The organism is Streptomyces sp. SID12501 (assembly GCF_010550245.1).
Taxonomy (GTDB): Bacteria; Actinomycetota; Actinomycetes; order Streptomycetales; family Streptomycetaceae; genus Streptomyces.
This window is the reverse complement of record NZ_JAAGLU010000001.1, coordinates 228,584-284,964: the sequence shown is the minus strand read 5'-3', so window position 1 is coordinate 284,964 and position 56,381 is coordinate 228,584. Positions and strand designations below refer to the sequence as shown.

Genomic DNA, 56,381 nt, shown 5'->3' with positions numbered 1-56,381 from the left:
GGGCACGGCGACGGCGGTGAGCTGGCTGCCGACGGCGGTGACGGCGGTCGAGGACCACAGGCGGCGGTAGGCGGGGCGGCGCAGGGGCCGGGTGTCCATGGCCCAGCGGCGCCCGTCCGGGCGGGGCTCGTCGGCGGGCGCGGTCGGCTGAGGGTCCGAGTCGTTGCCGGTACTGCTGTTGCTGGGGTCCACGGGTGTCCTGGTTGCTCGCTACATCCAATCGGCTCAGCTTTCAATATCACAGGAGCCGTAGGCGCTGCCGGGGCCTTCTCCGGCGAGCGTCCGTGCGGCGCTGTCCAGCAGCATGTCGAGGGCCGTCGGATAGGCGCTGGCGACCATGCGGGCGGCGAGCAGCGGGGCCGCTTCGGCGATCCTGGGGTGGGTGCTGCGGGGCAGGCGGGCGTAGGTCGAGCGCCACATGTCCTCGTCGGCGGTGAGGCTGGCGCGGGGCAGGGCCAGGGAGGCGGCGTCGAGGGCGGCGAAGGCCAGCGTCTGGTCGATGAAGGCGTGGTAGATCCGTACCGTCTCCGGCAGCGGGAAACCGGCCGTGCGCAGGACGTCGAGGATGGCCTCGTCGGCGGCCAGTTCGTTGGCGCGGCCCGTGACACGGCTGGCGGTCAGTACGGCGGCCTGCGGATGGGCGACGTACACGGCATGGATGCGCAGCCCGACGACGCGCAGGTCCCCCTGCCACTCCCCGGTGGGCCTCCAGCCGTGCAGCGCCTGGCCGATGAGCGCGTCGCCGATGGCCAGGGTCAGGTCGTCCATGCCACGGAAGTAGCGGTAGAGGGTGCTGGGGTCGGCGTCCAGGGCCAGGCCCAGGCGGCGGGCGGTGAGGCCGGCGCTGCCGTGTTCGCGGAGCATGCGCAGGGCGGTGTCGACGATCAGCCGTTCGGACAGCACGGTGCCGCTCCTGGTGGGACGGCGGCGCCGCCGTTTCTCCTCCGGCACGACCTTCTTCGGCACGGCCACTCCCGTCTGGTGTCTTATGCCAACGCCATTGACCTTAGACGACGGTGAGGAGTTGGATCGGCGGACAACGGCATCGGAACCTTCACAAAAGGGAGTTTTGCCATGCGCGTGCTGCTCGTGGGAGCCGGCGGTGTGGGGACCGCGATCACCCGGATCGCCGCTCGGCGTTCCTTCTTCGACCTGATGGTCGTGGCCGACTACGACCCGGCGCGAGCCGAGGCCGCGGTCGCGGCGCTCGATGCCGGGGAGCGCTTCGTGGCGGAGCGGGTCGACGCGTCCGACGAGGCGGCGGTGGCGGAACTGCTGGCCCGGCACGGGTGCGACGTACTGCTCAACGCGACCGACCCCCGCTTCGTGATGCCGTTGTTCCGCGCGGCCGGCGCCGCCGGGGTCACCTACCTCGACATGGCGATGTCCCTGTCGCGCCCGCATGCCGAGCGGCCTTACGCGGAGTGCGGGGTCAAGCTCGGCGACGAACAGTTCGCGGCGGCGGACGAGTGGGCGAAGGCTGGTGCGCTGGCCCTGGTCGGCATGGGTGTCGAGCCGGGCATGTCCGATGTGTTCGCCCGTTACGCCGCCGACGAACTCTTCGACGAGATCGAGGAGATCGGTATCCGCGACGGAGCGAACCTCACCGTCGACGGCTACGACTTCGCACCGTCCTTCAGCATCTGGACGACGATCGAGGAGTGCCTCAACCCGCCGGTCGTCTACGAGTCCGGCCGGGGCTGGTTCACCACGGAACCCTTCAGCGAGCCGGAGGTGTTCGACTTCCCCGAGGGCATCGGCCCGGTGGAGTGCGTGAACGTCGAGCACGAGGAGGTGCTGCTCGTGCCGCGCTGGATCGACGCGCGCCGTGTCACCTTCAAGTACGGCCTGGGCGAGGAGTTCATCCAGACTCTCAGGACACTGCACCTGCTCGGCCTGGACCGCACCGGCCCCGTGACCGTCCCGGGCGCGGCTGGGCCGGTCGCCGTGTCGCCCCGGGACGTCGTCGCCGCATGTCTGCCCGACCCGGCCACGCTGGGCGAGCGCATGCACGGCAAGACGTGCGCGGGTACGTGGGTCAAGGGCACGAAGGACGGGGCGCCGCGCGAGGTGTACCTCTACCACGTGGTCGACAACCAGTGGTCCATGGCGGAGTACGGCTCCCAGGCGGTGGTGTGGCAGACGGCCGTCAACCCGGTCGTCGCCCTGGAACTCGTCGCTACCGGCACCTGGTCCGGCTCGGGTGTCCTCGGCCCGGAGGCCTTCCCGGCCCGCCCCTTCCTCGACCTGCTGACGGCGTACGGCTCGCCGTGGGGCATGCGCGAGCAGTGAGGTGCCCTCCCCGAGCCGAAGCCCGGGGAGTCGGGCGGTTCAGCGGCTCTACGGAGCGGAGGGCTTGCCCTTGGTGCCGATCCAGGTCAGGAACAGCTGGTCCAGATCCTTGCCGGAGACGCGCTCGGCGAGGGCGGTGAACTGTGCGGTCGTACCGTGCCCGCCCCGGTGGTCGGTGGCCCAGGTGCGCAGGATCTTGAAGAAGGCGGGGTCACCGACCGCCTTGCGGAGCTTGTGCAGGGCCATGGCGCCACGGTCGTAGACGGGCCTGCCGAAGATGTTCGCGCCGCTGCCCGGGTCTGCGGGCGGGAACGACCACAGCTCGTCGTTCGCGGCCGTGGCGTACAGGTCGTCGAAGGTCTTCTGGGCGCTCGGGCCGCCGTGCTGTTCCGCGTACAGCCACTCCGTGTAGGTCGCGAAGCCCTCGTTGAGCCAGATGTCCTTCCAGGTGGTCAGGGCGACGGAGTCGCCGAACCACTGGTGGGCGCTCTCGTGGACCAGGGTGCTCAGGTCGGGTGCCTGGTCGTACACGGGACGGGTCTGCGTCTCCAGCGCGAAGCCGACCTGCGGGGCGCGGTCGACGATGGCTCCGGCGGCCTTGTACGGGTAGGGGCCGAAGAGCTTGGCCTCCCAGTCCAGGACGGACGGCAGCTTCTTCAGCACGGGCGCCGCGGCGGAGGCCTCGCGCGGATCGACGGCGTTGTAGACCTTGATGCCGCCGCGGGTGGTGTACTGCTCGACCTTGAACCTCCCGACCGTGGCCGTGGCCAGGTAGGCGGCCATCGGCTCGGACTGGCGCCAGCGGAAGGTGGACCTGCCGCCCGCGGTCCTCTGGCTCAGGAGGACGCCGTTGGCGACCGCGGTGCGCCCCTGGGGGACGGTGATCGTGAAGTCGTACGAGGCCTTGTCCTTGGGGTGGTTGTTGCCGGGGAACCAGCTCATGGAGCCCTGCGGCTCACCGGCGACGAACACGCCGTCGTCGGTGGCGATCCAGCCGTCCTTCGAGCCGTCCGGGTCCGTGACCGCCTTGGGGACACCGCTGTAGGTGACGGCGACCTGGAACGTCCGGTCCTTGTTCAGGGCGTGGCGCGGGCTGACGATCAGTTCCTGCCCGGAGCGCCGGAAACCCGCCTTCACGCGGTCGACGGTGAGGGCGGTGACCTTCAGGCCGCTGAGGTCGAGGTTGAAGCGGGTCAGCTTCTGGGTGGCGCGGACGGTGAGTACGGCCTTGCCGTCGAGGCGGCGGCTCACGGGGTCGTAGCGGAGGTTCAGGTCGTAGTGGGCGACGTGGTAGCCACCGTTTCCGGACAGCGGGAAGTACGGGTCTCCGACACCGGAGGTGCCTGTCGTCGCGGCGCTCGCGGGTGCGGCGGCGGCCAGCAGGGCCGCGAGGGCGACGGGTACGGTCGCGACGACGGCGTCACGACGGAGGACCGCGGTGCGTGTGCCTGCGTACTTCCTGGGGGGTCTCACGCGAACTCCTACGACATTGGGTGTGATCATCTTCAGGGTTTTCACCCTAAAGGCGCCACCGCACGAATTCTTCCTCCTTCCGGTCAAGTTGCGAGCCCCGGCGGGCGAACACATCATTCTTTCGGTCACCGCACCCGCACCCGCACCCCACCTCGCCGGAGGCCCCCGTGACCGTCCGCGTCCGTCGTGTCCACGAACCTCCCGAGCCGGACGACGGTGTACGTGTCCTGGTCGACCGGCTCTGGCCGCGCGGCCTGTCCAAGGACGTGGCGCAGGTCCACGAGTGGCCGAAGGCACTGACCCCGTCGACCGAGCTGCGACGCTGGTACCACTCCCAGGAGGACGCGGCCGACGCCTACGAGGAGTTCCGGCGCCGGTACGAGGCGGAGCTGGCCGCGCCCGAGGCGGCCGAAGCCCTGCACGCGCTGCGTGAGCTGGTCTCCAAGGGCCCGGCGACGCTTGTCACCGCCGCCAGGACCCCTGCACTGAGCCATGCCTCAGTGCTGGCCGAACTGCTGGTGTCCGGCGGACAACCCTAGGCGGTCGCCCGCGCCGCCGCCCGTCCTGCCGCGCGGCCCGAGAAGAGGCAGCCGCCGAGGAAGGTGCCTTCCAGGGCGTTGTAGCCGTGTACGCCGCCGCCGCCGAAGCCGGCGACCTCACCGGCCGCGTACAGCCCCTCGACGGGCTCGCCCGTCGCGCCCAGCGCGCGCGAGTCGAGGTCCGTCTGGATGCCGCCGAGGGTCTTGCGGGTGAGGGTGTGGAGCTTGACGCCGATGAGCGGGCCGGCCTCGGGGTCGAGGATGCGGTGCGGGGAGGCGGTGCGGCCGAGCCGGTCACCGATGTAGCGGCGGGAGTTGCGGATGCCCTGGATCTGCGCGTCCTTGCTGTACGGGTTGGCGATCTGGAGGTCGCGGGCCTCGATCTGGCGGCGCACCTGGTCCACGTCGAGGAGCGGCTTGTCGGTCAACTCGTTCATCTTCCCGATGAGTTGACCGAGGTTGTCGGCGACCACGAAGTCCGCGCCGTGCTTCACGAAGTCGGCCACCGGGCCGGGGGCGCCCTTGCCGAGGATGCGCTCCTTGAGGAACGCCTTGCGGTTCTTGGCGGTGATGTCGGGGTTCTGCTCGGAGCCCGACAGCGCGAACTCCTTCTCGATGATCCGCTGGGTGAGGATGAACCAGGAGTGGTCGTGCTCGGCGATGTCCTCGGTGGTGCGCAGGTACTTGAGGGTGCCGAGGGTGTCGTACCCGGGCAGGCAGGGCTCGGGGAGGCGGCGGCCGAGCGCGTCGAACCACATGGAGGACGGGCCGGGCAGGATACGGATGCCGTGGCCGGGCCAGATCGGGTTCCAGTTCTGGATGCCCTCGGTGTAGTGCCACATACGGTCCCGGTTGACCAGCCGGACACCGGCCCGGGCGCTGATGTCGAGCATCCGCCCGTCGACGTAGGCGGGAACACCGGTGACCATGTCGGCCGGCGCCGTGCCGAGCCGCTCGGGCCAGTACTGGCGCACGATGTCGTGGTTGGCGCCGATACCGCCGGTGGTGACGATCACGGCCTGGGCGGTGAGTTCGAAGTCGCCGATCCGGTCCCGGTTGGACGCCACCCCGCGCGGCGAGGTGTCCTCGGCGAGGACCGTGCCGCGTACACCGCGCACGGCGCCCTCCGTGACGACGAGTTCGTCGACCTGGTGCCGGTGGTAGAAGGTCAGCAGTCCGGCGCGGGACGCCTCCTTGGCGCTGAGCACGAAGGGCTCGACGACTCCGGTGCCGGTGCCCCAGGAGACGTGGAATCGGGGTACGGAGTTGCCGTGCCCGTGGGCGCGCAGGTCGCCGCGTTCCGCCCAGCCGACCGTCGGCAGGAAGGAGATGCCGTGACCGGCCAGCCACGACCGCTTCTCCCCCGCGGCGAACTCGACGTAGGCGCGCGCCCATTTCACCGCCCAGGAGTCCTCGTCGTCGACGCGGTCGAACCCGGCGCTGCCCTGCCAGTCGCTCCAGGCGAGGTCGAAGGAGTCCTTGATGCCGACGCGCCGCTGCTCCGGGGAGTCGACGAGGAACAGCCCGCCGAACGACCAGAAGGCCTGCCCGCCGAGGTTGGCGGCGTTCTCCTGGTCGACGAGCGCGACCCGCCGGCCCTTGCTGGTCAGCTCGTGTGCCGCGACCAGTCCGGCGAGGCCGGCTCCGACGACGATGACGTCCGCATCCATGGCGACCGTTCCCTTTCTCATCCGCCGCTGCGCGCGGCCGGGTTGTCGCTGCCGTGGGTGAGCAGTGCGGTGAGCAGCTGCTTGAGCCACGCGCGCGCGTGCTCGACGTCCTTGTCGAGCAGCAGTTGGGTCGTGACCCCGTCGTACGCGGCGATCACCGCGTGGGCTGCGCCCTCGGCGTCGCCCAGTACGGCGGGCAGTTCGGTGTGTCCGGTGGCCCGGGCGAGCCGGTCCGCGACGGCCCGCCGCAGCCGCTCACGGTGTTCCAGGAGGGTCTGGGCGACTGCGGGGTCCCGGGCCGCGTGGACCAGGAAGTCCGTCTTGACCAGCAGCCAGTCCAGGTCGAGCAGCAGGACCTCGGTGACCCGGTCGACAGCCGCGGGTACGTCGAGATCCGGGCCGTCCAGGGCGAGCGCGCCCGCGACCTGGTCGGCGATCAGACCCGCACGCTCTCCGTAGAGGGCGAAGAACAGCTCGTCCAGGCTGTCGAAGTTCGAGTAGAAGGCGCCTCTGCTGTAGCCGGCGGCCTCGCAGACCTCCTCGATCGAGACCCGCCCGAACCCTTTCGCGGCGAACACCGAGAACGCGGCCTCCAGCAGATTGGCCCGCGTCCGCACCCGCCGCTTGGTCACCCGCCCCGTCGTTCCTTCGACCGCCATGTCCGGCCCTCCGTTCGATACAGGAATGTATCCGATACATCGATGTATCCAAAGGATTCGAGGAGGCAAGATTGCACCACTCCACAAATAGGAACATGCATTCGAATAACGGAGTACGCTGATGCCATGGCCGTGCATCTACAAGGCTCTCTCTTCGACCAGACCGACGAAGTCCGGCTCGGCGCACTGGCCGGAACCCGCCGCACGCCGCTGGGTCACGGCGCCTGGATCGACGAACTCCCCGGCTGGCTCCACGGAGCGGACGCCCTGTTCGAACACCTGGCGGCCGAGGTCCCGTGGCGGGCCGAGCGCCGGAAGATGTACGACCAGGTCGTGGACGTACCCCGGCTGCTGGCCTTCTACGGCGCGGCGGACACACTTCCGCACCCGGTCCTGGACCGCGCGCGGGACGCGCTCGGCGCCCACTACGCCGCCGAGCTCGGCGAGCCGTTCACCACGGCCGGGCTCTGCCACTACCGCGACGGGCGGGACAGCGTCGCCTGGCACGGGGACCGGATCGGGCGTGGTGCGCGCGAGGACACCATGGTCGCGATTCTCTCCGTGGGCGCACCGCGCGACCTGCTGCTGCGACCGGTGCGTGGCGGCCAGACCGTGCGGCGTCAACTGGGCCACGGGGACCTGATCGTGATGGGCGGCTCCTGCCAGCGCACCTGGGAGCACGCCGTACCCAAGAGCGCGCGGGCCGCCGGTCCGCGGATCAGCGTCCAGTTCCGGCCGCGCGGGGTGCAGTGAGACACCGGGTGCGCGCCCCGTCGTGATCCACTGAGGCGCCGTCTGATTTGCTGTGCGTCATCCGGCAGCGAACTGCAGAACGGGAAGATCATGCGGGCAGACGTCCAGCGAGTCGCCGATGGCATTTACCTCGTACACGGAAGCAACACCAACTGGGTGATCCTCACCGAGGGGGACGCAGCCACCCTGATCGACACCGGATACCCCGGCGACCGGCAACTGGTCCTCGACTCGCTCGCGCAGGTGGGCAGTTCGCCGGAAGCGGTCGCGGCCATACTCGTCACGCATGCCCACAACGACCACATCGGCTCGGCCGAGTACCTGCGCTCCACGTACGGCACGCCGGTGCTGACGCACGAGGCCGAAGTGCCGCACGCACGCCGGGACTTCCTGCACCAGATCAGCGTCGGGGAGGTACTCAGGAACGGCTGGCGGCCCGGCGTGCTCCCCTGGGCCGTGCACGCGATCCGCTCCGGCGGCACCGCGCAGGTGCCGGTCGCCGAGCCGCAGCCGTTCCCCGAGGTGCTCGATCTGCCGGGCGGGCCCGTGCCCGTGCACACCCCCGGGCACACGGACGGGCACTGCGCCTTCCACCTCCCGGACGCCGGGGTCGTCATCTCCGGCGACGCCCTGGTCAGCGGGCATCCGACCGCCCGACTCAAGGGCCCGCAGCTGCTGCCCGACATGTTCCACCGCGAGCGTGATCGTGCGGTGGCCTCGCTGGACCTGCTGGAGAAGCTCGCGGCCGATGTCCTGCTGCCCGGCCACGGGCCCGTGCATCACGGCAGCGTGCGGGAGGCGGCCCAGCAGGCGCGGGAGCGGGCCCTGTGAGGCGGCGCTCTACAGTGAGGTGACGATCACCAGCAAAACGAGAACGGTCGAGCCATGGCATTGCAGATCAGCGCCACCAATCCCGAGCACCCCGCACTCCTGCTCGAACTGCCGTGGCACCTCCCCCTGGAGGAGTGGCCCGACCGCTACCTCGTTCCGCTGCCGCGCGGCATCTCCCGGCACGTCGTGCGCTACGCACGCGCCGGCGACGAGGTGATCGCCGTGAAGGAGCTGGCGGAACGCCCCGCCCTGCGCGAGTACGAGCTGCTGCGGGACCTGGACCGGCTCGGCATCCCGGCCGTCGACCCCCTGGCCGTGGTCACCGGGCGAGCCACCGACGGGGGCGGCGCCCTGGAGCCGGTACTGATCACCCGGCACCTCGGCGGCTCCATGCCGTACCGGTCGATGTTCGAGACGACGATGCGCCCGGCCACCATGCACCGTCTGATGGACGCGCTGGCCGTCCTGCTGGTCCGCCTCCACCTCGCCGGGTTCGCCTGGGGCGACTGCTCCCTGTCCAACACCCTCTTCCGACGGGACGCGGGCGCGTACGCCGCGTACCTGGTCGACGCCGAGACGGGCGATCTGCACCCGCAGCTCAGCAACGGACAGCGCGAGTACGACCTCGACCTCGCCCGCGTGAACATCAGCGGTGAGCTGCTGGACCTGGAGGCGTCCGGGGCGCTGCACCCCTCCGTGGACCCGATCGAGTTCGGCATGGAGATCTGCGCCCGCTACCAGCGGCTGTGGCAGGAGCTGACCCGCACCTCCGTCTACCCGGCGGGCAAGTACCACTTCATCGAGCGCCGCATCCGGCGCCTCAACGAGCTCGGTTTCGACGTGGCCGAGATGCAGATCGAGCACTCCTCGAACGGCGACACGGTGACCTTCGTACCGAAGGTCGTCGACGCCGGCCACCACCAGCGGCAGCTGCTGCGGCTGACCGGGCTCGACACCGAGGAGAACCAGGCTCGGCGGCTCCTGGGCGACCTGGAGAGCTGGATGGCCACCCAGGACGACTACGAGCCGGGCGACCCCCTCGGCGCCAGCCCGGAGGTGCTCGCCCACCGCTGGGTGCGCGAGGTGTTCCGGCCGACCGTGCGGGAGGTGCCGCGCGAGCTGCGCGGGAACGTGGACCCCGCCGAGATCTATCACCAGCTCCTGGAACACCGCTGGTTCCTCTCCGAGCGGGCTCAGCACGACATCGGCCTGGACACGGCGGTCAAGGACTACATCGTCAACATCCTGCCCAAGGCCCGCCAGGCGCTGCCCCTGCCGACGGACGAGGAGACACCGGCGCCGCCGCCCGTCTGAGTCACTCGTGCGGGACGACGGCCACCGGGCAGTGCGCGTGGTGCAGTACGCCGTGGGCGACCGAGCCGATCCGCGCGCCCACGGCCGAGCGGCGGGCGCGCCGCCCGACGACCAGGAGCTGCGCCCGCGAGGCCACCGACAGCAGCACCTCCCCCGCGCTGCCCATCTCCACGTGCTGGGTGACCGGCACCTCGGGGAAGCGCTCTCGCCACGGTTCCAGCGCGGCGGCGAGCGCGTTCTTCTCGTACGGCTCCATGCCCCCGGCCTCGTCGAGGAGCTTCAGCGAGCCCGGGCTGTACGCGAACACCGGCGGCAGGCTCCACGCACGCACGGCGCGTACGGCCGCGCCACGAGCCGCCGCGGCCTCGAACGCGAACCGCAGGGCAGGCGCGCTCTCCTCCGGGTCCCCCTGCTGCCCCACGACGACCTCACGCCCGGCGGCCTCGTCGGCGGGGCGGTCCTCCGCGCGGACGAGGACGACAGGCCGCGTGGACTCGGCGATCACGTGCTGCCCGACCGAGCCGAGCAGGAACCCGACGACGGCCCCGTGCCCGCGGGAGCCGAGCACCAGCATCTCGGCCTGCGCCGCGGCCTCGGCCAGCGAGTCCGCCGCGCTGCCCTCGACCACGTCGACGGTCAGGTCCAGCTCCGGATGGCGTTCGGCGACGCTCCGCGCGGCCTCGTCCGCGCCCTCCCGCACCCACTGGTCGTGGGTCTCCCGGGTCCCGGCCCCGAACGCCTGGTCCGGCACCATCTCCCAGGCGTGCACCACCCGCAGCGCGAGGTCGCGTCGTACGGCCTCCCGGGCCGCCCAGGCGAGTGCGGCATGACTTTCTGGCGTTCCGTCGACCCCTGCTGTGATCGGGCGTGTCATACGGTTCCCTCCGTGTCGTGATCATGCTTACCGGGCCCAGTCTTCACTAACCTGTGCCCATGACCTTGCAGTGGGAACAGGTGATCGTGGACGCGGCGGACCCGGCCGCGCTGGGGAGCTGGTGGGCCGAGGCGCTCGGCTGGGCGGTCGTCGACGACTCCTCCGAGGAGTACGAGATCCGGCCGACGCCGGACCAGCTGCCCGGGCTGCTCTTCGTACGGGTCCCGGAGGCGAAGTCCGTCAAGAACCGGCTGCACCTCGACTTCCGGCCCGACGACCAGCAGGCCGAGGTCGGCCGTCTGCTGGCCCTCGGCGCGCGCCACGCGGACATCGGCCAGGGCGAACAGCCCTGGACCACGCTTCTGGACCCTGAGGGCAACGAGTTCTGCGTGCTCGGCGCACGGCAGGGCTGAGCGGCAGAGCAGACCGGAGCGAAGCACGGCGATCGAACATACGATGGGGCGAAGGCGGCGCGGCACCGGGCTGACGCCGCCCGGTGATTCCGACCGCTCGGGGTGGGAGACGCATGGCACAGGCCGCGGACGCAGCGCGGACCGTCATCATGACCGTGGACGACGACCCAGGGGTGTCCCGGGCCGTCGCCCGTGACCTGCGGCGGCGGTACGGCGAGTCGTACCGCATCGTGCGTGCGGAGTCCGGCGAGTCCGCGCTGGACGCGCTGCGGGAGCTGAAGCTGCGCGGTGATCTGGTGGCGGTGATCCTGGCCGACTACCGGATGCCGCAGATGAACGGCATCGAGTTCCTCGAACAGGCCCTGGACGTCTATCCGGGCGCGCGGCGCGTACTGCTGACCGCGTACGCGGACACCAACGCGGCGATCGACGCGATCAACGTCGTCGACCTCGACCACTATCTCCTCAAGCCCTGGGATCCGCCGGAGGAGAAGCTCTACCCGGTGCTCGACGATCTCCTGGAGGCGTGGCGGTGCAGTGACTTCCGGCCGGTGCCGAGCACCAAGGTGGTCGGTCACCGGTGGTCGGCCCGCTCGTCGGACGTACGGGAGTTCCTGGCCCGCAACCAGGTGCCGTACCGCTGGTACTCCACCGAGGAACCCGAGGGGCAGCGGCTGCTCGCGGCCTGCGGGCAGGACGGGCAGCGGCTGCCGGTCGTGATCACAGCGGACGGTACGGCGCTCGTCGAGCCGGAAGTGCCGGAGCTGGCCGCACGGGTGGGGCTGGCGACGACGCCCACGGCCGACTTCTACGACCTCGTCGTCATCGGCGGCGGGCCGGCCGGGCTGGGCGCCGCCGTGTACGGGGCCTCGGAGGGGTTGCGGACCGTGCTGGTGGAGCGGTCTGCGACCGGCGGGCAGGCCGGGCAGAGTTCGCGGATCGAGAACTACCTGGGCTTCCCGGACGGGGTGTCCGGCGCCCAGCTCACCGAGCGGGCACGGCGCCAGGCCACGAAGTTCGGCGCAGAGATCCTCTCCGCGCGCGAGGTCACCGGTCTGGAGGTGAGCGGCTCGGCTCGGCTCGTGCGGTTCTCGGACGGGTCGGCGATCGCCGCGCACAGTGTGATCCTGGCGACCGGGGTGTCGTACCGGCAGCTGGAGGCGCCGGGGGCCGTCGATCTGTCGGGGTGCGGGGTGTTCTACGGGTCGGCGCTGACCGAGGCCGCCGCCTGCCAGGGCCACGACGTGTACATCGTCGGCGGGGCCAACTCGGCCGGGCAGGCGGCGATGTACCTGTCCAGGGGCGCCAAGTCGGTCACGCTGCTGGTGCGCGGGGCGGACCTCACCGCGTCGATGTCGCACTACCTGATCCAGCAGATCGCCGAGTCGCCGAACATCTCGGTGCGGGCCGGCACGGTCGTCGAGTCCGCGCACGGCCAAGACCACCTGGAACAGCTGACACTGCGCGACACGGCGAGCGGGCAGACCGAACTGGTCGACGCGCAGTGGCTGTTCGTGTTCATCGGCGCGGCCCCGCTGACCGACTGGCTGGACGGAACGGTGCTGCGGGACGAGCGCGGGTTCATTCTCGCCGGGCCCGATCTGACCGCCGACGGGCGGCCACCGGCGGACTGGGAGCTGGACCGGCCGCCGTACCACCTGGAGACCAACATCCCCGGCGTGTTCGTCGCCGGGGACGCGCGCGCGGAGTCCGCCAAGCGGGTCGCGTCCGCCGTCGGAGAGGGAGCCATGGCCGTGATGCTCGTACACCGGTATCTGGAGCAGTCGTGAGCGGCCGACTGATGCCGTGCAGCCCCGCGGAGATCGGGGCGCTGTTCCTGTTCGAGAAGCTGACCGCCGCGCAGCTCGGCAGGCTGTGCAGCGAGGGTCGTGTCGAACTGTTCGACCCGGGGCCGGTGTTCGCCGAGGGTGACCCGGCCACCTGCTTCTACGTGATGATCGAGGGCACACTCGTCATGTCGCGCCGGGTCGGCGGCGACGACGTCGAGGTGAACCGCACGTCCCAGCCCGGGGTGTACACGGGAGCGATGCAGGCGTATCTCAAAGAGGGGACGCCGCAGAAGTACAAGAGCTCGATGCGGGTCACCGAGCCGACGCGGTTCTTCGTACTGCCCAGCGATATGTTCGCGGCCGTCATGCAGGAGTGGTTCCCGATGGCTGTCCATCTCCTGGAGGGGCTGTTCTTCGGTTCGCAGACCACGCAGCGGGCCATCGGGCAGCGTGAACGGCTGCTGGCGCTGGGCTCGTTGTCCGCCGGGCTGACCCATGAGCTCAACAACCCGGCCGCGGCGGCCGTGCGGGCCACGTCGTCGTTGCGCGACCGGGTGGCCCATATGCGGCAGAAGCTCGGGATCATCGCCTCGGGCCCCTACCACCGCGATGCCCTGAAGTCGCTGGTCGCCATCCAGGAGCGGACGGCCGAGCGGGTCGCCAAGGCGCACGCGCTGAGCCCGCTGGAGGCGTCCGACCGGGAGGACGAGGTCGCCGACTGGCTCGACGACCACGGTATCCAGGGCGGCTGGCAGATCGCGCCGACCTTCGTCCAGGGCGGCCTCGACGTCGACTGGCTGGAGCAGGTCGCGGCGGCCGTCGACGAGGAGATCCTCCAGGCTGCCATCGGATGGCTCAACTACACGGTCGAGACCGAGCTGTTGATGTCCGAGATCGAGGACTCGACCGCGCGTATCTCGCACCTCGTCGACGCCGCCAGGCAGTACTCGCAGCTGGACCGGGCTCCCTACCAGGTCGCCGACGTGCACGAACTCCTCGACAGCACGCTGCTGATGCTCTCGGGGAAGATGGGTTCGCGCGTCAAGGTCGTGAAGGACTACGACCGTTCACTGCCGAGGATCCCGGCCTACCCCGCCGAACTGAACCAGGTATGGACCAACCTGATCGACAACGCGGTCTCCGCCATCAACAGCGCGGGCGGGGAAGGGACGTTGACCGTGCGGACGGCAGCGGTGCACGACCGGCTGCTGGTGGAGTTCCGCGACACGGGCCCGGGGGTGCCGGCCGAGATCAAGGGCCGGATCTTCGACCCGTTCTTCACCACCAAGCCGGTGGGCGAGGGCACGGGGCTGGGGCTCGACATCTCCTGGCGGATCGTCGTCAACAAGCACCACGGCGACCTGAAGGTCGAGTCGGTGCCCGGCGACACCCGCTTCCAGGTGCTGCTCCCCCTCACCGCCGCCGACCCCGACCCCGATACCGACACAGCCGGGGCCTTCGACCCGGCTCAGGAGCCGTCATGACCAAGGACACCGGAATCGACCCCAGCGTCCCGCCCAGCGGTGCCGGATGCGTCGAGTGCGACGCCGCCGGCGGCTGGTGGTTCCATCTGCGGCGCTGCGCCCAGTGCGGTCATATCGGCTGCTGCGACGACTCGCCCTCGAAGCACGCCACCGCCCACTTCCGGGACACCGGTCATCCGGTGATCCGCAGCTACGAGCCGGGCGAGGCCTGGCTCTGGAACTTCGAGACGTCCGAACTGTTCGAGGACGGCCCGCCCCTCGCTCCCCCGGCCGCCCATCCGGCCGACCAGCCCACCCCGGGACCGGCGGGACGCGTCCCGGCGAACTGGGCGGAGACGTTGCGCTGACCCCTGGCCTGCCAGGGCTGTCAGTGGCGCGTGTCAGGATTCATCTGTGCCGCAGAACCTGTACAACACTCCACTCATCGGCCGGGACGACGAGCTGACCCGTCTCGCCGGTGTGCTGGATCGCGCCCGTCTCCGTGAGGCCCGTGCCGTGCTCATCGCCGGTGACGCCGGGGTGGGCAAGACGCGGGTGCTGGCGGAGGCCGCCGTGCGGGCCTCCGCCAGCGGGATGACCGTGCTCACGGGGCACTGTGTCGATCTTGGTGACGTCGGTCTGCCCTATCTGCCGTTCACCGAGATCCTGGGGGTGCTGGCGTCCGACGAACGGTTCGCCGAGGCGTTCGCCGCACATCCCGTGGTCGGGCGGCTGCTCGGTGGCGGCGCGGAGGACGGGGAGCAGGACGCCGGCGGGCGGCTGCGGCTGTTCGAGGGGATGGCCGGGCTGCTGGCCGCCGTCACCGAGGCCGCTCCGCTGCTGCTCGTCCTGGAGGACCTGCACTGGGCCGACCAGTCCTCCCGGGATCTGCTGCGGTTCCTGCTCAGCCGGGGTGTGCTCCAGGGGCCCACGGGCGGCGCGCCCGGCCACCGGCTCGCGGTGTTCGCGTCGTACCGCGCGGACGATCTCCATCGCCGCCATCCGCTGCGCCCGCTCCTCGCGGAGCTGGTGCGGCTGCCCGCCGTGGAGCGGCTGGAGCTGCGGCCGATGGCCGACGCCGAGGTGGCCCGGCTGGTGCGCGCCCTGGGCGAGGGGCCGCTGCCCGACACGACCGTGCGGCGGATCGTCGAGCGTGCCGAGGGCAACGCGTTCTACGCGGAGGAGCTGCTCGCGGCCACCGACGCGGAGTCGGGCGGCGTACCCAGCGGGCTCGCCGACGTCCTCCTCATCCGCTTCGAGCAACTGTCCGACACGGCCCAGCAGGTGGTGCGTACGGCCGCGGTCGCCGGGCGGCGCGTCGAGCACGAGCTGCTGAGCGACGCCGTGCGACTGCCTCAGGACGAGCTGGAGTCGGCGCTGCGGGAGGCGGTCGGACGGCAGCTCCTCGTCCCCGGTGAGGGCGACACGTACTCCTTCCGGCACGCGCTCGCCCGTGAGGCTGTGTACGCAGATCTGCTGCCGGGCGAGCGGTCTCGGCTGCACGGGGCGTTCGCTCGGCTGCTGGCGGGACGGGGCCGTCCCGCCGAGAGCGCGGCTGAGCGCGCTTACCACTACCGGGAGAGCCACGATCTGGCCGAGGCGCTGACAGCGTCGCTGGAGGCCGCCGACCACGCCCACCGCGTCGGAGCGCCCGCGGAGGAGCTACGGCATCTGGAGGCCGCCCTCGACATCTGGCCGGCGGTGGAGGCGGGCGCCCTGCCCACGGGCGAGGGCCTGGACACGGTGACGCTGATGCTGCGGGCGTCCGCCGCTGCGGCGCACGCCGGTGACTCGCATCGCGCGGTGTCGCTCACCCGGGCGGCGCTCGCCGGAGTCGGCCAGGACACGGACGCCGAACTCGCGGCACGCGTCCGCTACACGCTCGCCGACAACCTCATGAACGTCGACCACCTCGCGGCGGCGTTCGCGTACAGCAGCGAGGCGCTCGCCCTGATCCCGGCCGAGCCTCCGTCGCGGACCTGGGTGTGGGCGGCGGCCACCCATGTCATGGCCGCACGGCAGATGGGCGACAAGGACACCGCGCTGCGGGTCGCCCGGCAGGCCCTCTCCGTCGCCGAGGAACTGCAGGCCACCGACGCGCAGGCCGACCTCATGATCTCCGTGGCCGCTCTCGAAGCAGGGGGCCGTCGCACGCCCGAGGGCCGCGAGAAGCTCCGCGAGGCCCGTGAACTGGCCCGGCGGGCGGGCTGTTCGCCGGTGGAGATGCGGGCGCTGTTCAATCTCGCGATCGGCTGCTTCGAGTCCGGTCTGCTGGAGGAGAGCCTGCCGTGGCTCTCCGAGGGCCTGGACCGGGCCCGCCGTGCCGGTCTCCTCTCCTCGCCCTACCCCCTGGAAATGCGCTATCTGCAGTCCGTGGCGCTGTACACGCTCGGCCGTTGGGACGAGTGCGCCCGCGCGGCGGCGGCCGACTCCGAGGTGCTTCCCGCGGCTGCCGGTTTCGTGGCGGGGCCTTCGCTGTACGTAGCACTGGCACGCGGTGACCTGGGCGCCGCCGACCGCGCCCGGGCTCTCCTCGACGGCCCGTTCGACTGGATGGCCACGCTGGTCGCGGGCATCGTCCTCACGGACGCCGCCGCCCTGGCGGGAGACCCAGAGGCGGCCGTGGAGCGCGTACACGGCACGGTGAAGGCGCTCACCGACGACGCCGGGTCGCTCCCGGAGGCCGCGGTCCGGCTCGCCGCGCTCGCCCTGGCCGCCGTCGCCGACACCGCCGTCCGACTGCGCCGGTCCGGCGACGAGGCGGGGACAGCGCGCTGGACGGACACGGCGACCGAGCTGCTGGAGCTGGCCCGGTCCCGGGCGACGATCGGCCGCGACGGCGCCCCGCAGGGCCCGGAGGGTCTGGCCTGGCTGGCCCGTGCCGAGGCCGAGTGGGCACGGGCGACGGGCGGTCCCGAGACCGAGGCCTGGGAGCGGGCGGTCACGGCGTTCGGCTTCGGCGAGGTCTACGAACAGGCGCGCTGCAGAAGGCGGTTCGCCGAGGCCCTGCTGGCCGACGGCCGCCGTGAGGAGGCGACCGGCCAGGCCCGCGCGGCCCGCGAGACGGCGGTACGTCTGGGCGCCACGCCCCTGCTCAAGGAGGTGGACGCCCTGATCCGCCGCGGCCATCTCACGGAACCCTCCCCCGCCGATGATCCCGGGACCACCTCCACGCCCCTCACCGCCCGTGAGGAGGACGTCCTGCGGCTGCTCGCCCTCGGCCGCAGCAACCGTCAGATCGGCGAGGAACTGTTCATCAGCGGCAAGACGGCCAGCGTCCACGTCTCCAACATCCTGGCCAAGCTGGGCGCAGCGAGCCGGGGCGAGGCGGTGGCGGTCGCCTACCGCGAGGGGTTGATCCCGGCAACCCCGAAGGCGGCGACCACGGCGGAGCCGACGCCGGACCCACACTGACCTCGCACCCCTGCCCTGCTCTGGCCTGGCCTGCCCTGCCCTGCCGACTACTGATCCGCCCTGATGAAGGACCGGATCGCCGTCGCCGCCGCCCCGCGCGCCCACTCCTCGAAGGGCAGCGGCCGGGTCACCAGGTCGCAGCGGGCGGCGGAGCCGAAGGCGGTGGCGGTGAACGCGTCGCGGATCTGCTCGGCGAACAGGTCGTACGCGGCCAGTCCCTCGCCAGAGATGATCACTCGCTCGGGGCCGAGCAGGTTGGCCACGGTGGCGATGCCCCGCCCGATCGCCTCACCGGCCCGCGCGTATACCTCCCGCGCTCCGGGATGGCCCGCGTGGGCCAGGGCGACGGCCCCGGCGCTGTCGGTGATCCCGGTGCCCGTGACCTCCCGGACCCGGGCGACGATCTCCGCGTCCCCCGCGAACGCCTGAAGGCAGCCGCGCCGACCGCAGTGGCAGGGCGGGCCCGCCGGGTCGACGACGACGTGCCCGATCTCACCGGCCACCCCGTGCACCCCCGCGACCACACGCCCATGGACCACCAGCCCGCAGCCGATGCCGGCGCCGACGGTCACCACGGCGAAGTCGGACAGCCCCACCCCGGCGCCGAACCACTGCTCGGCGACGGTGAGCGCACGCACGTCGTTGTCGACCGTGACGGGCAGTCCCGTGGTCATGGCGGCGAGTTCGGCGAGCGGCACATCACGCCACCCCAGGAACGGCGAGTAGCTCACAGCGCCCTCGGTGCGGTCGACCTCTCCGGCGACCGCGATGCCGCAGCCGAGTACCGGAACCCCGAAGCCGTCCGCCTCGGTGAGCAGCTCCCGTACCAGCTCGGCGACGGAGGCCAGCACCGCCTTGGGGGCACGGGCGGTCAGCGGTATGTCCCGGGCGACCCGGACGCGGCAGCACAGGTCGGTGAGCACACCGAAGATCTCGCCGCCGGTGATCTTGATGCCGATGAACATCGCCCGGCCGCCCTCGACGCGTACGAGGTTCGCGGGGCGCCCCAGCCCGGGGTGGGTCTCGACGTCCGCGTCCTCGACCAGGTAGCCGGCGTCGATCAGCGGACGGACCGCCTTCGTGACGGCTGCGGCGGACAGCCCCGTGCGCCGGGCCGCGTCGGCGCGGGCGAGGGGGCCGTGGGACAGGACCGTGGTGAAGATCTGCGAGGCGGCCGGCGTGCGGGCCGGGAACACCTCGGCACGGAGGGTCGAGGGCATGGCCCGGAACCTAGATCGCTTATTTTCCCCTGTCAATGAAAGAAGCCTCGATGAGACGAACCATCTCCGCACAGGCATCTAGACTTGCGAAACGCCGACACAGGCATCCCGTTGACACATGATCCATGGTCTCGCTCGCTTCGCCGGGCAACGCCAGTTCCACGAACGTGAGGCACCATGCCGCTGATCTCCCACTCCCCGGACACCGGGGTCTGGCTGCTGACCACACCGCGCACGTCGTACGCGCTGCGGATCGACGAGACCGGCGCGCCGTGTCATCTCGCGTGGGGGCCGCGGCTGACCCTGGCGGAGGCGGGCGCGCTCGGCGCCTCCGCGCAGGACATGGCGAGCAGCTTCGAGGGCCGGCCTCCGGTGGGCGAGGAACTCCCCGTCGACGGCGGCACCCGCTACGGCCCGCCCTCCCTCCAGGTGCGGTACGCGGACTCCTCCCGCGGCTTCGAATGGGTACCGACCGGCCATCGCGTCCTCGAACCGGCTCCCGGGATGAGCGAGTTGGTGCTGGAGTTCCGCGACCGCCTCTACCCCCTCGACGTCGCGCTGCACTACACGGTCCGCGCCGACACCGACGTCATCGAACGCCGGACCGTGGTGCGCAACGCCGGCGCCGAGCACGTCGACCTGCTGCGCACCGACTCCGCCGCCTGGACGCTGCCTCCGCTGCGCGACTACCGGCTCAGCCATGTCACCGGCCAGTGGTCGGCCGAGAGTCAACTGCGGCGCGACACGCTGCCGTTCGGCGAGACGGTGCTGACCAGCCGGCGCGGTATCACCAGCCATCACGCCAACCCGTGGGTGATGCTCGACGCGGGCGAGGCGACGGAGGAGCACGGCCGGGTGTGGAGTGCGGCCCTTGCCTGGAGCGGGAGTTGGCGCATCACCGCGCAGCGCACCCCCGACGGGCTGGCCGGATTCACCGGGGGCGTCGGTCACGAGGGTACGAGCGTTCCGCTCGCGCCGGGCGAGGAGTTCACCACACCGGTGTTCGCCGGGCTGTGCACGGACGGCGGGTTCGGGGCGGCAAGCCGCGCCTGGCACACGTACACGACGGCCCATGTACTGCCCCGGGCCCGGGAGTTGGCACCGGTCCTCTACAACTCGTGGGAGGCCACCGGGTTCGACGTCGACGAGGCGAGCCAGAAGGCACTGGCCGAGCGGGCCGCCCTGCTCGGCGTGGAGCTGTATGTGGTCGACGACGGCTGGTTCGGGGCGCGGCGCAGCGACCGGGCGGGGCTGGGCGACTGGACGCCGACTCCGGAGCGCTTTCCCGAGGGGCTGGGTCCGTTGGCGGACTCCGTGCACCGGCTCGGGATGCGGTTCGGGATCTGGGTCGAGCCGGAGATGGTCAATCCGGACAGCGCGCTGTACCGCGAGCACCCCGACTGGGTGCTGCACGTCCCCGGCCGGGCCCGTACCGAGATGCGCAACCAGCTCGTCCTGAACTTCGCGCGGGACGAGGTGGCGGACTGGGCGTACGGCTGGCTGACCCGGCTGGTCGGGGACCACGGGGTCGACTTCCTCAAGTGGGACATGAACCGCGCCTTCGGCGAGTCGGGCTGGCCGGGGCAGCGGGACGGCAACGACCGGCTGTGGACGCGGTACGTGGCGAATCTGTACGGCGTCATCGACCGGCTGCGCGCCGACCATCCCGGGCTGCGGGTGGAGACGTGCAGTGGCGGCGGCGGCCGGGTCGACCTCGGCATCCTCTCCCGTACGGACCAGGCGTGGACGTCCGACAACACGGACGCCGTGGACCGGCTGGTGATCCAGCACGGCTTCGGGCAGGTGTATCCGGCGCGCGCCATGTCCGCGTGGGTGACCGACGTGCCCAATCAGCTCACGGCGCGTTCGGTGCCGCTGCGGTTCCGATTCCACGCGGCGATGTGCGGGCTGCTCGGTATCGGCGGTGACCTGACGCGCTGGTCCGAGGAGGAGCTCGCGGAGGGCGCGGCGCTGGTCGCCGAGTACAAGAAGGTGCGGCATCTGGTGCAGCACGGTGAGCTGTACCGGCTGTCGGGGCCGCTCGGCGAGGAGCCGGCGGTGGTCCAGTACGTCGGCGAGGACGCGGCCGAGGCCCTGGTGCTGGGCTTCCGGTACGGCCCTCGGCACGGTCTCCCGCGGATTCCGGTGCGGCTGCGGGGCCTGACGCCCGGCGCCCGGTACCGGGACGCGCGCACGGGTGCCGTCCACCACGCGAACGTGCTCGGCGAGTACGGGATGCGGCTCGATCTCGCGCCCGGCGACTGGTCCAGCACGGCTGTGCACCTGGTGCGCGTACAGGAGGCGTAGCGGCCTGTACCCCGGTCGGCCACCGCCGTCCGGGGAACTGCGGCGCACTGGCCGGGCGTTACAGGGGCAACGCCCCATGGGGCACGAACCACGACCCCAGGGCAGGCGCGATGAGTGAGTTGGTCCCCGGGGGCAACACGCCCCTTCCGGGCGGCACCCTCACGCTCCGGGTGCCGGGCCCGTTCGATGTGAGCGCGCTCGTGACGGACGACGGCGGCAAGGTCGGCGGCGACGACGACTTCGTGTTCTACAACCAGCCGACGGCACCGGGAGCCAGGCTGCACGGCGACACCCTCACCGTCGACCCGGCGGGCCTGCGCCCCGGCGCCACCCGCGTGACGCTGGTCGTCAGCGCCGCCGACCCCGGTACGGCACTGGGCGGGCTGCCCGCGCCCACACTCCACGTCACCGGCCCCGGCGGGCGCCCGCTCGCCCGGTTCACGCCGCCGCGCCCGCAGCGGGAGACGGTGCTGCTGCTGGCGGAGCTGTACCGGCGGGGCGCTGACTGGAAGCTGCGCGCGCTGGGCCAGGGGTACGCGGACGGGCTGGCGGGTCTCGCCCGGGACTTCGGGGTGGATGTCGCGGACGACGGTTCCTCGGCCGCGGCAGGGTCCGCCTCGGCGTCCCTCGCTACACCGTCACGCTGGTCCGGCGCCGCTTCCCGGTTGTCGGGCGCGGCCTCTCGGCTGTCGGAGGCGGCGGCTTCGCGCCGGTCCCGGCCGACGGGCAACCCGCCACCGGCCGGCACTGCCGGGTCGGTTCCTCCGACCGCCGCGTCTGCCGCCGGAGCGTGGCCCGGTTCGGGGTCGGTGGCCACGGCTGGGCCCGCCGAAGGCTTCCTCACCCTCGCCAACTCCGCCCGGGCCGCTGCCGGTTCACCGCCCGTCGCCCTCGACGCGCGGCTCTGCGCCGCCGCTCGGGCGCACGCCGCCGCCATGGCCTCGGCCGGCCGCCTCGGCACCGAGAGCCAGGACGGTACCTCCGTCCACCAGCGCGTCACCGCCACCGGGTACACATATCTGACCGTCGGCGAGCACCTGGTCTCCGGTCCGCGCACGCCCGAGGAGTTCGTCGACTACTGCCTGCGCACGGAGCAGGCCCGGCGCACCCTGCACGACCCGGCGTTCACCCAGGTCGGCCTGGCGTACGTCACCGGATCCCGCACGGGTGACACGTACTGGACCGCCCTCTGGGCCCGGCCCCTCATGCCCGGAGACCTGGCGAGAACAGCCGCCGAGGTCACGGAGCTCACCAACCGGGAGCGGACCCGGGCCGGGCTGCCGCCGCTGGCCACCGACGCCCTGCTCACCCGTGCCGCGCAGGCGCACAGTACGGACATGGTGGTCCGCGCGTTCTACTCGCACACCGGGCCCGACGGCAGCCAGCCGTGGGACCGGGCGGCCGCGGCGGGGTCCACTCGGCGGACGATCGGCGAGAACATCGCGTGCGGACAGCGTTCCGCCGCCGAGGTCGTGGAGGGCTGGATGAACAGCCCCGGGCACCGTGCCAACATCCTCAAGCGGGAGTTCACTCACATAGGCATCGGTTTCGCGGGCGGCGGCAAGGCGGGCACGTACTGGACCCAGCTCTTCGGCGCCTGAACACCCCGTCCGCCGGTCCACGCCCGTCTAGGGCTTGCGGGCGACGCCGCCCAGGGCGATCACCTCTCCGGTCGCGGCGGCCGACCCGGGATCCGGGCGCCAGTCGGTGATGGGCACGACACCGGGGGCCAGCAGCTCCAGGCCTTCGAAGAATCCGGCGAGTTGCCGGGGGCTCCTCAGACGATAGGGGGCCGCCCCGCTCTCGTTGTAGAGGCGGGTGGCCTCGGCGTTGGCCTTGTTGGTGTCCACGCTGTCGTTGAAGGCGAGGAAACTGCCCGACGGCAGAGCGTCCATCAGCGCGCGGACGATGGCCCGCGCCTCGTCGTAGTCGGCGATGTGCCCGCTGACCTGCATCAGCGTGAGGGCGACCGGCCGGCTGAGGTCCAGGGTCCGCGCCGCTTCCCGGAGGACGGCGTCGGGGTCGTGCAGGTCGGCGTCGACGTAGTCGGTCACGCCCTCGGGGGAGCTGGTGAGCAGGGCCTCGGCGTGGGTCAGGACGAGGGGGTCGTTGTCGACATAGACGATGCGGGCGTCGGGGGCCACCCGCTGGGCGATCTCATGGGTGTTGTCAGCCGTGGGCAGGCCGGTGCCGATGTCGAGGAACTGCCGGATCCCGGCCTCGCCGGCCAACCGGCGCACGGCGCGGCCGAGGAAGGCGCGGGAGCCTCCGGCGAGGTCGGTGATGCCGGGGAAGATCTCGCGGAAGGCGTCGCCCGCCTCGTGGTCGACCGGGTAGTTGTCCCTGCCGCCGAGCCAGTAGTTCCAGATCCGGGCCGAGTGCGGCACTGTCGTGTCGATCTTCTCCGGCGTCCGTGTGCCGGGGGCGGACGAGTCCTGCGTCACCGGGCAACCTCCTTGTGGGGAACCGTGGTCGGCCTAGCCTCACAACGTAGCGTCACCGGCACCGCCGCCGCCGGATCGCCAGGACACAAAGAGCCCTCCGGCCTCCTTTGGCCGGGTTCTGTCCTTTCCGCGCGTTCTCCTGGCGGAACGCGCACCCTGCGGGACACGATGCCCGTATGAAGGGTGACCTCTTTTCCAGTGAGTACATGGTGCAGCCGGCCACAGCGCCCGGTATGACCGCCGAGAACGCCAAGTCCATCAAGTACGCCGTCAACGGCGAGATGTTCGCCCGGCAGGGCGCGATGATCGCCTTCCGCGGCAACCTCCAGTTCGAGCGCAAGGGGCAGGGCGTCGGCGGCATGCTGAAGCGTGCCGTCACCGGTGAGGGGCTGCCCCTGATGGCGGTGCGCGGCCAGGGTGAGGCGTGGTTCGCGCACGAGGCGCAGAGCTGCTTCATCGTCGAGATCGACCCGGGTGACGTCTTCACGGTCAACGGCCGCAACGTCCTGTGTTTCGACGCGTCGTTGACGTACGAGATCAAGACGGTGAAGGGCGCGGGCATCAGCGGCGGGGGCCTGTTCAACAGCGTCTTCACCGGGCAGGGGCGGCTGGGGCTGGTGTGCGAGGGCAGTCCGCTGGTGATTCCGGTGTCGCCGCAGTATCCGGTGTACGTCGACACGGACGCGGTCGTGGGCTGGACGGCCAGTCTCCAGACGTCGCTGCACCGTTCGCAGTCCTTCGGGTCGATGATCCGTGGCGGATCCGGCGAGGCCGCCCAACTGATGCTCCAGGGCGAGGGGTTTGTCGTAGTGCGGCCCAGCGAGGTGACTCCGCAGAAGGCCCAGCAGCACTGAGGACGACCGCGAACCGGCGTCCCGGAACGTGATCCGCGTCGCACAGGCAACCTCCCCGCCGCGTTTCACGTCTTGATCGACGACACCGACGACAAACAGGCGCCGCCCCGGCCCGACCGGCCGGGGCACATTTTCGGCGCACTATACACACCATGTATACGCTGAGCGTATACCGAAAGGGTTGCATGTACGGCAAGGCATTCGCCCCGGAGTACCAGGGTGCGCTCACCAGTCTCTCGGTGAACTCCTCCCTGGTCGACGTACTCGCCGCGGGCACCGAGCAGTTGGCTGCCGCCGAGCGGGCCGGGCGGCGCGGCGAGGCCGCCCGATCCGGACTCGCGGTCGCGGAGGCGCACCGGCGGCTCGGGCAGGTGGGCGACGCCGACCGGGCCTGGAAGGCGAGTTACCGCGCGGCCCGGGCGGCCGACGACACCGCGGCGATGGCGTGGGCCCTGTGGAGCGGCGGCACGCTGGCCCGCCAGCGCGGCGCGTTCCCGCTGGCCCGGCGGCTGCTGGGGCTCGCGGCCGAACTGGGCGAGCGCGGCGGTGACATCGTCGTACGCGGATACTCGCTCGCGGGGCTGGCCGAGACGGGCCGTATCCAGGGCGACTACGAGGCGGTCGGCCGACTGCACGAGCAGTTGCTCGCCGAGGCGCGCAGGCGCGGTGAGGCGCGGCACACGGTGTGGGCGCTGGAGGGCATCGCGCAGATGCACCGCAACACCGGCTCGTACGACAGCGCGTACGCCATGTTCGAGGAGGCGGCCGAGATCTCCGCGCGGGCCGACGACCGGCGTGGGCACGCCTGGGCGTTACGTGGGCTCGCCGACATCGTGTCCGTGCGCGACGGGGACACGGAACGCGCCCTCGCCCTGCTCTCGGAGGCGGAGGAGAGCTGCACGGCGATGAACCTGTCGAGCGCGCTGGCCTACAACCACAAGATGCGCGGCAACGTCTACTACCGCGCCGGGCGATACTCCGAGGCCCGCGACCTGTACCTCCAGGCGCTGGCGGAGTTCCGCGCCATGAGCGAGCCGCGCGGCGAGGCGCTGTCCCGCCTCGGACTCACCAAGTCGCTGGCCCGCCTGGGCCAGGACCGCACAGAGACGGCCGCCGAACTGACCGAACTGGCCCGCGATCTGGAGCGCATCGGGCTGCGGCACGCCCGTGCGATGGTGGCGAGGGCACAGACCGAACTCGGCCTCGACACGGACCCGGGCACGGAGGCCGCGCGATGACGCCGTCGGCCTCCGAGGTCCTGGCACCGGCAGCCCCGTCCGTGCCCCGACTCCTCGAACGGTGCCGTGACCTGGTCCGTCCGGCGCTCACCGAGGCCGTCGAGCGGCTGCATCCCTGGCTGGGCGAGATGGCCGCGTACTCCTTCGGCTGGTGCGAGGTGGGCGGTGCGCCCGTCGACGCGTCCGGCGGCAAGGGCGTGCGCCAGGCGCTGGCCGTGCTCGGTGCGGAGGTGGCCGGCGTGCCCGGACCGTCGGGAGTCGCGGCGGCCGTGGCGGTGGAACTGGTGCACACCTTCTCGCTGCTGCACGACGACATCATGGACGGGGACCCGATGCGGCGCCGCCGCGCCACGGCGTGGAAGGCGTACGGCACCGGTCCGGCCGTGCTCGCGGGCGACGCGCTGTTCGCGCTGGCCGTGGAGACCGTCGCGTGGACGCCGGGCGGCCCGGCGGGGATGCGGCTGCTGTCGGCGGCGCTGACGGACGTGGTGTCCGGGCAGGCCGACAACCTGCTGTTCGCCGCCCGCCCGTGGAGCGGGCCCGAGCGGGTGCGACCGGAGGAGTACCGGACGATGGCCGAGCGCAAGACGGGCGCGCTGCTCGGCTGCGCGCTCTCGCTGGGAGCCGCACTGGGCGGCGCCCCGCCGGCGACGACGGCCGCGCTGGAGCGGGTGGGACGGCATGCCGGGACCGCCTTCCAGATCGTCGACGACGTGCTGGGCATCTGGGGCGACCCCGCCGTCACAGGCAAGCCCGTCCACGGTGATCTCCGGGAGCGCAAGAAGACGTACCCGGTACTGGCCGCGCTCGACGCGCCGGTCCCGGCCGCCCGGCGGCTCGCCGCGCTGCTGGAGTCGGTCGACGTGCCGGACGAGGCCCTCGCGCGACACGCGGCGGCGCTCGTCACCGAGGCGGGCGGCCGTACGGCGGCCCTCGCCCAGGCCCGACGGCACCTCGCCGCGGTCGAGAGCGGCCTGGCCGAGCTGCCCCTGGCGGGGCCGGCGGTCGACGAACTGCGGACGCTGCTGAGCTTCCTGGTGCGCCGCGAGCTGTGAGGCGGAAGGAGGAGATCCGGTGGGGAGATCGTGTGCGGGACGTCACCTCAAGGCTGGTGAATGCCCCCATTTCTTCGCACACCTGCTCGCCGCAGATGAATAAAAGGGAAATCGGTCCCGGGAGTTGCGGAATATTTGAACAGACCCCGTCACACCCCTCGTACCACTGGGAAAGATGAGAGTCAGGTGTTCAGCGAGGGATGGCCATGGTCAAGGCGCACGTCTCCACACACGAGTTGGTGGCCGGAAGGTACCGACTCCTCGATGTCGTCGATCGCGAAACGAACCGGGTCTCCTGGTACGGCGAGGACACCGCATCCGAGCGCCCGGTCGTCCTCACCCAGATCCAGCTCCCGCCCGATCCCCGGGAGCAGACCGCCCGCCGGGCCATCGCCCGGGTGACGCGCGCGTCCGAGATCCTCGGGCTGGTGCTGCCCGGCCGGGTGGCCGCGGTGATCGACGTCGTCGAGGAGTTCGGCACCCTGTGGACGGTCGCCCAGTGGATCGACGGCACACCGCTCAGTGAACTCCTCGAACGGCAGGGCACGTTCAACTACGTGCGGGCGGCACGCATCGCCCTCGAAGTGCTCGACGCGCTGGAGGCCGCGCACCGCGAGGGGATCGTGCACGCCGAACTCAGTCCCGGCCAGGTGTTCGTACGGGACCAGGGACCGGTCGTGGTGACCGGCTTCGGCCTGGCGGGCGCCACGTCCGCGTCCCGGGTGGGCGCGCCCTCGTACGCCTCGCCCGAACAGGCCCACGGCGCGCGCCCCGACCCGTCGGACGACCTGTGGGCGCTCGGCGCGATCCTCTACGCGATGGCCGAGGGAAGGCCGCCCTTCCGTGACCGGGGGCGGGCCGACGCCACGCTCAAGGCGGTCGACCGGCTGCCGCTGCGCAGCCCGGTACGCGCCGGCCCTCTCGCCCAGGTCATCCAGGGGCTGCTGCGCAAGAACGCCCGGGAACGGCTGACCGCGCCGGTGGCGCGGGACGCCCTGCTCCGCGTCATCAGGGACGAACCCGACACCTCTGACGAAGCAGTGCCCTCTGTCCGGCTTCGCGGCACCGGTGCCGCCATCGCCGCGCGGCGCGCCGGCCGGAATCTGAACAGGCGCGGTCCCCGCAGGTTCGTCCTCGTCGGTGCCGCACTGGCGGCCGTCACCGTCGCGGTCCTCGCGACGACGGACAACCTGCCCGGCATCGACGCCTCGGCGTCCGGCGCCGACACCACCCCGCCGGTGGTCGCCCCGGTTCCGTCCCTGCCCGTCACCGGCGGGAACACCGCCCTTCCCGACCAGACCTCCGCACCCAGCACCGCCCCCTCCGTACCGCCCTCACCGACGCCCTCGGCACCACCGGCCGCGTCGCCCACTCCCTCGGCGACCGGGGGCACCGCCGAAGCACTGCCCGCGGGGTTCCGGGTGTACAACGCCCCGGAAGGGTTCTCCGTGGCCCTCCCCCAGGGGTGGAAGCGGCTGAGCGAGGACGTCTCCCCCGGCAACGTCGCCTACCGCATCGTGTTCGGCGCCGACGGCGACCCGCGGACCCTGACCATCACGTACAGCCAGCTGCTCCGCTCCGATCCCGTGGCCGTGTGGCGCGACGACGTCGAACCCGTCCTGATCCAGGCGGACATCGGCTTCCAGCGGATCGGCGCGATCCGGGCGACGACCTATCGCGGCCGGAGCGGCGCCGACATGGAGTGGCTGTCCGACTTCGAGGGCACCCGGATACGGACATTCGGCCGTGGCTTCCTCACCGGCGAGAACACGGGCTACTCGCTGCGCTGGACGACACCCGCCGCCGACTGGAACGACACCGCCAACCGGCAGGCGCTGGACGCCTTTTTCCGGACCTTCAGAGAGTGAACCGCGTTCAGCCATGGGCGGGGACACGTGTCCACCACCGGGTGTGCGGACTCGGTGACGGGCCGGGACCGGGGTCGGGCCGGGTCTGTCAAAGCATCGTCAATGCCCGCATATAGGCTGCCTGTCTGTACCTTTCGCAGTCCGTCCAGCCTGCCCGGGAGAGTCACCTGTGACCGTAGCGATCGCCCCGTCCGAAACGCCGGAGATGCCTGAGCCTTCCGAGACACCCGAGGTGGCCCCCGTATCCGAGGTGGCCCCCGTGTCCGAGGAGTTCGACGGGTCCGAGTGGTCCGAGCCGTCCCCCGAGCCCGACGAGCCCGTGGAGGCCGCCCTCGACGCCGCCGACGTGTCCCCCCTCGTGGCGCGCGACGCGCAGGAGTTCGGGGCCTACGCACGGACCGGGGGCTGGGCCTTCGGGCTGAAGGTGGCGCGGAGTGTGCGGCCCGGTGGCCAGAGCGCCGGTGAGACGCCGAAGGTGTCCGCCAAGGAGTTCGCCGCTCTCGCCGACTGCTCGCCCGAGCGTGTCATGCGCTACTACAAGGCCTGGGACAAGGCCGCCGACGACGGTGTCGTCCCGCACTTCGAGGCGCTGGCCCCGGGCGCGGAGGCCGAACTCCCGGGCGCCGACCTGTGGCTCACGTACTACAGCTCCCGTTCCAGCGCCGGTTCGGAGCGCGGCGCCGCCATCACCGAGGCCGCCGAGGCGGAGGGCATCCGGCCGACCAAGGCGCTGGAGGTCGCGGAGAACCCCACCGCGCTGCGGGCCGCGATCATGGCCGACCCCTCGACCGCCCGCGCCGCCCGGCACGCACTGCTCGACCGGATCAAGGAAGACCCGGATCTCCAGGCCGAACTGGCACGCGACATCGTCCGCACCGACGACCTGAAGAAGGCCGTGGCCTCCGAGTCCCGGTCGGCCGACCGGGTCGGATACGTCCGCCAGATCGCCGAGTCCGGCCAGGTCAAGACGCCCGCCGGGCAGACCATCGATGCGCCCGTCGACCTGCGCCAGGAGGCCGAACGGCATCTGTCCCTCCTCGACGAGCTGGACGAGGACGAGGACACCGGCGAGTGGGCGAACGAGGCCTACGACACCCTCAAGAACCTCGTCGTCGAGGCGGTCGAGGCAGACCCCGAACTGCGCGTCTCGGAACGGCGGACGAAGTTCTACAGCAGCCTGACGAAGGCCACCAAGGCGTTCGAGGAGCTGACCTTCGACGACGTCCAGGAGTTCGCCGAGGACGACATGGTCCAGCAGCTGGAGGAGCTCCAGGAGGCCATCGCCTCGTGCATCACGGCGCTGCGCGGAGCCCGCACACCGTCCGCGTGACACCTGAGGACACGGGCGCCCCGAGCTGAGTACTCCTACTCATGCCCGGGGCCGGAGCGCTCCGCCACGATGATGCTCCCACCACAAGGAGCGTTCCGATGCCCGCAGTCGACAACACCCCGCACGCCCTCCCGACGGCCACCGACACCCCGCGGCGGCACCTTCCGGCGCTGCTCGCCGGCCTGGTGGCCGTCGCGCTCGCGGTGTCGGTGTGGCAGCCGCACGACCTGATGACCTGGTTCCTGGAGACGGTCTGGATCCTCATCGGACTGCCCGTGCTCGTCCTGACCTGGCGGCGCTTCCCGCTCACGAACCTGCTGTGCTGCCTGCTCGCGCTGCACGCGCTCGTCCTGATGGTGGGCGGCCACTACACCTACGCGCAGGTCCCGCTGGGCGACTGGGCGCGCGACACGTTCGGCCTCGACCGCAACCCGTACGACCGGCTCGGCCACCTCATGCAGGGCTTCGTGCCGGCCGTGCTCGTACGGGAACTGCTGAGCCGTACGTCACCGCTGCGCGGCAGCCGCTGGCTCGCGCCGCTGACCGTGTGCGCCTGCCTCGCCTTCAGCGCGGTGTTCGAGATGTTCGAGTGGGCGGCGGCCGTGATCGGCGGCGCCGCGGCCGACGACTTCCTGGCCACGCAGGGCGACGTGTGGGACACGCAGTGGGACATGTTCTGCGCGCTGATCGGGGCGACCCTCTCACTGCTCCTGCTGAGCCGCGTCCACGACCGGCAGCTCGCGGCGGTACGCGCTCAGTCCGTGGTGTAGCGGTGGCGCGTCCACAGCGGCAGCACGAACCAGCAGGCCAGGTACCAGGCGACGATCCCCGCGACCAGCCAGGGCACGTACGCGTCATGGGTGGCCGCCCTGAGTACCAGCAGCAGGGCCGAGGTCATCGTGGCGAGCAGCAGCACCAGACCGGTGAAGGTCAGCCGCGACGCCCAGCGCACGGCCTCGGGTTTCACCTGACGGCCGGAGACGATCCGGTGCAGGGCGACCGGTCCTATCAGGGCGCCGGTGGTGGTTGCGCCCAGCACGACGGTGATGATGTAGATCGTGTGCTCCGTGGCGTCCAGCTGCTCGTATCTCGGGGTGAACACGACGGTCAGCAGGAAGCCGAACAGGATCTGCACACCCGTCTGGGCGACCCGGACCTCCTGGATGAGCTCGCCCCACTTGCGGTCGGCCCGCTCCTCCTTGGTCTCGTCCCGCCCCCGGTCGAGCGTGTCGACCCCATTCTCAGTGTCCGCCATGGTTCCTCCTGGCCTCCGCGTCCTGACATTCCTGTGCGGATCCGGGTTCCCCGTGGAGCCGGATTCGATCAGATCGCGGCCGGGCGGTTTGGCCGATCGGCGGAGCGGCTACCCGGGACGCACCACAGTGACCACGTCGAAAAGGAGGTCCGGCCATGTCCGGTACGCAGCTCACCCTCACGGTCAGCGGCGGCAACGCCGCCGACGCGCAGACGGTCGTACGAGCCCTGGAGTCGGCCTTCGGCCCCGCGGACGAGTCCCCGGGAGACGACGACGCGCCGTCGACGGTGCACACGGCCGCGTTCACCGTCGGCACGGAGAACCTCGAACCCGGCCGTCCGGCCAGGTCACCGCTGTCGGCGCCCGTGACGGTCACCGTGCAGGGCACACCCGCGGCCGTCCGCTGCGCGGGTGACACCCTCACCGGTACGTTCACCACTCAGGACCGGGGCAGTGTCTCCGGCGACCAGGAGCAGGAACGCCAGCTGCTCCTGGAGCCGTGACACGCGTACGACGATCCGCTACCAGCGGCTCTCCACCTGCGCCTTGATCCGGCGGTCGTAGAGGTCCCGGATCGCGGCCAGCGTCTCCAGCGACAGCGGCGGCAGGGCGGCGGTCGCCGCGTTGGCGCGTGCCTGCTCGGCCGAGCGGGCACCCGGGATCACCGTGGTGACACCGGGCTGCTGGAGGATCCAGCGCAGGGCCAGCTGCGCCGGGGTGTACCCCTCCGGGGCCAGGGCGGAGAACTCGGCCGCCGCCTCGACGCCGGTCGCGTAGTCGACACCGGAGAAGGTCTCGCCCTGGTCGAAGGACTCGCCGTGGCGGTTGTACGTGCGGTGGTCGTTCTCGGGGAACACCGTGTCCTTGGTGTACTTGCCCGAGAGCAGGCCCGAGGCGAGCGGGACCCGGGCGATGATGCCGACGCCCGCCTTCTCCGCGGCCGGGAGCACCTCGGCGAGGGGCTTCATGCGGAACGCGTTGAGGATGATCTGCACGCTGGTCACGCCCGGGCGGGCGATCGCGGTGATTGCCTCCGCGGAGGTCTCGACGCTGACGCCGTACCGCGCGATGCGCCCCTCCTCGACCAGGGTGTCCAGGGCGTCGAAGACCTCGTCGGAGGAGTAGACGGGGGTCGGCGGGCAGTGCAGCTGCACCAGGTCGATCCGGTCGACGCCGAGGTTGCGCCGTGAACGGTCGTTCCAGGCACGGAAGTTGTCGAGGACGTAGTTCTCGGGGATCTGGTCGAGACGGCGGCCCATCTTGGTCGCGACCAGGACATCCGGCTCGGGCCTGCCGCGCAGGAAGGTGGCGATGGTCTGTTCGCTGCGTCCGTCGCCGTACACGTCGGCGGTGTCGAAGAAGGTAACTCCCGACTCGACCGCCGCGTCCAGCACCGCGAGGGCGTCCTTGTCCTCCACGTCGCCCCAGTCGGCGCCCAGCTGCCACGTTCCGAGGCCGATGACCGACGCCCGCTGACCCGACCTACCGATTACACGCTCGTCCATGACGTCAGTCTGTCATCCGCCCGCAGGTCCGGGCGGCCGGGGCCCGCCCGGCCCCGTCACAGGGTGAGCAGTGCCTGCACGGTGGAGGCGTACCGGTCCACGATGTCGTCGATCGTCGCCGCCCGCAGGTGCGTTCCGCGGGCGATGCCGTACATGACGCCCAGGCCGAGCAGAGTGGCGACGGCCAGTTCGGCGCGCAGGCCCGGGTCGGGGCCGGGGAGGCGGCCGGCGAGGCGGTCGCTCACCTGGGTGCGGAAGTTGGCGCGCATGATGTCGCCCCGGTCGCCCTGGAAGGGGGCGAACACGATCCGCAGGACGGGGTCGGCGCCGCGCTCGGTCTGGCCGGTGAGGAGATGGCGGACCATGTGGCGGCCGAGGTCGTCCAGGGGTGCGTCGAGGAGGGCGTCGGCGTCCTGGTCGAAGGACATGACGCGGGCGAAGAGGCCGTCCTTGTTGCCGAAGTACTTCAGGATCAACGGCGGGCTGACACCGGCGCGTTCGGCGACCGCCTTGAGCGTGATGTCCGCCTGGGCGTGGCGGGCGAGGAGGTACCTGGCGGCGCGCAGGATGGCGGCCCTGGTCTGCTCGGCGTCCCGGCGCGGGGCCACGGCAGGTGTCGGCTCGGTGTCGGGGCCGGTCGGCGGTGGTGTGTGCACGGTGCTCATGCTCCCTCCATCGCCTCGTCCCGCGCTCCCCGTGTGCGGTCACGGGCGCGCCGGGTACCGTCGGTGACCAGGTCGCCGGGGATGGTCAGGGCCGCCGTGCAGGCCAGCAGGGCGACGACGCCGGCCATCGCGAAGGCCAGCAGGTAGCCGTGCAGGGTGGGCACCGCGACACCGGCGACCGGGCTGGTGTGGCGTACCAGCACGGCTACGACGGCGGCACTGCACATGGCCTGGCCGATCGTGCGCATCAGGACGTTGACGCCGTTGGCGGAGGCGGTCTGGCCGGGCGGTACGGCCCCCAGGATCAGCATCGGGAGCGCCGAGTACGCGAAGGTGGTGCCCATGCCGACGACTGCGGCGCCCACGATGATCATCCACAGGTCGCGGCTGTCCGCGATGCGCACCACGTAGCCGAGCGCGATGACCGCCGTACCGACGGCCAGGGTGACGCGCGGCCCGTACGCCGCGGAGACCCGGGCCGAGACGGGCGAGAACACGAGCATGACGATGCCGCCGGGCAGCAGGACGAGGCCGGTCTGGACGATGGACAGGCCGAGCCCGTACCCGGTGGCCTCGGGCGCCTGGACCAGCTGGGCGGTCACCAGGGAGTTGGAGTAGAAGGCGAACCCGGTCAGCAGGGCGGCGACATGGGACAGACCGACCCGGGGCCGGGACACCAGCCGCAGGTCCACCAGGGGCTGCGGGGTGCGCAGTTGGTGCCACCACCACAGGCCGAGCACCCCGACGGCGCCGATGAACAGTCCCAGGACACGCGGGCCGGCCCACCCCCACTCACCGCCCTCGACGATTCCGAGGAGCAGACACACCAGCCCGACCGCCAGCCCCAGCGCGCCCACGACGTCGAAGCGCCCCGGTTCCCGGACGGGTGACTCGCGCACCGCCCACCACACCGCCGTCACGCCCACCGCGCCGAGGCCGGCGGTCGCCCAGAACATGACGTGCCAGTTCGCGTACTGGACGATCAGCGCGGCGAGCGGCAGCCCCAGAGCGGCGCCGATCCCGACGGTCGCGCTCATCAGCGCGACCGCGCTTCCCGTGCGCTCGGGCGGCAGTTCGTCGCGCAGGATGCTGATCGACAGGGGGATGACGGCGGACGCGGCCCCCTGCAGAGCGCGCGCCGTGATGAGCACGCCGATGTCGGAGGACAGGGCGCACATGACCGAGCCGAGGACCATCAGCCCGAGCGCCGCGATCAGTACCCGCCGCTTGCCGTACATGTCCCCGGCGCGGCCCAGCACCGGGGTGAGGACGGCGCCGGACAGCAGGGTCGCGGTCACCATCCAGGAGACCGCGCCGGGTGAGGCACCGGTCAGCCGGGGCAGGTCGGGCAGCAGCGGGATGACCACGGTCTGCATGACCGCCATGAGCATCCCGCCGAACGCCAGCGCCGGAACGGTCATCCGGTCGCGCAGGGGCCGCGGGGCGGGCATCTCGCGTGGGGCGGACATCGGGACTGGCTGGTCCATCGGCACTCCAGCGGCCGGCCGCTCTGCGCGACACGAAAAGAAAGAGGTGAATGGCGATTCACCATAGCGGTGAATCGCCATTCACCCAATAACACCGGCCGTGACCAGGCTATTTTCCGGAGACCCCGGACTCTTCCCCGGTACGGGAGGCCAGCGCGCGTGCCTGCGCGGTCCGGGCGAGCTTCGGGCCCAGCCATCGCTTGAACCGGCGCAGCGCTTCGAGGCGCCCCGCCGCCCGGTCGATGCCGTAGTACAGCTGGGGCGGCACATAGGGCAGCAGCGGCGAGTGGCGCTGGCCGAGCAGCGCGAACATCCGGGCCGGGGGCAGCCGGATGTAGCGCGGCAGGTTCTCGTACCACTGGGCGCTGTAGCGGGCCGCGCTCTGGATGGAGAGCAGTTCCGACTTGCGCCGCTCCTCGTAGGCGGTGAGGGCCGCGGGGAGTTCGGGATGCGTGTGGAGGGCCTCGTCCAGGGCGAGGGCGTCCTCCAGGGCGAGGGTGGTGCCGGCGCCGATGGAGTAGTGCGTGGTGTGGGCGGCGTCGCCCAGCAGGACGAGGTTGCCGTGGTGCCAGGCGCGGTTGGTGAGGGTGCGGAAGTTCAGCCACTGGGCGGCGCCGTCGTCGGCCGAGCGCCCGATCAGGGGGTGGCCGTCCAGCAGGTCGCCGAAGAGCTTCTCCAGCAGTGCCAGGCCGTCGGCCTCGTTCGCCCGGTCGAGGCCGAGCCCGCTCCAGGTCTCGGGGGAGCACTCGACGACGCAGGTGCTGTGGTCCTGGCTGTAGCCGTAGCCGTAGCACCAGATCCAGCCGTGCTCCGTCTCCTTGAAGCCGAAGGTGAAGGCGTCGAAGACCTTGGTGGTGCCGAGCCAGATGTACCGGTTGCGGCCGTCCCTCAGGCTGGCGCCGAAGTGTTCGGTGTGCTGTTCTCGCAGCGCGCTGTTGACGCCGTCGGCGGCCACGACGAGGTCGCCGTCGGCCAGTGCGCCGGCGTCGGTGATCCCGTGCTCGAACTCCAGCCGTACGCCGAGCTGTCGGGCCCGGTCGGCGAGGATGTCGAGGAGCTTGTGGCGGCCGATGCCGAAGCCCTCGTCGCCCGGGTGCCGGGTCGCGCTGTCGCCCACGTGGGCGACTCCGTGGTCCCAGGACACCGAGGCGTCCCCGATGGCCCGCGCGGACTCGGGGTCGCGCTCGTGGAGCCTGTCGAGCAGTCCGCGCCAGTAGGTGACGCCCCAGCCGTAGGTCGAGCCCGCCGGGTCACGCTCGTACACGGTGATGTCGTGGGACGGATCCCGCAGTTTCAGCAGGATCGAGAGATACAGGCCGGCGGGCCCGCCTCCGACACAGGCAACCTTCACACACACCCCTAGAGATTACGGAAGGTGGTCAGTTCGCGTCGGAGAGTAGCAGGATGTGAGCACACCGAAATGCCGTCCGTCATGGGACGGCCGGTGTGGTCGGGTGCGCTCAGACGTCAGCTGTACGGCACTCGGGGTGACCCCAGCCCTGGGCGTTCTTGGCGATGGTCTCGCCGGCCGCGTAGGCCCGTCCGCAGACGCAGCGGCCGGGGAACTTGGCGTTGAGGGTGCGGCTGGAGTTGCCGCTGCGCGGCCGGGCCGTCTTCGTGGCGGACGTCTTCGGGGCCGAGGAGCGGGGGGTGTCGGGCGAGGCCGGGGGTTCCGGGGAGCCGAGGTCGCTGCCGGCCGACAGCTGCACGATCGCGGCCTGGCTGGCGGCACGGTCGGCGAAGTCGTTGAGCTTGTCGCCGTCGACCTGGTGTGCGGGCACATAGCGGAACTCGACCGAGCGGCCGTCGAGCAGTTCGTCGATACGGACGACGAGTTCCTGGTTGGCGACCGGCTTGCCCGAGGACGTCTTCCAGCCCTTGCGCTTCCAGCCGGGCAGCCAGGTGGTGACGGCCTTCATGGCGTACTGGGAGTCCATCCGGATCTCCAGCGGTACGTCCGGCGCGACGGCCGTCAACAGCCGTTCCAGCGCGGTGAGTTCGGCGACGTTGTTGGTCGCCCGGCCGAGCGGCCCGGCCTCCCAGCGAGTGGGGCTCTCCGAGCCGTCGGCCACCACCCAGGCCCAGCCCGCCGGTCCTGGATTTCCCTTAGAAGCCCCGTCGCACGCGGCCACCACTCGTTCACGCATGCGCTCGATCATGCCATGCGTGCGACGGGCTCCCGGCCCTCCGTCGGCCGCCTCCCTCAGCCCACGTCCGCCGACTTGGGCATCTCGCCCGCCGTCGTCGTGACGTCGATGACGGAGAAGTTGGCGCCCTGCGGATCGCTCATCGCGGCGAACCTGCCGAACGGACTGTCCATGGGCCCGAAGCGGAGCACGGCGCCGAGCTTGGTGGCCGTGGCGACGGCGCCGTCGCAGTTGCCGACGGTGAAGTACACGTTGATGTACGGCGGCATCTCGGGCGGGAAGTCGTCCGTCATCCGCATCCGGCCGAGGACCGTGTTCTCGCCGTTCCCGCCGTTCCCGCCGTTCCCGCCGTTCCCGCCCAGGTTGTACATCCGGAAGTCCATGGCGTCGTCCTGCACCTGCTTCGCCGAGTAGCCGAAGACGGTCTGGAAGAAGGTGTCCGACTTCTCGGTCTCGCGCGTGAAGACCTCGGCCCAGCAGTACGCGCCGGGCTTTTCCGGTCCCGCTTCGAAGCCCTCGTGGACACCTCCCTGCCAGACACCGAAGGCGACACCGCTGGGGTCACGGGCCAGGCACATGGTGCCGAACTCACCCACCTGCATCGGCTCCATCAGCAGCTCACCGCCGTTGTCACGGATCTTCGCGGCGGTGGCGGCGGCGTCCGGCGAGGCGAGGTACAGGCACCACGCCGACTGCCCCTCCTGCCCGGGCATCGGCGGGACGACCGCGGCGACCGCCTTGCCGTCGGCGTACGCCTGTGTGTAGTTGCCGTAATCCGACGACGACTCGCCGAAGGTCCAGCCCAGCACCTCGCCGTAGAAGCTCTTGGCTCCCTCGACGTCACTGAACATCGCGTCGGCCCAACAGGGGGTTCCCTCAGGTTGCACGGCCATGGCTTCGGCCTCTCCGGTCTGGTCGATCTCGTCGGGTGTCCGGAACTCTCACGCTAGCCAGGCTTCGTCCGGGACGCGCGTCGAGCGACCGGGGCTGTTACAGACGGGAGGGGATGCGCCCTGAAGGGGCGCGGGGAACTGCGCGACAAGCCCCCACCGACGCGCAGCCAACGGACAACCCACAGGGCAGGGCAATAACACACCCTTACGGTCTGATAATTTCATCGGCGCTCGTCTCCTTTAGCCCCGCCCCTATCTCCAGGTGTCCAGATGTCCGCTGCACGGGTGCGCCGTCCAGCTATGCGGCATGCCCGCGGCAGCGCCCCGCACCTGCTGGCCGTCCTGGTCCTCGTCCTCGCGACGTTCGTGTTCTCCTGCGCCGGCGCCCTGCCCTCGCCGGACACCGGGCCCGATCGGTCGACGTCGGCGCACGTCGTGCACATCGCCGACCGGGACCCGTGCCAGGAGGGGCCGCACCACGGCTGTCACACCCCCGGGCACCCCGGCGTCCTCAACCACGCCCCGTTCATCGGCGCGGACCGGCCCGCCGCACTGGACCAGCCGGGCACCGCCCCCGCCCGGCTGCCGCTCGGCCCGTCCCGGACCCCTGGCGCCGCCCGCCCTCCCGATCTCCACGAACTGCAACTGCTCCGGGTCTAGACCCTGGTCGGGCCCGCGTTCCCTCGGGCCGAACCGCTCAGCCACGACCACGACCGTCACCCCAGCTTGCAGCGCCGCGCCCGGAGACAGGCACGGCACGGAGAAGGACATCCCATGGGTACATCCAACGCCAAGGCGAAGACCTCGGCCCGCCGCGCCCACATGGAGGAGCTGCGCAAGGCCGAGCAGGCCCGCGAGCGCCGTATGCGTCTGCTCACGTTCGGCGCGACCGCCGTCATACTCGTCGGCCTGGCCGGCGGCGGCTGGTTCCTCGTCGACTCGGCCCAGGACAAGGAGGAGGCGAAGGCCGCGGCGAAGGCGGCGCCGATCTCGGGTGTGAAGAGCTGGTCCAAGCTCACCCAGAACCACGTCGCCAAGGCCGTCACGTACAAGATGAGCCCGCCCGTGGGCGGTGACCACAACCAGGTGTGGGTGAACTGCGACCGGCAGGTCTACACCAAGGTGGTCCCCAACGAGAACGCGGTGCACGCCCTCGAACACGGCGCCGTCTGGATCACGTACAACGACAAGGCCGCCGAGGCGGACGTCAAGACCCTGTCCGAGCGCGTGACCAACACGTCGTACACCTTCATGAGTCCGTACGAGGACCAGTCGTCGCCGATCGTGCTGAGCGCCTGGGAGCACCAGCTCAAGGTGGACAAGGCGTCGGACCCGCGAGTCACCGAGTTCCTCACCAAGTACGTCCAGGGTGAGCAGACTCCCGAGCCCGGTGCCGCCTGCACCAACGGGATGACTCCCTGAACCGGGCGTCGGCCGCGGGGCGTTCGCAACGGACGGCCCCGCGCCGGCGCCCGCGTTTCCGTACCGTCGAAAATCGGTGGACTACAGTCCCGGCGGCGGCTGTGATGGTCGACATGTGCGCCCTGAAGATGCATGCGGACGAGGCGGAGATCGATGCCCCGCTGGTCCAGCACCTGATCGCCCTGCAGTTTCCCGAGTGGGCGGGTCTGCCCGTGGAGCGGCTGGAGTCCGCCGGGACCGAGAACGCCATGTTCCGGCTCGGCGGGGACCTGGTGGTCCGGCTGCCGAGGCATCCCGGCGCGGTGGGCAGCATCGAGCACGAGCAGCGCTGGCTGTCCCTGCTGGGGCCGCGCCTGCCGGTCGCCGTGCCCGAGCCGCTCGGGCGGGGCGGCGCCGACGAGGGGTTCCCGTGGCCCTGGTCGGTGTACGGCTGGCTGGACGGGCGGAATCCGGCGGTCGACGCCCTCGACTCCCCCGAGACGCTGGCCAGGGAACTCGCCGATTTCATCCGCGCCCTGCGCAGCGTCGACGCCGGGAACGGGCCGCCCCACGCCCGGGCCGTTCCGTTGTCGGCGCGAGATACGGAGACTCGCGCGGCTCTCGCCCAGTCGGCAGGGGCGGAAGCGGTGGACACGGTGGCGGTCACCGCCATGTGGGAGGCCGCCCTGCGAGCTCCTGAGCACGCGGGACCGCCGGTCTGGGCGCACGCCGACCTCTCTCCGGGCAATGTGCTGGTCGCCGAGGGGCGGCTGAGCGCCGTGATCGACTTCGGCTGTACCGGGGTCGGCGATCCGGCCGTGGATCTGATCGTGGCCTGGAACCTGCTGCCCGCCGACGTCCGGGACACCTTCCGTGAGGCGGTCGGCGCCGACGACGCCGAATGGGCGCGCGGACGCGGCTGGGCGCTGTCGATCTCGCTGATCCAGCTGCCGTACTACCGGGAGACGAATCCGGTGCTCGCGGCGAACTCCCGGCATGTGATCAGGGAGATCCTGGCCGAGCACAGCGGCCGACAGGCCTGAGCCGCCCGGGACAGGGGGCGGCTCGGCGCCGGCCGGGTTCGTCCCTACTCCCCCGCGTACGCCTTCTGGAGGGCGGCGACGTCCAGCTTGCTCATCGCGTACATGGCCTTGGTGGTGCGGACGGCCTTCTCCGGGTCCGGGTCGCTGATCATCTCGATCAGGCCCTCCGGGACGACCTGCCAGGACAGTCCGTACTTGTCCTTGAGCCATCCGCAGGGGCCGCCCTCACCGCCGCCCTCGGTGAGCTTCGCCCAGTAGTGGTCGACCTCCTGCTGGTCGGCGCAGAAGATCTGGAAGGAGACGGCCTCGGTGAACTTGAACTGCGGGCCGCCGTTCAGGGCGACGAACTTCTGGCCGTTGGCCACGAAGTCGACGGCCAGCACACCGCCGGCGGGGGCGGGTCCGGCCTCGTTGTAGTAGCCGGTCCTGCCGAGGGACGAGTTCTTGAAGACCGAGACGTAGAAGTGAGCGGCTTCCTCTGCCTGGCCGTCGAACCAGAGACACGTGGTGAAACCGTCGGTTGTCATGGGGTACCTCCTGGAGCGGGAACGCTGTCACCTCTTTCGACCGATCCTCGGGCGGAAACTCATCGGTGGCGCGATGAGTTGTTCCATCGGTCGGTCTCGGAGGCGACGCCGCGTTTCGCCGACCATTCGACGAGTTGATCCGTTGACGAGTTGATCAACCGATCAACGGGTCAACGGGTCAACGGGTCATTGGCCTACCCTGCCGTCGACGCACTCGCGCAGGAGGTCGGCGTGGCCGCAGTGCCGCGCGTACTCGTTGACGTGCGCCGCCAGGACATCTCGCAGCTGAATCTCCCCGCCTGCCTCGGCGCCGAAGTCGGAGAAACCGGCGTTCGTGGTGCCGAGGTCGGCGACGCCCGCGACGAAACGGTCGGTGAGTTCCGTCTCCACCCGCCACTGCTTCCAGGCGTCCTCCACGACCGCGGGATCGGCGACCGCGCCGTTCCAGTCGCCGTCGTCGTCGGTGCGGTACAGCTTCGGCGCGTCCTCACCGGCCATCACCCGGCGAAAATGCCGTTCGTCCTCGGTGAGGTGCCGCACCAGCCCGAGCAGCGACATCGTGGACGGCGGTACGGAGCGCCGGGCCATCTGTTCGGCGTCGAGACCGGCGCACTTCATTTCCACGGTGAGGCGGTAATGGCGCAGGCCCTCGATCAACGTGCCGCGTTCGTCGACGATCTCGGTGTCGGTCTCGCGCGGATCGTCGTCCGGGTCGACCCACATGTCGTCATAGACGGTCGCGACCGTCCACCGAGTCGCCGTCGTCCCGTTGTCGTGCGCGCGCGAGTCCATGGGGGCATGCTCGCGCGCGTCGACCCGCTCCGCCACCGATTATTGGGCCAGTGGAGGAAGCCCGCGCTCCTTGCGCCAGTGCACGAAGCGCGGCGCGGGCGGGAAGTCCAGGCTGTACGAGGGGAGTTCGTTCACGAAGAGCCTGCGCAGGAACTCGACCATGCCACAGGGGACGACCTCGCAAGTCACCGAGCCATGACGGGCGAAGAGCAGAACAGGCCACTTGTCGGGGTCCGGATCGCTGGTCATCCAGCACAGGATGTCGGCGTGGTTGGTGTAGCCCCAGGCGAGAATGTGCTCCGGGTCGAGGTCGAGGTCATCCTGGTCGGGGCCCTCCTCCTCCCAGGCCAGGCTGGCGTTCCCCGTCTCGTCCTCGAAGTCGTCGGGGGAGAATTCGTAGGCCCCGGTGGGAAACGGCGCGAGGATTCCGATCTCGTGGAAGTCCTCCTCGGAGCCGATCCCGCCGACGCCGTACACGGACATGAAGTCCATGTAGTCCCGCGGAAACCTGGTGCCCCACCGCGCTTCGGCCGCCTCCCAGTCGATCTTCTCCCCCGCGCCGGGCGGTGGAGGCAGTAGCTGCCGCAACGCCGCGATCCCCGTCAGGTCTTCCATGGTGGTCCCGCCTTTCGATCAGGTCGGCAGGAGTCTAGGAGGCACCACTGACACCGGCGTTTGACGAGCATTGCCGCATTGACGCGCCACGCCGGCATGCGCGACGATCCCGCCGATAGAGGGTCGTGAGGGCCTCCCCCCGCACCCCTCTCGGGGTCGGAAATCGCTGTGAGGCCGACGTCACAGTTCAGCCGAGGTCAAGGTCACAGCCTGGCGCTCTCCTGCGGCCGGACCTCTCTGCCCTAGCATCCGGGCATGACAGTCCTGCCCAACGACGGGCTCTCACTGGCCGCCGAGTTCCCTTCCACGACCCATGAGCAGTGGCAGCGCCTGGTGGAAGGCGTCCTGCGCAAAGCGGGCAAGGAGGTCTCCGCCGCGACAGCCGAGGACGCGCTGTCCACCGCCCTGGAGGACGGGCTCACCACCCGCCCCCTCTACACGGCGGACGACGAGGCTCCCGAGCCCGGCTTCCCCGGCTTCGCCCCCTTCGTACGCGGCGGACGCCCCGAGGGGAACACCGTCGGAGGCTGGGACGTACGGCAGCGGCACGCGACCCTCGTGGGCGACGCGGTGCTCGGGGACCTGGAGAACGGCGTCACCTCGCTCTGGCTGGCCGTCGGCCCGGACGCGATCCCGGTGGCGTCGCTCGCCCGGGCTCTCGACGGCGTCTATCTCGACCTGGCCCCCGTCGTCCTCGAAGCCGGACCGGACGTGGAGCCCGCGGCGCGGGAGTTGCTGCGGCTGTACGAGGAGCGGGGCGTCGCCAGGGAGGCGGCGCGCGGCAACCTCGGCGGCGACCCGCTGGGCCACGAGGCCCGCACCGGTGAGGAGTTGGCCTTCGCGCCGGTCGTCGAGCTGGCGCGGCTGTGCGCCGAGCAGTATCCGGGGCTGCGTGCGCTGACCGTGGACGCGCTGCCGTACCACGAGGCCGGCGGCTCGGCCGCGCAGGAGCTGGGCGCGTCCCTGGCGACCGGGGTCGCCTACCTGCGGGAGCTGACGGAAGCCGGGCTGTCCGTCGAACAGGCCTGTGCACAGCTGGAGTTCCGGTTCGCGGCCACCGCCGACCAGTTCCTGACGATCGCCAAGCTGCGCGCGGCCCGGCGGCTGTGGGCGCGGGTCGCCGAGGTCTCCGAGGCACCGGCGGCGGGAGCACAGGTGCAGCACGTCGTGACCTCGCCGGTGATGATGTCGCGCCGCGACCCGTGGGTGAACATGCTGCGCACGACGGTCGCCACGCTGGCCGCCGGGGTCGGCGGCGCCGACTCGGTCACCGTGCTGCCCTTCGATCACGCGCTGGGCCTGCCGGACGCGTTCGCGCGCCGTATCGCCCGCAACACCTCGACGATCCTGGTCGAGGAGTCGCATCTGGCCCGGGTGATCGACCCGGCGGGCGGCTCCTGGTACGTGGAGCGGCTGACCGACGAACTCGCCCACGCGGGCTGGGAGTTCTTCCAGTGGATCGAGGGCCTGGGCGGCCAGAGCGCCGCACTTCGCTCCGGCCGACTCGGGGAGGCGCTGGCCACCACCTGGGCGGCCCGTTCCGCCAAGCTGGCCAAGCGGCGCGAGCCGATCACCGGGGTCAGCGAGTTCCCGAACCTCGCCGAGCGTCTCCCGGACCGCGAGCCGGCGCCCGTACCGCCGCCCGGAGGGCTCCCCCGGGTGCGGCGCGACGAGGCGTACGAGGTTCTGCGCGCCCGCTCCGACGCCCACCTCGCCGCCACCGGATCCCGGCCGCGCGTCTTCCTGGCGACCATCGGCTCGGCCGCCGCCCACAGCGCGCGGACGACCTTCGTCTCGAACCTCTTCCAGGCCGGCGGCATCGAGACCGTCACGGACGGCACCTTCGCGGACAGCGGCGCCACCGAAGCCTGCCTCTGCTCCAGTGACACGCTGTACGAGGAGCAGGCCGCCACCGTGGCGGCGGAACTGAAGGCCGCCGGCGCCTCGCAGGTGTTCCTCGCCGGCCGTCCCGGGCAGTACACGGACGTCGACGCGTACGTCTTCGCGGGCTGCGACGCCGTCGCCGTGCTCTCCGCCACCCTCGACCGCATGGGAGCGTCCTGATGGGAATCCCCGACTTCTCCGGAATCGAACTGGGGACCCCGACCGCCAACACCGGCGCCGACGACTGGCGTACGGCCGTCAAGGCGACCACCGGCTCGGAGGGAACCTTCTGGGAGACCCCGGAGGGCATCGCGGTCAAGCCGCTCTACACCGGCCGTGACCTGGAGGGTCTCGACTTCCTGTCGACGTACCCGGGTGCCGCCCCCTATCTGCGCGGCCCGTACCCGACGATGTACGTCAACCAGCCGTGGACGATCCGCCAGTACGCGGGTTTCTCCACCGCCGAGGAGTCCAACGCCTTCTACCGCCGTAACCTCGCGGCCGGCCAGAAGGGCCTGTCGGTCGCCTTCGACCTGCCCACGCACCGGGGTTACGACAGCGACCACCCGCGCGTGACCGGTGACGTCGGTATGGCGGGTGTGGCGATCGACTCGATCTACGACATGCGGCAGCTCTTCGACGGCATCCCGCTGGACAAGATGACCGTGTCGATGACGATGAACGGCGCGGTGCTGCCCGTCCTCGCGCTGTACATCGTGGCGGCGGAGGAACAGGGCGTGCCGCCCGAGAAGTTGGCCGGGACCATCCAGAACGACATCCTCAAGGAGTTCATGGTCCGCAACACCTACATCTATCCGCCGAAGCCGTCGATGCGGATCATCTCCGACATCTTCGCCTTCACCTCGCAGCGGATGCCCCGCTACAACTCCATCTCGATCTCCGGCTATCACATCCAGGAGGCGGGTGCGACGGCCGATCTGGAGCTGGCGTACACGCTCGCGGACGGGGTCGAGTACATCCGGGCGGGCCGTGAGGCGGGGATGGACGTGGACGCGTTCGCGCCCCGGCTCTCCTTCTTCTGGGCGATCGGCATGAACTTCTTCATGGAGATCGCCAAGTTGCGCGCGGCGCGCCTGCTGTGGGCGAAGCTGGTCAGGCAGTTCGACCCGCAGAACGCCAAGTCCCTTTCCCTGCGCACCCATTCGCAGACCTCGGGCTGGTCGCTGACCGCGCAGGACGTGTTCAACAACGTGACGCGTACGGCCGTGGAGGCGATGGCGGCGACACAGGGCCACACCCAGTCGCTGCACACCAACGCCCTGGACGAGGCGCTCGCGCTGCCCACCGACTTCTCGGCGCGCATCGCCCGCAACACCCAGCTGCTGATCCAGCAGGAGTCGGGCACGACCCGGGTCATCGACCCGTGGGGCGGCAGCGCGTACGTGGAGAAGCTGACGTACGACCTCGCGCGCCGCGCCTGGCAGCACATCGAGGAGGTCGAGGCGGCGGGCGGTATGGCGCAGGCCATCGACGCGGGCCTCCCCAAGCTGCGCATCGAGGAGGCCTCGGCGCGCACCCAGGCCCGCATCGACTCGGGGCGCCAGCCGGTGATCGGCGTCAACAAGTACCGCGTGGAGACCGACGAGCAGATCGACGTGCTCAAGGTCGACAACTCCTCCGTACGCACCCAGCAGATCGAGAAGCTGCGGCGGCTGCGTGCCGAGCGCGACGAGCGGGCGTGCCAGGACTCGTTGGACGCGCTGACCCGGGCGGCGGGCGGTGAGGGCAACCTGCTGGAGCTGGCGGTGAACGCCGCCCGCGCGATGGCGACGGTCGGGGAGATCTCCGACGCGCTGGAGAAGGTGTACGGGCGGCACGCGGGCCAGATCCGTACGATCGCCGGGGTGTACCGCAACGAAGCAGGCGAGTCCCCGTCCGTCGACCGCACCCGCACCCTGGTGGACGCCTTCGAGGAGGCCGAGGGGCGCCGGCCGCGCATCCTGGTCGCCAAGATGGGCCAGGACGGCCACGACCGCGGCCAGAAGGTCATCGCCACCGCCTTCGCCGACCTCGGTTTCGACGTCGACGTCGGCCCGCTGTTCCAGACCCCGGGCGAGGTGGCCCGGCAGGCGGTGGAGGCGGACGTCCACATCGTCGGGGTGTCCTCGCTGGCCGCCGGGCACCTCACCCTCGTACCGGCGCTGCGCGAGGAGCTGACGGCCGAGGGCCGGGAGGACATCATGATCGTCGTCGGCGGGGTGATCCCGCCGCAGGACGTGCCGACCCTCCTGGAGATGGGCGCGGCGGCCGTGTTCCCGCCCGGGACGGTGATCCCGGACGCGGCGTACGACCTCGTCGAGCGGCTCTCGGCCGACCTCGGGCACGACCTGTGATCGATCTCGACGCGTACGTCAAGGGCGTGCTCGACGGGAAGCGGGCGATCGTGGCGCGAGCCATCACCCTCGTCGAGTCGACCCGGCCCCAGCACCGGGCGCTGGCACAGGAGTTGCTGACCGCGCTGCTCCCGCACAGCGGCCGGGCCCGGCGGATCGGGGTCAGCGGGGTGCCGGGGGTCGGGAAGTCGACGTTCATCGACGCGTTCGGCACGATGCTGACCGGGCTCGGGCACCGGGTGGCGGTGCTCGCGGTGGACCCGTCGTCCAGCCGTACGGGCGGCTCGATCCTGGGCGACAAGACCCGGATGGAACGGCTGGCCGTTGACCCGGCGGCCTTCATCCGCCCCTCCCCCACCGCGGGCACGCTGGGCGGGGTCGCCAAGGCGACGCGCGAGTCGATCGTGGTGATGGAGGCGGCGGGCTACGACGTCGTGCTCGTGGAGACGGTCGGCGTCGGCCAGTCCGAGACCGCCGTCGCGAACATGGTCGACTCGTTCCTGCTGCTGACGCTGGCCCGCACCGGCGACCAGTTGCAGGGCATCAAGAAGGGCGTCCTGGAGCTCGCGGACGTGCTCGCCGTCAACAAGGCGGACGGCCCGCACGAGCGCGACGCCCAGGCCGCAGCACGGGAGTTGGCGGGCGCCCTGCGGCTGATGCACGGCAGGGACGCGGCCTGGACCCCGCCCGTGCTGACGTGCAGCGCCCGCGAGTCGACCGGCCTGGACACCGTCTGGGACCGCCTCGAACAACACCGCGTCCTGCTCGACTCGACCGGCCGCCTCACCGCCAAACGCCGTGACCAGCAGGTCGACTGGACCTGGACGATGGTCCGCGACGAACTGCTGGGCCGTCTGCACACCGACGAGGCCGTACGTGCCGTCACCCCAGGCCTCGAACAGCAGGTCAGGAACGGCGAGTTGACGGCCACCCTCGCCGCCGAGCGCATCCTGAAGGCATTCGGCGGCGGCTGAGAACCAGGGCCGGCCCGTCGAGTTCGGGGCCGCCGGACACGGGGCGGGCTCAGAGGGGTGTGGCGGGGTGCGGGATGAGGCGCCGGTCAACGCCATGCAGGCAGTCGGCTCAACAGGGATACCCCCAGGCGCGGGCGAGGTCGCGCAGCGCCTCCGGGACGTCCTCGGCGTCCGGCAGCGGTCGGGCCTGCTGGATCTTCCCGGACTTGATGTTCTCGCTCCAGTCACCGATGAACGGCACGAAGGGGCCGTGATCGACCTTGCGGTAGTCGAGCATCTTCGGTGTCCAGGGCGCACCGAGATATGCGCAGACCTCCCGGGTGACCGCCTCGGGCCGCTCCGTCAGGTCCTCGTAGCGGACCGTGAGACCGTCCAGCCCGTTCCTGGCCGCTTCGACCGCCTCGACGTACATGCGCACCTCCCGTACGGTCGCGCCGAGGTCGCGGTCGGGACGGTTGTTGGTCAAACTGCTCACCATCGACGCGGGGTGGCGCAGCAGGAAGACGTACCGGGCCTTCGGCCAGCCCTCCGCGAGCCGCTCCCAGAAGCCCGCGTTGCCCGGCGTCTTGTCCACGATGATCTGCTTGCCGCTGCGCACGAGTTCCCGGTGCAGGATGCGGTCCCACAGCAGGTACTCCAACTCGCGCTGATCGAGGTCGAGTTGGGCCATGGCCTTGCTGGTGTACGGCTTGGTGAGGTCGACCGCCAGGGTGCGCAGGTGCATCTCGTGCGGCGCCCGGATCTGCGGGTGGCTGTTGAGCAGGACCCGCAGGAGCGTGGAGCCGGAGCGCACGGAGGAGATCACGAACACCGGGTCCGGGACGAGCCGGTGGGCCGACTGCGGCACAGGCGGCTCCGCGAACTGCCGCACGCGCCGTCTCAACCCACGAGCCACTCGGCGTACTTCCGGACCGACCAGGACCATGACCGTGCCTCCTTGCCCCCCGGCGTTCAGAACCCCAACTCCCCCTTGGGTGCTTGACCATCCTGTGACCAATGCCTGGGTCCGCCATGGGAAAGGAATGAGAAATTCCTGAGACCCGGTCCCTGCCCGGCCGCCGCATGGTTGATGATGGGCGGGCCATGACCATGCTCCGTACGCCGACGACACACTCAGCGCCACTGCCCGTGTTCCGGGCAGCGGTGTTCGCGGTCGTCGGCACGGTGCTCGGGGTCAGCGCGCATCACCTGGTCGCCGAGGGGCCCGCCCCGTGGCGGTCGAGCGTGGCGGCGGCGGTGCTGCTGTTCGCCGTGGGACTGGTCGGTACCCGGCGCCCGCGTTCGCTTGCCGCGGTGGTGGTCACGAGCGCGGCGGCGCAGACCGGACTTCATGTGTGGCTGTCGGCCGCCCACTCGCACCACCACCCGGCGTCGCCGACCACAGCCACGGCCATGCCCGCGCATGTGCATCATGCGATGCCCGCCCATGGGGCCTGGCCGGGCGGGCCCCACCACTCGGCCGCGATGACCGTCCTGCATGCCGTGGCCGCCGTACTCGTCGCCGTGCTCCTGCACCGCGCGGACGCGGCCTGCTGGTCGCTGGCACGCGGCCTGGCCGGGGCCGTCGAGGCGGTGCGGACACGCATCGCCACCGTACGGGCGCTGCTCGCCGGCCGGCAGGCGCCGACCGGCCGCGGATCACGGGTGCGGGGCCCGCGACGGACAAACCCGCCGCCGCTCAGGGGCGCTCTTCTCGCGGACGTGCTGGTACGCCGGGGCCCTCCGTCGACGTGGCTCGCTCTCGCCAACTGACCCCGCAGGAGCGGCCCGACGCAGGTCGGCCGTTCTGTGCCATCGCACGCCCGGAAAGACCCGGAGACACCCATGTTCACTGCCCCCGCCCAGCACGGCACCGCGCGACGCCTTACCCTCCTGGCAGCCGCTGCCGGCACCCTCGTCCTTCTCACCGCCGGACCGGCCGCCGCCCACGTGGAGGTCGAGTCCGACAAGGCCCAGGCTCTCGCCGAGAACGTCGAGATCTCCTTCGACGCGGAGGCGGAGTCCGACACCGCCGGTATCGCCGCGGTCCGGGTGATCCTGCCCAAGGGCATCGCGCCCGGCGACGTGACCTACGGCGAGGGCCCCAAGGGCTGGAAGTTCACGACCGCCGACGACGGCTACACGATCAAGGGCCCGGCCCTGAAGGCCGGCGTGAACGCCGAGTACTCCGTCGTCGTACGGCAGCTTCCCGATGTGAAGGAACTCGCCTTCAAGTCGTTGCAGACCTACAGCGACGGCAAGATCGACCGCTGGATCGAACTGGACGAGAGCAGTGAGCAGCCCGCGCCGGTGCTCAAGCTGAAGGCTGCGGCGCCGGGTGCGAAGCTGGTCAGCCCGTCGCCGACCGAGACGGCGACCGAGTCGCCGTCCGCGTCTCCTACCGCGTCTCCGTCCGTGTCGCCGACACCCACGGCCGAGGCCACGGAGGCGACGAGCGACGACGACGGTGGGATGTCCACGGGCGCCTGGATCGGCATCGGGGCGGCTGTGGTCGTGGTGGCGGGTGCGGCGGTGTATCTCGTACGACGCCGGGGCGCCGGCCAGGAGTAACAGGCAAGGCCGATACAGCCCAGGCCTGGTTTCCCACCCACCCACCCGTTTGCTGCATGTATCCAGCCCAGGCCCTGGGTGCGCGCAGCCCTCAGTCGTGCGGCGCCCTGCCGCTGACCCGGTGGTCGGCGTGGCTCAACGCTTCCATCACCAGGCGCCGCAGATGCCCGTCACGCAGGCTGTAGTGGACGTACCGCCCCTCGCGCCGTGTGTCCACCAGCCCCGCCAGTCTCAGCTTCGCCAGATGCTGGCTGACCGCCGTCCGCGACGCCTCGCACCGCTCCGTCAGCGAGCCGACGTCGGATTCGCCCTGCGCGAGCAGCCACAGCAGATGCAGCCGCGTCGCGTCGGACAGCAGCGCGAACACCTCGGTCGCCTCCGTGAGACGCGCGCTGTCCGGGGCACGCAGGTGTGCATCGGCCGCAGTTGGCAAGGTCTCGCGAGCAGGCATGACCTCAGCGTAGAGGCAGGGCGGACCCGTCGAGGGTGTCGCCGTACCGATTCCCGCATCAACATGTGCACAAGTGCGCACCCATGGCTACAGTGGGGTCGGATCGCGCCCGCTCCCCGACCGGCCAAGGGATCGCCGCATGCTCGCCGTACTGCGCAACCGCACCTATCGCCGCCTCTTCACCGCCCAGGTCGTCGCCCTGACCGGCACCGGCCTGGCGACGGTCGCCCTCGCCCTGCTCGCCTACGACCTCGCGGGCGCCGACGCCGGGTCGGTGCTCGGCACGGCACTCGCCGTCAAGATGCTGGCGTACGTGGCGATCGCCCCGGCCGTCGGCGCGGTCGCCCACCGGTTGCCGCGACGGGCGCTGCTGGTGGGGGCGGATCTCACCCGGGCCGGGGTCGCGCTGCTGCTGCCGTTCGTGGACCAGGTCTGGCAGGTGTACGTCCTGATCTTCCTGCTCCAGGCGGCGTCCGCCACGTTCACCCCCACCTTCCAGGCCGTCGTGCCGGACGTACTGCCCGCCGAACGCGACTACACCCGGGCCCTGTCCCTGTCCCGGCTCGCCTACGACCTGGAGAGTCTGTTCAGCCCGGCCCTCGCCGCCGCGCTGCTGTCACTGATCACCTACAACTGGCTGTTCCTGGGCACGGTGGCCGGTTTCCTGGCCTCGGCCGCCCTGGTGACCTCCGCCGTACTGCCCAAGGCCGGCGTCTCCATACCCGTGGCCCCACAGAGCGGCAGTGTCCGTGCGAGGGCGACCGCGGGCACCCGCCTCTTCCTCGCCGTTCCGCAGTTGCGCGCCCTGGTCGCCCTCGATCTGGCGGTGGCCGCCGCGGGCGCCATGGTCACCGTCAACACGGTCGTGTACGTCCGCGACCAGCTCGGTAGGAGCGCCGGTGACGTACCGCTGGCGCTCGGCACGTTCGGTGCGGGCTCGATGGTCGTGGCGCTACTCCTGCCCCGGATGCTCGACCGCGTCCCGGACCGTGCGGTGATGCTGCGGGGAGGGCTGCTGCTCACCCCGGTCTTCGTCGTTCTCGGCGCCGTCACCGTGGCGGGCGGCGGCAGTTGGCGCTGGCCGGCGCTGCTGGCCGCCTGGGGCGCGTTCGGTGCCGCCTGCTCGATGGTGCTCACTCCGACCGGGCGGCTGATCCGCCGGGCGGCGCCCGAGGAGGCGCGCACCTCCGCGTTCGCGGCCCAGTTCTCCCTCTCGCACAGCTGCTGGCTGGTCACATACCCGCTGGCCGGATGGCTCGGCGCGACGGCCGGACTCCGGTCCGCGGTGCTCGCCCTGGGCTCCGTCGCCCTGGCCGCCGCGCTGCTCGCCGTACGCCTGTGGCCCGCACGGGAACCGGCACCCGTCGAGCACGAGCACGCCGGTCTCCCCGCCGGGCACCCGCACCTTGCCGACGCACGACGGGTCGGAAGCGGCTGGCGCCACAGCCACCACCCGCTCCTCGACGGCCTGCACGCCCACGGCTGACCATGCCGGTCCGGTGTCAGCAGGTGGCCGGCTGTGGCTGCGGGTCTGCGCAGCAGTCGTCGCAGGTCACCTCGGTGCCTGTGAGGCCCGGCGCCCCCTCAGCAACAGCCCTGGTCCACGCCGCCCGTGCCGACGTCCAGGCGGCAGAAGCAGGACGCCTCGATCGGTACGTCCGCCGAGGCGAGCGCGATCTTCAGCTGCTGGGCCACGATCCGTGCCTCCCCGTCCCTGCCTAGGCGGACGAGGCACTCGTGGAACCCGTGCAGGGCCCAGACGTTGCCGGGATGCTGCACAGCGCGCGGAAGCGTCTCGTCGAGGCCGAGGTCGGCCCGGTAGACGGCTTCCGCCTCGGCGACACGGCCCTGTTCGAGGAGAAGGGCGCCGTAGGCGTGCCGGGTGGGCTGCATCCAGCCCCAGGGCTCGTCGTAGGGAAGGTTGTCGTCCAGTTCGATCGAGCGCTCCAGCGCGGCGAAGGCGGCCTCGTGGTTGCCCTTGCGGTACTCCAGTTCGCCGTCGAGCATCGCGGACGCGACGGCGAGGATGTCGGCGCAGGTGTTGTTGAACAGCATCCGGGTCTGAGGGATCCGGGTGAGCGCCGCGCGGAACAGGTCCCGCTCGGCCTCGGCGTCGGCGATCCGGCCGGTGGCGGAGAGGGCGACCCCTCGGGCGTACCGGAGCATGGCCGTCGTCACGCAGTACAGCGACGGGTCGGCGGGCAGCGGCAGTCCGAGGATGTCGGACCAGCGGCCGAAGCGGATCAGCACATGGACGCGCATCGCGAGGAAGCCCTCCAGCCAGTCGGCCATGGGCGGGCTCTGCACCCGGAGGAGTTCCTCCGGGACGGCGGCCTCAAGTCGCGCGGCGGCTTCGAGCGCGGTCCTGGACTGCCCCAGGAACATCGCGCCGTAGATCCTGAAGTGGTGGTTGTGCGCCCGGTAGAGGGTGTAGAAGTTCATCGCGCCGGACCGCTCACGGAACTTCTCGTCGGCGACGATCGCCGCGCCGTTGTCCGCCACCACGCGCCGGTAGTCGCCACAGAGGACGTCCAGATGTGTGGGCATGTGCTGCAGATGGCCGGCGTCCGGGACCAGGCCGCGCAGTCGGTCCGCGGCGGGCAGGGCGGTCTCCGGAGTGGCGGACATCTCCATCAGGTGGATGTAGAGGTGCAGGAGACCCGGGTGGCGCGAGCCGGCCCCGGTCGCGATCGCCCGCTCCAGGACGGCCTTCGCGGCGAGGGTGCGGGAGCCCTCGGCCGGCTCGCCCGTGCGCACGTTCCACAGCTGCCAAGGTGTCAGGTTCATCAGCGCGTCGGCGTACAGCGCGGCGATGTCGAGGTCGTCGGGGGCGAGGTCGTACGCCGTCCGCATGCTGTCGGCGTAGGGCTCGTTCCACACCGAGCAGTCCTCGACGGCCTCAGCCTGCGGGTAGCGGGCCCGCAGAGCGCCGATCAGGGCCTGTTCGGCGGGCGTGGCACCGGCCGCCTTCCGCTGCGCGAGTTCGACGGCGGCGTGGGTACGGGCGACGGTCCGTGCGAGGTCCTCGCCGTCGAAGGACTCCCAGGGTTTGTTGTAGTTCGGGCCGAGGGCGTACGCGATGCCCCAGTGGGCCATGGCGCAGTCGGGGTCCGCCGCGGCGGCGGCCTCGAAGCAGGCGACGGCCTCCTCGTGGTGGAAGCCGTACGTCCACACCAGACCCCGGTCGAACCACTTCTGGGCCTCGGCGGACGACGTCGTCACCCGCCGCCCGTGGGTACCGAGGTCGTAGCCGTAGTCATCCATCGGTCTCTCTCCCGCTCCCCTGCGCCTGTTGTCCGGCGAGACTAGAGGCCTGCGCCGCCGCACGGCGGCACCGGCTCCGCCGCCTCCCGCGCCGGCCGCCAGGAGCCCGGCCATAAGATCACCCTCGTAGGCGCGAACGATGTTGACGGCCCGTGTGCTCGTCAATGTCCGTGCGGGGCAAGGGAAGTGACGAGAGGGAGCGACGTGAGCGAGCAGGGCAGCACGTCAGAGGGACGCGGCCGGCTGGACACCTCGGTGGCCCACAACGCGCGGGTGTGGAACTACTGGATCGGCGGCAAGGACAACTACGTCGTCGACCAGGGGGTCGGTGACCACATCGACGCCATGTTCCCGCTGATCCGCAGCGTGGCCCGCGCGGACCGCGCCTTCCTCGGGCGAGCCGTGCGCTTCCTGGTCGCCGAGCGGGGAGTGCGGCAGTTCCTGGACATCGGAACCGGACTGCCGACGGTGGACAACACCCATGAGATCGCTCAGCGTCTCGCGCCCGAGTCACGGATCGTGTACGTCGACAACGACCCGATCGTGCTCGCGCACGCCCGTACGCTCCTGACCGGCACGCGCGAGGGTGCCACGGACTACATCGACGCGGACATCCACCGCCCCGACGGCATTGTGCAGCGCGCCTCGGAGACCCTCGACTTCGAGCGGCCCGTCGCCGTCATGATGCTCGGCATCCTGAATTTCGTGCTCGACACGGGCCAGGCACAGGACATCGTGCGCCGGATCATGGCGTCGGTGCCCTCGGGAAGTTATCTGGTCCTGACCCATCCGACGACCGACTCGGACCTCGACGGTGAGGGAAACATCGAGGCGATGAAGTTCTGGAACGAGAACGCCACGCCGCCGATCACCGCCCGCCCCCGTGCCGAGGTCGCCGCTTTCTTCGACGGCCTGGACCTTCTCGACCCGGGGCTCGTCTCCTGTGCGCGGTGGCGCCCGGAGAGCGGCTCCGCAGCCGCTCTTCCGCAATTCGGTGCCGTCGCCGTGAAGCCCTGACCGACAAGAAGAAGACAGAGATTTCACAGACTTCATTTCGGACGCGCATTCATACACTGTCGGCGATAATCGGTATATGAGTACGACAACGTCTGAACTACTGGCCGCGTCGAGCGATCTACTCAACGTAACGGCCGCATTTGTCGCGGGCCTGTTCATCGCTGGTGCACTGATCTGGGCCTTCTGGTTCGGCATGCGGGTCCGGGACCGGGAATCCGCCCGGCCCCGCCCTGACGAACAACCCACACTTCCGCCTTCCGGCCCCGTGTACGAGGTCCGTGAGATGAGAGAGCCGGACGAGATGCCGCGCGCGGCTCAGGAGCGGGAGCGGCTCATGCCGCATGATCTTCATCACGCGTCGACGAAGCGGCGGGAGGACCAGCAGCGGGGACGCTGGGATCCCGGTTCCAGCGGCTCCTTCGGCAGTGGTGGCCTGGGCCGCCACTGACCCGTTCGCGGCTCTGGCACCGACCCTGCGACGCCGGCTCCGCGAACCGCGAGCGTGGGTGGCGGCTCGCAAAAGGCTGCCCGGACGCAGTTGCCGCCAACGGGAGGCAACCATTCACGCGTTCGATTCGTATAACTCCTTGGAGGCGGGGCAAGCGGGACGGGACAGTTGTATTACCGGAGCTCCACCATCCACTTGACCGACGTCGTCGCCGATCGAGGAGAAGCGATGCAGCTGTTCGTCCTGAACTACGCGCGCCCAGCAGAACAGTTGGAGGTGAGCGCTCCGTACAGTTATGACTGCGGACTGCAGTTGAATGTGCTGCCGGGCGGGCGTATTGCCGCTCATGACCATGCCGTGATGCGCGAATTCGGGTCCACTACGTCGACCGCCGGTTCCAAGACGCACTTCGATGACTGACGTGGACCTGACGCGATGACGGTCCTGGTCCTGACGTCCGAGGAGGATGTGACGGCGGATCTGGTGGTGGCCCGGCTGAACGACACCGGCATTCCCGTGGTCCGACTCGATCCCGCCGATCTGCCCGGCGAGGTCTCCCTGTCCGGCGAGTACGTCGACGACGCCTTTCGCGGGCATCTCTCCGTCGGCGGCAGGGCGGTGAGCATGGAGGGGCTGCGGTCCGTCTGGGTGCGCAGGCCGGGGGTTCCGGGGGCGCGGGCCGCCGCACCGTCCGGCTGGCTCACCGAGGAGGCGTCGCAGGCCTTCTACGGCATGCTCCGGGGTACCGGCGCGCGCTGGATGAACCATCCCGACGCAGCCGCCCGGGCCCGCCACAAGCCCTGGCAGCTGCATCTCGCACAGCGCAGCCGACTCCACGTCCCGGCCACGCTGATCACCACGTTTCCGCAGGCCGCCCGGGACTTCGCGCGGCGTTTTCCCGACCTGGTCGTCAAGCCGGTCTCCGGATCGCACCCCCAGGAGCCGCCCAGGGTGGTGCCGACGAGCCGGGTGGCGCCCGACGTCGACTTCACGGCCGTCACCTTCGGACCGACCCTGCTGCAACGCCGGGTCGACAAGCGGGCCGACATCCGTTTGACGGTGGTCGGCGACCGGATCCTCGCCGCCCGCAAGGCCGTCGCGGCAAATGCGCACCCTGACGACATCGATGTCCGCTTCGCGCCCTCCGACGAGCCGTGGCGGCCGGTCGACGTGCCGACGCCGGTCGCCGAGGCCGTGCACCGGTATCTGCGGGAGGCCGAACTCGCCTATGGGGCCTTCGACTTCGCGGAGGATCTCGACGGGGTCTGGTGGTTCCTCGAATGCAACCAGTCGGGTCAGTTCGGCTTC

General features: G+C 71.2%; 53 protein-coding genes (2 of these 53 running past the window's edge). 32 read left to right on the top strand and 21 right to left on the bottom strand.

What is annotated here, in order from left to right; translation table 11 throughout:
* Positions 1-192 carry the beginning of an MFS transporter gene (locus tag G3I71_RS01275; RefSeq protein ID WP_164311968.1) on the bottom strand. It extends 1,113 nt beyond the left edge of the window, so only the first 192 of its 1,305 coding nucleotides appear in the window; it begins with the start codon at positions 190-192; its stop codon lies beyond the left edge, outside the window.
* Between the two features lie 33 nt (positions 193-225).
* A complete protein-coding gene (locus G3I71_RS01270; protein ID WP_164311967.1) occupies positions 226-966 on the bottom strand; it encodes a TetR/AcrR family transcriptional regulator in 741 nt (246 codons plus the stop codon).
* A 108-nt stretch (positions 967-1,074) separates the two neighbouring features.
* On the opposite strand from G3I71_RS01270, the gene G3I71_RS01265 reads away from it, so the two are divergent.
* Entirely contained in the window at positions 1,075-2,292 is a 1,218-nt protein-coding gene (locus G3I71_RS01265; protein ID WP_164311966.1) for a saccharopine dehydrogenase family protein, read from the top strand.
* 48 nt (positions 2,293-2,340) lie between these two features.
* On the opposite strand, the gene G3I71_RS01260 is transcribed toward G3I71_RS01265, so the two are convergent.
* On the bottom strand, positions 2,341-3,765 hold the full coding sequence (locus G3I71_RS01260; protein ID WP_164311965.1) for a M1 family metallopeptidase: 1,425 nt from the start codon (positions 3,763-3,765) through the stop codon (positions 2,341-2,343).
* Positions 3,766-3,932: 167 nt separating this feature from the next.
* Between G3I71_RS01260 and G3I71_RS01255 the strand changes: the two genes are divergently transcribed.
* Positions 3,933-4,304, top strand: a complete 372-nt coding sequence (locus tag G3I71_RS01255) for a DUF488 family protein (RefSeq protein WP_164311964.1) — start codon at positions 3,933-3,935, stop codon at positions 4,302-4,304.
* Here the strand turns inward: G3I71_RS01255 and G3I71_RS01250 are convergent.
* Both G3I71_RS01250 and G3I71_RS01245 read right to left on the bottom strand, forming a co-directional pair.
* Positions 4,301-5,974 (bottom strand): FAD-binding dehydrogenase, encoded by a 1,674-nt coding sequence (locus tag G3I71_RS01250; protein ID WP_164311963.1) that lies wholly within the window; start codon positions 5,972-5,974, stop codon positions 4,301-4,303. The two genes, G3I71_RS01255 and G3I71_RS01250, sit on opposite strands and share 4 nt — an antisense overlap.
* 17 nt (positions 5,975-5,991) lie before the next feature.
* Complete coding sequence (locus G3I71_RS01245) at positions 5,992-6,633, bottom strand: TetR/AcrR family transcriptional regulator (protein ID WP_164311962.1); 642 nt, start codon at positions 6,631-6,633, stop codon at positions 5,992-5,994.
* 126 nt (positions 6,634-6,759) lie between these two features.
* Between G3I71_RS01245 and G3I71_RS01240 the strand changes: the two genes are divergently transcribed.
* The 3 genes from G3I71_RS01240 (at position 6,760) to G3I71_RS01230 (ending at position 9,531) form a co-directional block, all read left to right on the top strand.
* Complete coding sequence (locus G3I71_RS01240) at positions 6,760-7,386, top strand: alpha-ketoglutarate-dependent dioxygenase AlkB (RefSeq protein ID WP_164311961.1); 627 nt, start codon at positions 6,760-6,762, stop codon at positions 7,384-7,386.
* 90 nt (positions 7,387-7,476) lie between these two features.
* On the top strand, positions 7,477-8,217 hold the full coding sequence (locus G3I71_RS01235; RefSeq protein WP_164311960.1) for an MBL fold metallo-hydrolase: 741 nt from the start codon (positions 7,477-7,479) through the stop codon (positions 8,215-8,217).
* Positions 8,218-8,271: 54 nt separating this feature from the next.
* Positions 8,272-9,531, top strand: coding sequence for a DUF4032 domain-containing protein (locus G3I71_RS01230; RefSeq protein ID WP_164311959.1), 1,260 nt, complete (start codon positions 8,272-8,274; stop codon positions 9,529-9,531).
* A gap of 1 nt (position 9,532) precedes the next feature.
* Here G3I71_RS01230 and G3I71_RS01225 read toward each other — a convergent pair whose 3' ends face one another.
* A complete protein-coding gene (locus G3I71_RS01225) occupies positions 9,533-10,405 on the bottom strand; it encodes a universal stress protein (protein ID WP_164311958.1) in 873 nt (290 codons plus the stop codon).
* A 59-nt stretch (positions 10,406-10,464) separates the two neighbouring features.
* Between G3I71_RS01225 and G3I71_RS01220 the strand changes: the two genes are divergently transcribed.
* From G3I71_RS01220 to G3I71_RS01200, 5 genes are all read left to right on the top strand, one after another.
* Positions 10,465-10,818, top strand: coding sequence for a VOC family protein (locus G3I71_RS01220; RefSeq protein ID WP_164311957.1), 354 nt, complete (start codon positions 10,465-10,467; stop codon positions 10,816-10,818).
* Between the two features lie 113 nt (positions 10,819-10,931).
* On the top strand, positions 10,932-12,608 hold the full coding sequence (locus G3I71_RS01215) for an FAD-dependent oxidoreductase (RefSeq protein ID WP_164311956.1): 1,677 nt from the start codon (positions 10,932-10,934) through the stop codon (positions 12,606-12,608).
* Entirely contained in the window at positions 12,605-14,092 is a 1,488-nt protein-coding gene (locus tag G3I71_RS01210; RefSeq protein WP_164311955.1) for an ATP-binding protein, read from the top strand. The genes G3I71_RS01215 and G3I71_RS01210 overlap by 4 nt, the downstream gene beginning before the upstream one ends.
* Positions 14,089-14,439, top strand: coding sequence for a UBP-type zinc finger domain-containing protein (locus tag G3I71_RS01205; RefSeq protein WP_164311954.1), 351 nt, complete (start codon positions 14,089-14,091; stop codon positions 14,437-14,439). The genes G3I71_RS01210 and G3I71_RS01205 overlap by 4 nt, the downstream gene beginning before the upstream one ends.
* Before the next feature lie 46 nt (positions 14,440-14,485).
* A complete protein-coding gene (locus G3I71_RS01200; protein ID WP_164311953.1) occupies positions 14,486-17,485 on the top strand; it encodes a helix-turn-helix transcriptional regulator in 3,000 nt (999 codons plus the stop codon).
* A 47-nt stretch (positions 17,486-17,532) separates the two neighbouring features.
* Here the strand turns inward: G3I71_RS01200 and G3I71_RS01195 are convergent, their stop codons facing one another.
* Complete coding sequence (locus G3I71_RS01195) at positions 17,533-18,705, bottom strand: ROK family transcriptional regulator (protein ID WP_164311952.1); 1,173 nt, start codon at positions 18,703-18,705, stop codon at positions 17,533-17,535.
* A gap of 177 nt (positions 18,706-18,882) precedes the next feature.
* Between G3I71_RS01195 and G3I71_RS01190 the strand changes: the two genes are divergently transcribed.
* Both G3I71_RS01190 and G3I71_RS01185 read left to right on the top strand, forming a co-directional pair.
* The gene (locus tag G3I71_RS01190) at positions 18,883-21,012 is read left to right on the top strand and encodes an alpha-galactosidase (protein WP_164311951.1); all 2,130 of its coding nucleotides are present in this window, start codon (positions 18,883-18,885) and stop codon (positions 21,010-21,012) included.
* A 110-nt stretch (positions 21,013-21,122) separates the two neighbouring features.
* Complete coding sequence (locus G3I71_RS01185) at positions 21,123-22,613, top strand: CAP domain-containing protein (protein WP_164311950.1); 1,491 nt, start codon at positions 21,123-21,125, stop codon at positions 22,611-22,613.
* Positions 22,614-22,640: 27 nt separating this feature from the next.
* Here G3I71_RS01185 and G3I71_RS01180 read toward each other — a convergent pair whose 3' ends face one another.
* Entirely contained in the window at positions 22,641-23,456 is an 816-nt protein-coding gene (locus G3I71_RS01180) for an SAM-dependent methyltransferase (RefSeq protein WP_164311949.1), read from the bottom strand.
* Between the two features lie 176 nt (positions 23,457-23,632).
* Between G3I71_RS01180 and G3I71_RS01175 the strand changes: the two genes are divergently transcribed.
* The 6 genes from G3I71_RS01175 (at position 23,633) to G3I71_RS01150 (ending at position 30,571) form a co-directional block, all read left to right on the top strand.
* Complete coding sequence (locus G3I71_RS01175; RefSeq protein WP_164311948.1) at positions 23,633-24,310, top strand: AIM24 family protein; 678 nt, start codon at positions 23,633-23,635, stop codon at positions 24,308-24,310.
* 185 nt (positions 24,311-24,495) lie between these two features.
* On the top strand, positions 24,496-25,548 hold the full coding sequence (locus G3I71_RS01170) for a tetratricopeptide repeat protein (protein ID WP_164311947.1): 1,053 nt from the start codon (positions 24,496-24,498) through the stop codon (positions 25,546-25,548).
* On the top strand, positions 25,545-26,603 hold the full coding sequence (locus tag G3I71_RS01165) for a polyprenyl synthetase family protein (RefSeq protein ID WP_164311946.1): 1,059 nt from the start codon (positions 25,545-25,547) through the stop codon (positions 26,601-26,603). The genes G3I71_RS01170 and G3I71_RS01165 overlap by 4 nt, the downstream gene beginning before the upstream one ends.
* Before the next feature lie 206 nt (positions 26,604-26,809).
* Positions 26,810-28,471, top strand: a complete 1,662-nt coding sequence (locus tag G3I71_RS01160) for a serine/threonine-protein kinase (protein ID WP_164312059.1) — start codon at positions 26,810-26,812, stop codon at positions 28,469-28,471.
* Between the two features lie 169 nt (positions 28,472-28,640).
* Positions 28,641-29,801: a hypothetical protein gene (locus tag G3I71_RS01155; protein WP_343242803.1), complete on the top strand. Its 1,161-nt coding sequence runs from the start codon at positions 28,641-28,643 to the stop codon at positions 29,799-29,801.
* Positions 29,802-29,899: 98 nt separating this feature from the next.
* Positions 29,900-30,571 carry a DUF2238 domain-containing protein gene (locus G3I71_RS01150; protein ID WP_203728971.1) on the top strand — a complete coding sequence of 224 codons (672 nt, stop codon included), beginning with the start codon at positions 29,900-29,902 and terminating at the stop codon, positions 30,569-30,571.
* Here the strand turns inward: G3I71_RS01150 and G3I71_RS01145 are convergent.
* Complete coding sequence (locus G3I71_RS01145; protein ID WP_164311945.1) at positions 30,556-31,056, bottom strand: DUF6328 family protein; 501 nt, start codon at positions 31,054-31,056, stop codon at positions 30,556-30,558. The genes G3I71_RS01150 and G3I71_RS01145 overlap by 16 nt on opposite strands.
* 155 nt (positions 31,057-31,211) lie before the next feature.
* On the opposite strand from G3I71_RS01145, the gene G3I71_RS01140 reads away from it, so the two are divergent.
* Entirely contained in the window at positions 31,212-31,559 is a 348-nt protein-coding gene (locus G3I71_RS01140) for a hypothetical protein (protein WP_164311944.1), read from the top strand.
* 18 nt (positions 31,560-31,577) lie between these two features.
* Here G3I71_RS01140 and G3I71_RS01135 read toward each other — a convergent pair whose 3' ends face one another.
* From G3I71_RS01135 to G3I71_RS01110, 6 genes are all read right to left on the bottom strand, one after another.
* Entirely contained in the window at positions 31,578-32,561 is a 984-nt protein-coding gene (locus G3I71_RS01135; protein WP_164311943.1) for an aldo/keto reductase, read from the bottom strand.
* 56 nt (positions 32,562-32,617) lie between these two features.
* Positions 32,618-33,226: a TetR family transcriptional regulator gene (locus G3I71_RS01130; RefSeq protein ID WP_203728969.1), complete on the bottom strand. Its 609-nt coding sequence runs from the start codon at positions 33,224-33,226 to the stop codon at positions 32,618-32,620.
* Complete coding sequence (locus G3I71_RS01125; protein WP_164311942.1) at positions 33,223-34,713, bottom strand: MFS transporter; 1,491 nt, start codon at positions 34,711-34,713, stop codon at positions 33,223-33,225. The genes G3I71_RS01130 and G3I71_RS01125 overlap by 4 nt, the downstream gene beginning before the upstream one ends.
* 109 nt (positions 34,714-34,822) lie before the next feature.
* Entirely contained in the window at positions 34,823-36,070 is a 1,248-nt protein-coding gene (locus G3I71_RS01120) for an FAD-dependent monooxygenase (RefSeq protein WP_164311941.1), read from the bottom strand.
* Between the two features lie 103 nt (positions 36,071-36,173).
* Positions 36,174-36,872: a ribonuclease H gene (locus tag G3I71_RS01115; RefSeq protein ID WP_164311940.1), complete on the bottom strand. Its 699-nt coding sequence runs from the start codon at positions 36,870-36,872 to the stop codon at positions 36,174-36,176.
* Positions 36,873-36,916: 44 nt separating this feature from the next.
* Positions 36,917-37,753: a VOC family protein gene (locus tag G3I71_RS01110; RefSeq protein ID WP_164311939.1), complete on the bottom strand. Its 837-nt coding sequence runs from the start codon at positions 37,751-37,753 to the stop codon at positions 36,917-36,919.
* Between the two features lie 270 nt (positions 37,754-38,023).
* Here G3I71_RS01110 and G3I71_RS01105 point away from each other — a divergent pair, with 270 nt between their 5' ends.
* The 3 genes from G3I71_RS01105 (at position 38,024) to G3I71_RS01095 (ending at position 40,197) form a co-directional block, all read left to right on the top strand.
* On the top strand, positions 38,024-38,413 hold the full coding sequence (locus G3I71_RS01105) for a hypothetical protein (RefSeq protein ID WP_164311938.1): 390 nt from the start codon (positions 38,024-38,026) through the stop codon (positions 38,411-38,413).
* Positions 38,414-38,527: 114 nt separating this feature from the next.
* Positions 38,528-39,175 carry a DUF3105 domain-containing protein gene (locus G3I71_RS01100; protein ID WP_164311937.1) on the top strand — a complete coding sequence of 216 codons (648 nt, stop codon included), beginning with the start codon at positions 38,528-38,530 and terminating at the stop codon, positions 39,173-39,175.
* Between the two features lie 113 nt (positions 39,176-39,288).
* The gene (locus tag G3I71_RS01095; RefSeq protein WP_164311936.1) at positions 39,289-40,197 is read left to right on the top strand and encodes an aminoglycoside phosphotransferase family protein; all 909 of its coding nucleotides are present in this window, start codon (positions 39,289-39,291) and stop codon (positions 40,195-40,197) included.
* A 44-nt stretch (positions 40,198-40,241) separates the two neighbouring features.
* On the opposite strand, the gene G3I71_RS01090 is transcribed toward G3I71_RS01095, so the two are convergent.
* The 3 genes from G3I71_RS01090 to G3I71_RS01080 form a co-directional block, all read right to left on the bottom strand.
* Positions 40,242-40,724 (bottom strand): VOC family protein, encoded by a 483-nt coding sequence (locus G3I71_RS01090; RefSeq protein WP_164311935.1) that lies wholly within the window; start codon positions 40,722-40,724, stop codon positions 40,242-40,244.
* Positions 40,725-40,910: 186 nt separating this feature from the next.
* Complete coding sequence (locus G3I71_RS01085; RefSeq protein WP_164311934.1) at positions 40,911-41,516, bottom strand: DinB family protein; 606 nt, start codon at positions 41,514-41,516, stop codon at positions 40,911-40,913.
* A gap of 39 nt (positions 41,517-41,555) precedes the next feature.
* Positions 41,556-42,131, bottom strand: a complete 576-nt coding sequence (locus tag G3I71_RS01080; RefSeq protein ID WP_164311933.1) for an SMI1/KNR4 family protein — start codon at positions 42,129-42,131, stop codon at positions 41,556-41,558.
* Positions 42,132-42,386: 255 nt separating this feature from the next.
* Between G3I71_RS01080 and G3I71_RS01075 the strand changes: the two genes are divergently transcribed.
* From G3I71_RS01075 to meaB, 3 genes are read left to right on the top strand one after another with little or no spacing between them, the layout of a single operon-like run.
* Positions 42,387-44,195 carry a methylmalonyl-CoA mutase subunit beta gene (locus G3I71_RS01075; protein WP_164311932.1) on the top strand — a complete coding sequence of 603 codons (1,809 nt, stop codon included), beginning with the start codon at positions 42,387-42,389 and terminating at the stop codon, positions 44,193-44,195.
* Positions 44,195-46,369 carry a methylmalonyl-CoA mutase gene (gene scpA, locus G3I71_RS01070; RefSeq protein ID WP_164311931.1) on the top strand — a complete coding sequence of 725 codons (2,175 nt, stop codon included), beginning with the start codon at positions 44,195-44,197 and terminating at the stop codon, positions 46,367-46,369. The genes G3I71_RS01075 and scpA overlap by 1 nt, the downstream gene beginning before the upstream one ends.
* Positions 46,366-47,343, top strand: coding sequence for a methylmalonyl Co-A mutase-associated GTPase MeaB (gene meaB, locus G3I71_RS01065; protein ID WP_164311930.1), 978 nt, complete (start codon positions 46,366-46,368; stop codon positions 47,341-47,343). Before scpA ends, meaB begins: the two co-directional genes overlap by 4 nt.
* A gap of 109 nt (positions 47,344-47,452) precedes the next feature.
* On the opposite strand, the gene G3I71_RS01060 is transcribed toward meaB, so the two are convergent.
* Positions 47,453-48,214, bottom strand: coding sequence for a sulfotransferase (locus tag G3I71_RS01060; protein ID WP_343242801.1), 762 nt, complete (start codon positions 48,212-48,214; stop codon positions 47,453-47,455).
* Positions 48,215-48,426: 212 nt separating this feature from the next.
* Between G3I71_RS01060 and G3I71_RS01055 the strand changes: the two genes are divergently transcribed.
* Both G3I71_RS01055 and G3I71_RS01050 read left to right on the top strand, forming a co-directional pair.
* Entirely contained in the window at positions 48,427-49,095 is a 669-nt protein-coding gene (locus tag G3I71_RS01055; protein WP_164311928.1) for a hypothetical protein, read from the top strand.
* Positions 49,096-49,167: 72 nt separating this feature from the next.
* Positions 49,168-49,893 (top strand): DUF1775 domain-containing protein, encoded by a 726-nt coding sequence (locus G3I71_RS01050; protein WP_164311927.1) that lies wholly within the window; start codon positions 49,168-49,170, stop codon positions 49,891-49,893.
* Positions 49,894-49,984: 91 nt separating this feature from the next.
* On the opposite strand, the gene G3I71_RS01045 is transcribed toward G3I71_RS01050, so the two are convergent.
* On the bottom strand, positions 49,985-50,344 hold the full coding sequence (locus G3I71_RS01045) for a metalloregulator ArsR/SmtB family transcription factor (protein WP_164311926.1): 360 nt from the start codon (positions 50,342-50,344) through the stop codon (positions 49,985-49,987).
* Between the two features lie 139 nt (positions 50,345-50,483).
* On the opposite strand from G3I71_RS01045, the gene G3I71_RS01040 reads away from it, so the two are divergent.
* A complete protein-coding gene (locus G3I71_RS01040; RefSeq protein ID WP_164311925.1) occupies positions 50,484-51,830 on the top strand; it encodes an MFS transporter in 1,347 nt (448 codons plus the stop codon).
* A gap of 98 nt (positions 51,831-51,928) precedes the next feature.
* On the opposite strand, the gene G3I71_RS01035 is transcribed toward G3I71_RS01040, so the two are convergent.
* Positions 51,929-53,608, bottom strand: coding sequence for a hypothetical protein (locus tag G3I71_RS01035; protein WP_164311924.1), 1,680 nt, complete (start codon positions 53,606-53,608; stop codon positions 51,929-51,931).
* A gap of 204 nt (positions 53,609-53,812) precedes the next feature.
* Between G3I71_RS01035 and G3I71_RS01030 the strand changes: the two genes are divergently transcribed.
* The 4 genes from G3I71_RS01030 to tgmB form a co-directional block, all read left to right on the top strand.
* The gene (locus tag G3I71_RS01030) at positions 53,813-54,625 is read left to right on the top strand and encodes an SAM-dependent methyltransferase (protein WP_164311923.1); all 813 of its coding nucleotides are present in this window, start codon (positions 53,813-53,815) and stop codon (positions 54,623-54,625) included.
* 76 nt (positions 54,626-54,701) lie between these two features.
* Entirely contained in the window at positions 54,702-55,073 is a 372-nt protein-coding gene (locus G3I71_RS01025; protein WP_164311922.1) for a DUF6479 family protein, read from the top strand.
* 228 nt (positions 55,074-55,301) lie between these two features.
* The gene (gene tgmA, locus G3I71_RS01020; protein ID WP_164312055.1) at positions 55,302-55,493 is read left to right on the top strand and encodes a putative ATP-grasp-modified RiPP; all 192 of its coding nucleotides are present in this window, start codon (positions 55,302-55,304) and stop codon (positions 55,491-55,493) included.
* 15 nt (positions 55,494-55,508) lie between these two features.
* On the top strand, positions 55,509-56,381 hold the 5' portion of the coding sequence (gene tgmB / locus G3I71_RS01015) for an ATP-grasp ribosomal peptide maturase (RefSeq protein WP_164311921.1). The gene runs 120 nt beyond the window's last position; the window shows 873 of its 993 coding nt (coding positions 1-873); it begins with the start codon at positions 55,509-55,511; its stop codon lies off the right edge, out of view.

Coding starts and splice junctions, on each gene's coding strand:
- G3I71_RS01205 (WP_164311954.1), top strand. CDS start 14,089: ATGACCAAGGACACCGGAATCGACCCCAGCGTCCCGCCCAGCGGTGCC.
- G3I71_RS01160 (WP_164312059.1), top strand. CDS start 26,810: ATGGTCAAGGCGCACGTCTCCACACACGAGTTGGTGGCCGGAAGGTAC.
- G3I71_RS01100 (WP_164311937.1), top strand. CDS start 38,528: ATGGGTACATCCAACGCCAAGGCGAAGACCTCGGCCCGCCGCGCCCAC.
- G3I71_RS01185 (WP_164311950.1), top strand. CDS start 21,123: ATGAGTGAGTTGGTCCCCGGGGGCAACACGCCCCTTCCGGGCGGCACC.
- G3I71_RS01165 (WP_164311946.1), top strand. CDS start 25,545: ATGACGCCGTCGGCCTCCGAGGTCCTGGCACCGGCAGCCCCGTCCGTG.
- G3I71_RS01145 (WP_164311945.1), bottom strand. CDS start 31,056: ATGGCGGACACTGAGAATGGGGTCGACACGCTCGACCGGGGGCGGGAC.
- G3I71_RS01245 (WP_164311962.1), bottom strand. CDS start 6,633: ATGGCGGTCGAAGGAACGACGGGGCGGGTGACCAAGCGGCGGGTGCGG.
- G3I71_RS01215 (WP_164311956.1), top strand. CDS start 10,932: ATGGCACAGGCCGCGGACGCAGCGCGGACCGTCATCATGACCGTGGAC.
- G3I71_RS01095 (WP_164311936.1), top strand. CDS start 39,289: ATGTGCGCCCTGAAGATGCATGCGGACGAGGCGGAGATCGATGCCCCG.
- G3I71_RS01250 (WP_164311963.1), bottom strand. CDS start 5,974: ATGGATGCGGACGTCATCGTCGTCGGAGCCGGCCTCGCCGGACTGGTC.
- G3I71_RS01175 (WP_164311948.1), top strand. CDS start 23,633: ATGAAGGGTGACCTCTTTTCCAGTGAGTACATGGTGCAGCCGGCCACA.
- G3I71_RS01035 (WP_164311924.1), bottom strand. CDS start 53,608: ATGGATGACTACGGCTACGACCTCGGTACCCACGGGCGGCGGGTGACG.
- G3I71_RS01125 (WP_164311942.1), bottom strand. CDS start 34,713: ATGGACCAGCCAGTCCCGATGTCCGCCCCACGCGAGATGCCCGCCCCG.
- G3I71_RS01190 (WP_164311951.1), top strand. CDS start 18,883: ATGCCGCTGATCTCCCACTCCCCGGACACCGGGGTCTGGCTGCTGACC.
- G3I71_RS01050 (WP_164311927.1), top strand. CDS start 49,168: ATGTTCACTGCCCCCGCCCAGCACGGCACCGCGCGACGCCTTACCCTC.
- G3I71_RS01115 (WP_164311940.1), bottom strand. CDS start 36,872: ATGATCGAGCGCATGCGTGAACGAGTGGTGGCCGCGTGCGACGGGGCT.
- G3I71_RS01075 (WP_164311932.1), top strand. CDS start 42,387: ATGACAGTCCTGCCCAACGACGGGCTCTCACTGGCCGCCGAGTTCCCT.
- G3I71_RS01230 (WP_164311959.1), top strand. CDS start 8,272: ATGGCATTGCAGATCAGCGCCACCAATCCCGAGCACCCCGCACTCCTG.
- G3I71_RS01045 (WP_164311926.1), bottom strand. CDS start 50,344: ATGCCTGCTCGCGAGACCTTGCCAACTGCGGCCGATGCACACCTGCGT.
- G3I71_RS01040 (WP_164311925.1), top strand. CDS start 50,484: ATGCTCGCCGTACTGCGCAACCGCACCTATCGCCGCCTCTTCACCGCC.
- G3I71_RS01090 (WP_164311935.1), bottom strand. CDS start 40,724: ATGACAACCGACGGTTTCACCACGTGTCTCTGGTTCGACGGCCAGGCA.
- G3I71_RS01085 (WP_164311934.1), bottom strand. CDS start 41,516: ATGGACTCGCGCGCGCACGACAACGGGACGACGGCGACTCGGTGGACG.
- G3I71_RS01025 (WP_164311922.1), top strand. CDS start 54,702: ATGAGTACGACAACGTCTGAACTACTGGCCGCGTCGAGCGATCTACTC.
- G3I71_RS01135 (WP_164311943.1), bottom strand. CDS start 32,561: ATGGACGAGCGTGTAATCGGTAGGTCGGGTCAGCGGGCGTCGGTCATC.
- G3I71_RS01220 (WP_164311957.1), top strand. CDS start 10,465: ATGACCTTGCAGTGGGAACAGGTGATCGTGGACGCGGCGGACCCGGCC.
- G3I71_RS01110 (WP_164311939.1), bottom strand. CDS start 37,753: ATGGCCGTGCAACCTGAGGGAACCCCCTGTTGGGCCGACGCGATGTTC.
- G3I71_RS01150 (WP_203728971.1), top strand. CDS start 29,900: ATGCCCGCAGTCGACAACACCCCGCACGCCCTCCCGACGGCCACCGAC.
- G3I71_RS01170 (WP_164311947.1), top strand. CDS start 24,496: ATGTACGGCAAGGCATTCGCCCCGGAGTACCAGGGTGCGCTCACCAGT.
- G3I71_RS01105 (WP_164311938.1), top strand. CDS start 38,024: ATGTCCGCTGCACGGGTGCGCCGTCCAGCTATGCGGCATGCCCGCGGC.
- tgmA (WP_164312055.1), top strand. CDS start 55,302: ATGCAGCTGTTCGTCCTGAACTACGCGCGCCCAGCAGAACAGTTGGAG.
- G3I71_RS01235 (WP_164311960.1), top strand. CDS start 7,477: ATGCGGGCAGACGTCCAGCGAGTCGCCGATGGCATTTACCTCGTACAC.
- G3I71_RS01265 (WP_164311966.1), top strand. CDS start 1,075: ATGCGCGTGCTGCTCGTGGGAGCCGGCGGTGTGGGGACCGCGATCACC.
- G3I71_RS01080 (WP_164311933.1), bottom strand. CDS start 42,131: ATGGAAGACCTGACGGGGATCGCGGCGTTGCGGCAGCTACTGCCTCCA.
- G3I71_RS01195 (WP_164311952.1), bottom strand. CDS start 18,705: ATGCCCTCGACCCTCCGTGCCGAGGTGTTCCCGGCCCGCACGCCGGCC.
- G3I71_RS01055 (WP_164311928.1), top strand. CDS start 48,427: ATGACCATGCTCCGTACGCCGACGACACACTCAGCGCCACTGCCCGTG.
- G3I71_RS01225 (WP_164311958.1), bottom strand. CDS start 10,405: ATGACACGCCCGATCACAGCAGGGGTCGACGGAACGCCAGAAAGTCAT.
- G3I71_RS01140 (WP_164311944.1), top strand. CDS start 31,212: ATGTCCGGTACGCAGCTCACCCTCACGGTCAGCGGCGGCAACGCCGCC.
- G3I71_RS01130 (WP_203728969.1), bottom strand. CDS start 33,226: ATGAGCACCGTGCACACACCACCGCCGACCGGCCCCGACACCGAGCCG.
- scpA (WP_164311931.1), top strand. CDS start 44,195: ATGGGAATCCCCGACTTCTCCGGAATCGAACTGGGGACCCCGACCGCC.
- G3I71_RS01240 (WP_164311961.1), top strand. CDS start 6,760: ATGGCCGTGCATCTACAAGGCTCTCTCTTCGACCAGACCGACGAAGTC.